The organism is Pseudomonas sp. ML2-2023-3 (genome assembly GCF_037055275.1).
Taxonomy (GTDB): Bacteria; Pseudomonadota; Gammaproteobacteria; order Pseudomonadales; family Pseudomonadaceae; genus Aquipseudomonas.
In genome coordinates this window covers 1,793,387-1,849,875 of the sequence record NZ_CP146343.1, presented here as the reverse complement: position 1 = coordinate 1,849,875, position 56,489 = coordinate 1,793,387, and the positions used below count along the sequence as shown (strand labels likewise).

At 57.4% G+C, this 56,489-nt stretch carries 57 protein-coding genes (1 of these 57 cut by a window edge); 34 read left to right on the top strand and 23 right to left on the bottom strand.

Features of this window, described 5'->3' with window-relative positions:
- Positions 1 to 97 precede the first annotated feature (97 nt).
- Positions 98 to 940: a pca regulon transcriptional regulator PcaR gene (gene pcaR / locus V6P94_RS08600; protein ID WP_019827874.1), complete on the bottom strand. Its 843-nt coding sequence runs from the start codon at positions 938 to 940 to the stop codon at positions 98 to 100.
- Between the two features lie 684 nt (positions 941 to 1,624).
- Here pcaR and V6P94_RS08595 point away from each other — a divergent pair.
- Together V6P94_RS08595 and V6P94_RS08590 are read left to right on the top strand one after the other, a co-directional pair.
- On the top strand, positions 1,625 to 1,825 hold the full coding sequence (locus tag V6P94_RS08595; protein ID WP_133075840.1) for a hypothetical protein: 201 nt from the start codon (positions 1,625 to 1,627) through the stop codon (positions 1,823 to 1,825).
- 353 nt (positions 1,826 to 2,178) lie between these two features.
- Positions 2,179 to 3,651, top strand: coding sequence for an inorganic phosphate transporter (locus tag V6P94_RS08590; protein ID WP_133075841.1), 1,473 nt, complete (start codon positions 2,179 to 2,181; stop codon positions 3,649 to 3,651).
- A gap of 162 nt (positions 3,652 to 3,813) precedes the next feature.
- On the opposite strand, the gene ccoM is transcribed toward V6P94_RS08590, so the two are convergent.
- The 3 genes from ccoM to V6P94_RS08575 form a co-directional block, all read right to left on the bottom strand.
- On the bottom strand, positions 3,814 to 3,924 hold the full coding sequence (gene ccoM / locus V6P94_RS08585; protein WP_016779744.1) for a cytochrome c oxidase subunit CcoM: 111 nt from the start codon (positions 3,922 to 3,924) through the stop codon (positions 3,814 to 3,816).
- A gap of 149 nt (positions 3,925 to 4,073) precedes the next feature.
- Entirely contained in the window at positions 4,074 to 4,235 is a 162-nt protein-coding gene (locus V6P94_RS08580; protein WP_219260784.1) for a hypothetical protein, read from the bottom strand.
- A gap of 78 nt (positions 4,236 to 4,313) precedes the next feature.
- Positions 4,314 to 4,631, bottom strand: coding sequence for an aspartate-semialdehyde dehydrogenase (locus V6P94_RS08575; protein WP_326398375.1), 318 nt, complete (start codon positions 4,629 to 4,631; stop codon positions 4,314 to 4,316).
- Between the two features lie 171 nt (positions 4,632 to 4,802).
- Between V6P94_RS08575 and rapA the strand changes: the two genes are divergently transcribed.
- Positions 4,803 to 7,649 carry an RNA polymerase-associated protein RapA gene (gene rapA, locus V6P94_RS08570; RefSeq protein ID WP_133075843.1) on the top strand — a complete coding sequence of 949 codons (2,847 nt, stop codon included), beginning with the start codon at positions 4,803 to 4,805 and terminating at the stop codon, positions 7,647 to 7,649.
- Between the two features lie 263 nt (positions 7,650 to 7,912).
- A complete protein-coding gene (locus V6P94_RS08565; protein WP_326398376.1) occupies positions 7,913 to 9,928 on the top strand; it encodes an EAL domain-containing protein in 2,016 nt (671 codons plus the stop codon).
- 156 nt (positions 9,929 to 10,084) lie between these two features.
- Here V6P94_RS08565 and V6P94_RS08560 read toward each other — a convergent pair whose 3' ends face one another.
- A complete protein-coding gene (locus V6P94_RS08560; RefSeq protein WP_326398377.1) occupies positions 10,085 to 10,390 on the bottom strand; it encodes a DUF2288 family protein in 306 nt (101 codons plus the stop codon).
- On the opposite strand from V6P94_RS08560, the gene V6P94_RS08555 reads away from it, so the two are divergent.
- The 10 genes from V6P94_RS08555 (at position 10,389) to V6P94_RS08510 (ending at position 18,482) form a co-directional block, all read left to right on the top strand.
- A complete protein-coding gene (locus V6P94_RS08555) occupies positions 10,389 to 10,523 on the top strand; it encodes a hypothetical protein (RefSeq protein WP_257622696.1) in 135 nt (44 codons plus the stop codon). The two genes, V6P94_RS08560 and V6P94_RS08555, sit on opposite strands and share 2 nt — an antisense overlap.
- A 228-nt stretch (positions 10,524 to 10,751) precedes the next feature.
- The gene (locus V6P94_RS08550) at positions 10,752 to 11,879 is read left to right on the top strand and encodes a branched-chain amino acid ABC transporter substrate-binding protein (RefSeq protein ID WP_133075846.1); all 1,128 of its coding nucleotides are present in this window, start codon (positions 10,752 to 10,754) and stop codon (positions 11,877 to 11,879) included.
- Between the two features lie 249 nt (positions 11,880 to 12,128).
- A complete protein-coding gene (gene livH / locus V6P94_RS08545) occupies positions 12,129 to 13,052 on the top strand; it encodes a high-affinity branched-chain amino acid ABC transporter permease LivH (RefSeq protein WP_016779736.1) in 924 nt (307 codons plus the stop codon).
- A complete protein-coding gene (locus V6P94_RS08540; protein ID WP_326398378.1) occupies positions 13,049 to 14,305 on the top strand; it encodes a high-affinity branched-chain amino acid ABC transporter permease LivM in 1,257 nt (418 codons plus the stop codon). The genes livH and V6P94_RS08540 overlap by 4 nt, the downstream gene beginning before the upstream one ends.
- The gene (gene livG / locus V6P94_RS08535; protein ID WP_133075848.1) at positions 14,302 to 15,069 is read left to right on the top strand and encodes a high-affinity branched-chain amino acid ABC transporter ATP-binding protein LivG; all 768 of its coding nucleotides are present in this window, start codon (positions 14,302 to 14,304) and stop codon (positions 15,067 to 15,069) included. The genes V6P94_RS08540 and livG overlap by 4 nt, the downstream gene beginning before the upstream one ends.
- 1 nt (position 15,070) lies before the next feature.
- Positions 15,071 to 15,772 (top strand): ABC transporter ATP-binding protein, encoded by a 702-nt coding sequence (locus V6P94_RS08530; RefSeq protein WP_133075849.1) that lies wholly within the window; start codon positions 15,071 to 15,073, stop codon positions 15,770 to 15,772.
- A gap of 201 nt (positions 15,773 to 15,973) precedes the next feature.
- A complete protein-coding gene (locus V6P94_RS08525; protein ID WP_133075850.1) occupies positions 15,974 to 16,276 on the top strand; it encodes a DUF2282 domain-containing protein in 303 nt (100 codons plus the stop codon).
- Between the two features lie 21 nt (positions 16,277 to 16,297).
- Positions 16,298 to 17,176, top strand: a complete 879-nt coding sequence (locus tag V6P94_RS08520; RefSeq protein ID WP_219260785.1) for a DUF692 domain-containing protein — start codon at positions 16,298 to 16,300, stop codon at positions 17,174 to 17,176.
- Positions 17,173 to 17,946 (top strand): DNA-binding domain-containing protein, encoded by a 774-nt coding sequence (locus V6P94_RS08515; RefSeq protein ID WP_326398379.1) that lies wholly within the window; start codon positions 17,173 to 17,175, stop codon positions 17,944 to 17,946. Before V6P94_RS08520 ends, V6P94_RS08515 begins: the two co-directional genes overlap by 4 nt.
- A complete protein-coding gene (locus tag V6P94_RS08510; RefSeq protein ID WP_219260788.1) occupies positions 17,943 to 18,482 on the top strand; it encodes a DoxX family protein in 540 nt (179 codons plus the stop codon). The genes V6P94_RS08515 and V6P94_RS08510 overlap by 4 nt, the downstream gene beginning before the upstream one ends.
- Here the strand turns inward: V6P94_RS08510 and V6P94_RS08505 are convergent.
- On the bottom strand, positions 18,431 to 19,339 hold the full coding sequence (locus tag V6P94_RS08505) for a LysR family transcriptional regulator (RefSeq protein ID WP_326398380.1): 909 nt from the start codon (positions 19,337 to 19,339) through the stop codon (positions 18,431 to 18,433). The genes V6P94_RS08510 and V6P94_RS08505 overlap by 52 nt on opposite strands.
- 104 nt (positions 19,340 to 19,443) lie before the next feature.
- On the opposite strand from V6P94_RS08505, the gene V6P94_RS08500 reads away from it, so the two are divergent.
- From V6P94_RS08500 to V6P94_RS08490, 3 genes are all read left to right on the top strand, one after another.
- Positions 19,444 to 20,043: a short chain dehydrogenase gene (locus V6P94_RS08500; protein ID WP_326398382.1), complete on the top strand. Its 600-nt coding sequence runs from the start codon at positions 19,444 to 19,446 to the stop codon at positions 20,041 to 20,043.
- 170 nt (positions 20,044 to 20,213) lie between these two features.
- Positions 20,214 to 20,885: a COG3650 family protein gene (locus tag V6P94_RS08495; protein ID WP_219260790.1), complete on the top strand. Its 672-nt coding sequence runs from the start codon at positions 20,214 to 20,216 to the stop codon at positions 20,883 to 20,885.
- A gap of 90 nt (positions 20,886 to 20,975) precedes the next feature.
- Positions 20,976 to 22,586 (top strand): NAD(P)/FAD-dependent oxidoreductase, encoded by a 1,611-nt coding sequence (locus V6P94_RS08490; RefSeq protein ID WP_133075857.1) that lies wholly within the window; start codon positions 20,976 to 20,978, stop codon positions 22,584 to 22,586.
- Between the two features lie 107 nt (positions 22,587 to 22,693).
- Here V6P94_RS08490 and V6P94_RS08485 read toward each other — a convergent pair whose 3' ends face one another.
- A complete protein-coding gene (locus tag V6P94_RS08485) occupies positions 22,694 to 23,788 on the bottom strand; it encodes a PLP-dependent cysteine synthase family protein (protein WP_326398383.1) in 1,095 nt (364 codons plus the stop codon).
- Positions 23,789 to 24,037: 249 nt separating this feature from the next.
- On the opposite strand from V6P94_RS08485, the gene nhaA reads away from it, so the two are divergent.
- Both nhaA and V6P94_RS08475 read left to right on the top strand, forming a co-directional pair.
- Entirely contained in the window at positions 24,038 to 25,219 is a 1,182-nt protein-coding gene (gene nhaA / locus V6P94_RS08480) for a Na+/H+ antiporter NhaA (RefSeq protein ID WP_133075859.1), read from the top strand.
- A 95-nt stretch (positions 25,220 to 25,314) separates the two neighbouring features.
- Positions 25,315 to 25,914 (top strand): hypothetical protein, encoded by a 600-nt coding sequence (locus tag V6P94_RS08475; RefSeq protein WP_133075860.1) that lies wholly within the window; start codon positions 25,315 to 25,317, stop codon positions 25,912 to 25,914.
- A gap of 75 nt (positions 25,915 to 25,989) precedes the next feature.
- On the opposite strand, the gene V6P94_RS08470 is transcribed toward V6P94_RS08475, so the two are convergent.
- From V6P94_RS08470 to dinG, 8 genes are all read right to left on the bottom strand, one after another.
- Positions 25,990 to 26,454 carry a glycine zipper 2TM domain-containing protein gene (locus V6P94_RS08470; protein WP_133075861.1) on the bottom strand — a complete coding sequence of 155 codons (465 nt, stop codon included), beginning with the start codon at positions 26,452 to 26,454 and terminating at the stop codon, positions 25,990 to 25,992.
- A gap of 4 nt (positions 26,455 to 26,458) precedes the next feature.
- The gene (locus V6P94_RS08465) at positions 26,459 to 26,620 is read right to left on the bottom strand and encodes a hypothetical protein (RefSeq protein WP_219260795.1); all 162 of its coding nucleotides are present in this window, start codon (positions 26,618 to 26,620) and stop codon (positions 26,459 to 26,461) included.
- Positions 26,621 to 26,647: 27 nt separating this feature from the next.
- Positions 26,648 to 27,295: a pyridoxamine 5'-phosphate oxidase gene (gene pdxH, locus V6P94_RS08460; protein ID WP_326398384.1), complete on the bottom strand. Its 648-nt coding sequence runs from the start codon at positions 27,293 to 27,295 to the stop codon at positions 26,648 to 26,650.
- A 23-nt stretch (positions 27,296 to 27,318) separates the two neighbouring features.
- Positions 27,319 to 28,488, bottom strand: coding sequence for an OmpA family protein (locus V6P94_RS08455; protein ID WP_326398385.1), 1,170 nt, complete (start codon positions 28,486 to 28,488; stop codon positions 27,319 to 27,321).
- Positions 28,489 to 28,596: 108 nt separating this feature from the next.
- The gene (locus V6P94_RS08450) at positions 28,597 to 29,742 is read right to left on the bottom strand and encodes a serine hydrolase (protein WP_133075978.1); all 1,146 of its coding nucleotides are present in this window, start codon (positions 29,740 to 29,742) and stop codon (positions 28,597 to 28,599) included.
- Between the two features lie 207 nt (positions 29,743 to 29,949).
- Complete coding sequence (locus V6P94_RS08445; protein WP_326398386.1) at positions 29,950 to 31,095, bottom strand: serine hydrolase domain-containing protein; 1,146 nt, start codon at positions 31,093 to 31,095, stop codon at positions 29,950 to 29,952.
- Between the two features lie 111 nt (positions 31,096 to 31,206).
- On the bottom strand, positions 31,207 to 33,570 hold the full coding sequence (locus V6P94_RS08440; protein ID WP_326398387.1) for a beta-galactosidase: 2,364 nt from the start codon (positions 33,568 to 33,570) through the stop codon (positions 31,207 to 31,209).
- Between the two features lie 95 nt (positions 33,571 to 33,665).
- Positions 33,666 to 35,810, bottom strand: a complete 2,145-nt coding sequence (gene dinG / locus V6P94_RS08435) for an ATP-dependent DNA helicase DinG (RefSeq protein ID WP_133075866.1) — start codon at positions 35,808 to 35,810, stop codon at positions 33,666 to 33,668.
- 98 nt (positions 35,811 to 35,908) lie between these two features.
- On the opposite strand from dinG, the gene V6P94_RS08430 reads away from it, so the two are divergent.
- Complete coding sequence (locus tag V6P94_RS08430; RefSeq protein ID WP_133075867.1) at positions 35,909 to 36,373, top strand: CopD family protein; 465 nt, start codon at positions 35,909 to 35,911, stop codon at positions 36,371 to 36,373.
- Positions 36,374 to 36,431: 58 nt separating this feature from the next.
- Here the strand turns inward: V6P94_RS08430 and V6P94_RS08425 are convergent, their stop codons facing one another.
- The 3 genes from V6P94_RS08425 to V6P94_RS08415 form a co-directional block, all read right to left on the bottom strand.
- Complete coding sequence (locus V6P94_RS08425; protein WP_326398389.1) at positions 36,432 to 37,190, bottom strand: collagen-like protein; 759 nt, start codon at positions 37,188 to 37,190, stop codon at positions 36,432 to 36,434.
- Positions 37,183 to 37,452, bottom strand: coding sequence for a DUF1145 domain-containing protein (locus tag V6P94_RS08420; RefSeq protein WP_133075869.1), 270 nt, complete (start codon positions 37,450 to 37,452; stop codon positions 37,183 to 37,185). Before V6P94_RS08420 ends, V6P94_RS08425 begins: the two co-directional genes overlap by 8 nt.
- A gap of 138 nt (positions 37,453 to 37,590) precedes the next feature.
- Complete coding sequence (locus V6P94_RS08415; protein WP_133075870.1) at positions 37,591 to 38,283, bottom strand: OmpA family protein; 693 nt, start codon at positions 38,281 to 38,283, stop codon at positions 37,591 to 37,593.
- 146 nt (positions 38,284 to 38,429) lie between these two features.
- Here V6P94_RS08415 and V6P94_RS08410 point away from each other — a divergent pair, with 146 nt between their 5' ends.
- The 7 genes from V6P94_RS08410 (at position 38,430) to V6P94_RS08380 (ending at position 44,921) form a co-directional block, all read left to right on the top strand.
- The gene (locus V6P94_RS08410; RefSeq protein WP_326398390.1) at positions 38,430 to 38,927 is read left to right on the top strand and encodes a DUF6231 family protein; all 498 of its coding nucleotides are present in this window, start codon (positions 38,430 to 38,432) and stop codon (positions 38,925 to 38,927) included.
- A gap of 4 nt (positions 38,928 to 38,931) precedes the next feature.
- Positions 38,932 to 39,408 (top strand): YchJ family protein, encoded by a 477-nt coding sequence (locus V6P94_RS08405; protein WP_326398391.1) that lies wholly within the window; start codon positions 38,932 to 38,934, stop codon positions 39,406 to 39,408.
- 34 nt (positions 39,409 to 39,442) lie between these two features.
- The gene (locus V6P94_RS08400; protein WP_219260802.1) at positions 39,443 to 39,928 is read left to right on the top strand and encodes an LEA type 2 family protein; all 486 of its coding nucleotides are present in this window, start codon (positions 39,443 to 39,445) and stop codon (positions 39,926 to 39,928) included.
- A gap of 7 nt (positions 39,929 to 39,935) precedes the next feature.
- Complete coding sequence (locus tag V6P94_RS08395) at positions 39,936 to 40,145, top strand: SEC-C metal-binding domain-containing protein (protein WP_019823514.1); 210 nt, start codon at positions 39,936 to 39,938, stop codon at positions 40,143 to 40,145.
- 201 nt (positions 40,146 to 40,346) lie between these two features.
- Complete coding sequence (locus V6P94_RS08390) at positions 40,347 to 40,988, top strand: glutathione S-transferase N-terminal domain-containing protein (protein ID WP_326398392.1); 642 nt, start codon at positions 40,347 to 40,349, stop codon at positions 40,986 to 40,988.
- 186 nt (positions 40,989 to 41,174) lie between these two features.
- On the top strand, positions 41,175 to 43,637 hold the full coding sequence (locus V6P94_RS08385) for a penicillin acylase family protein (protein ID WP_326398393.1): 2,463 nt from the start codon (positions 41,175 to 41,177) through the stop codon (positions 43,635 to 43,637).
- A gap of 162 nt (positions 43,638 to 43,799) precedes the next feature.
- Positions 43,800 to 44,921, top strand: coding sequence for a succinylglutamate desuccinylase/aspartoacylase family protein (locus V6P94_RS08380; RefSeq protein ID WP_326398394.1), 1,122 nt, complete (start codon positions 43,800 to 43,802; stop codon positions 44,919 to 44,921).
- A 27-nt stretch (positions 44,922 to 44,948) separates the two neighbouring features.
- Here the strand turns inward: V6P94_RS08380 and V6P94_RS08375 are convergent, their stop codons facing one another.
- On the bottom strand, positions 44,949 to 45,155 hold the full coding sequence (locus V6P94_RS08375; protein ID WP_133075877.1) for a hypothetical protein: 207 nt from the start codon (positions 45,153 to 45,155) through the stop codon (positions 44,949 to 44,951).
- 93 nt (positions 45,156 to 45,248) lie between these two features.
- Positions 45,249 to 45,815: a dCTP deaminase gene (gene dcd, locus V6P94_RS08370; protein ID WP_016779707.1), complete on the bottom strand. Its 567-nt coding sequence runs from the start codon at positions 45,813 to 45,815 to the stop codon at positions 45,249 to 45,251.
- 352 nt (positions 45,816 to 46,167) lie between these two features.
- Here dcd and V6P94_RS08365 point away from each other — a divergent pair, with 352 nt between their 5' ends.
- A complete protein-coding gene (locus tag V6P94_RS08365; protein WP_002554837.1) occupies positions 46,168 to 46,377 on the top strand; it encodes a cold-shock protein in 210 nt (69 codons plus the stop codon).
- 198 nt (positions 46,378 to 46,575) lie between these two features.
- On the opposite strand, the gene apbC is transcribed toward V6P94_RS08365, so the two are convergent.
- A complete protein-coding gene (gene apbC / locus V6P94_RS08360; RefSeq protein ID WP_133075878.1) occupies positions 46,576 to 47,670 on the bottom strand; it encodes an iron-sulfur cluster carrier protein ApbC in 1,095 nt (364 codons plus the stop codon).
- Between the two features lie 181 nt (positions 47,671 to 47,851).
- Between apbC and metG the strand changes: the two genes are divergently transcribed.
- From metG to V6P94_RS08340, 4 genes are all read left to right on the top strand, one after another.
- A complete protein-coding gene (gene metG, locus V6P94_RS08355) occupies positions 47,852 to 49,903 on the top strand; it encodes a methionine--tRNA ligase (protein WP_133075879.1) in 2,052 nt (683 codons plus the stop codon).
- A 192-nt stretch (positions 49,904 to 50,095) separates the two neighbouring features.
- Complete coding sequence (gene rsxB, locus V6P94_RS08350) at positions 50,096 to 51,088, top strand: electron transport complex subunit RsxB (RefSeq protein WP_133075880.1); 993 nt, start codon at positions 50,096 to 50,098, stop codon at positions 51,086 to 51,088.
- 67 nt (positions 51,089 to 51,155) lie between these two features.
- Complete coding sequence (nth, locus tag V6P94_RS08345) at positions 51,156 to 51,794, top strand: endonuclease III (RefSeq protein ID WP_326398395.1); 639 nt, start codon at positions 51,156 to 51,158, stop codon at positions 51,792 to 51,794.
- Between the two features lie 106 nt (positions 51,795 to 51,900).
- The gene (locus tag V6P94_RS08340) at positions 51,901 to 52,083 is read left to right on the top strand and encodes a PA3496 family putative envelope integrity protein (RefSeq protein ID WP_133075882.1); all 183 of its coding nucleotides are present in this window, start codon (positions 51,901 to 51,903) and stop codon (positions 52,081 to 52,083) included.
- 83 nt (positions 52,084 to 52,166) lie between these two features.
- On the opposite strand, the gene V6P94_RS08335 is transcribed toward V6P94_RS08340, so the two are convergent.
- Positions 52,167 to 52,793: a response regulator transcription factor gene (locus V6P94_RS08335; RefSeq protein WP_338649208.1), complete on the bottom strand. Its 627-nt coding sequence runs from the start codon at positions 52,791 to 52,793 to the stop codon at positions 52,167 to 52,169.
- 129 nt (positions 52,794 to 52,922) lie between these two features.
- Between V6P94_RS08335 and V6P94_RS08330 the strand changes: the two genes are divergently transcribed.
- Positions 52,923 to 54,014, top strand: coding sequence for an IS630 family transposase (locus tag V6P94_RS08330; RefSeq protein WP_044272157.1), 1,092 nt, complete (start codon positions 52,923 to 52,925; stop codon positions 54,012 to 54,014).
- Between the two features lie 881 nt (positions 54,015 to 54,895).
- Positions 54,896 to 55,582 carry a hypothetical protein gene (locus tag V6P94_RS08325; RefSeq protein WP_338649207.1) on the top strand — a complete coding sequence of 229 codons (687 nt, stop codon included), beginning with the start codon at positions 54,896 to 54,898 and terminating at the stop codon, positions 55,580 to 55,582.
- Between the two features lie 64 nt (positions 55,583 to 55,646).
- Here the strand turns inward: V6P94_RS08325 and V6P94_RS08320 are convergent, their stop codons facing one another.
- Positions 55,647 to 56,489, bottom strand: partial view of an argininosuccinate synthase gene (locus tag V6P94_RS08320; protein WP_133075884.1) — the 3' portion only. 375 nt of this gene lie beyond the right edge of the window; 843 of the gene's 1,218 nt are visible here — the last part of the coding sequence; its start codon lies beyond the right edge, outside the window — the gene reads right to left on this strand; the stop codon is at positions 55,647 to 55,649.

Genomic DNA, 56,489 nt, shown 5'->3' with positions numbered 1-56,489 from the left:
GAACAGGGCGCTGAGGCGACATTAAGCAGCGCACTGCCAGCACGCAATTCGATAAACGCTTAAGTGTGCGTTTATCGAACGCTTAGTAGCTGCTTCATCAACTGAACAGCTGGGTACTCAGCTCGCGGCTGGCGCTGAGCATGATCGGCAAAAAACGCTGTTCAAGCTCGGTGCGGGTAACGCGACCCGCGTGGGTGCTGACGTTCAAGGCTGCCAGAACCTGCCCTGAAGCGTCATACACCGGCACGGCAATCGAGCGCAGGCCTTGCTCCAGTTCTTGATCGACCACACACCAGCCTTGCTCCCGCACTTGCTGCAAACATTCAAGCAAGGCCTCGGGTGTGTGCAGGGTACGGCTGGTTTTAGCCTGGAACTCACCGTGGGCCAGGTATTCGTGCAGCGTCACATCATCCAGCGCGGCCAGCAGGATGCGTCCCATCGAGGTGCAATAGGCAGGCAGACGGCCACCTACCGACAGATCTACCGAGATCAGACGCTGGGTCGTTGCCGAGCGGGCGATGTAGAGGATGTCATCGCCTTCGAGGGTCGCCATGTTGCACGCCTCGTGCAATTGCTCACTCATGCGGTCCAGATACGGTTGGGCCGTTACCGCCAGCGGCGTCGACGACAGATAGGCATGACCCAGGGTCAGCACTTTGGGCAACAAGGAATAGGTTCGGCCATCGGTGGTCGCATAACCGAGCTTGATCAGGGTGTACAGGCAGCGGCGCACTGCGGCCCGCGGGATTTCAGTGCGATGGCTGATCTGCGCAATGGTCAGATGCCGCTTGCGTTCCTGAAACGCCTGCACGACCGCCAGGCCCCGGGCCAGTGACGACATGAAGTCAGGATCGCCAGTAAACGCCTGAATACGCTTGGCCGGTGACGCCACAATCGGTGGCGCGATACTGGCTACACCATTGCGCAGTTGATCATTCATTCCCAACCCCCAGCTTCAGCTATTTATAGTTATGATACGCCGGGCGATTATCGAACCGTTGGCCGATAATCGCAATCTCAACCCTCAAGACCGTTCCGACGACAGCCCATAGTTAGCCCGTAATCCTTGCACCCGCCTTTAATTGAAATCAAGCGCCCTGCTAAACAGTCGGATCAATGATAGAAAACGTCTGTTTTATATGTATTCAGGTTAAGTTCAGCCACCGGGTTAAATAACTTGATGGGCCAACTACTCGGGCACCGTATTAATAGAGTGTCTCGACGCAGGTATTCGATAATTCATAACACCTCACTCACTTGGAAGTTGACGGGCGTAAAGTTATTCAGCGATAGTAGTGGTACTCCTCAGCCCTTGAGGGCAGGAAGTGATTGAGTGCACAAGGTCAAGCCTGTGCGAAAGATTGGATCCAACCAACTCGTTGAGTTCAATAGGTACTCGCGGCTCAACCGTAAAGTGCATCGTGTGTTGTTTCTCTTTGGGGTGAACACTTACCAACGGCGGCGTTCATGTTTTAGTTGATGACGTGGCCGAGTGCATGGCGTGGTGTATTTAAGCGTGACGTTATTAATAGGCACTTGCCTTATGGTCTATCATTCGTCATATGAATCAGCCTCCCGGCACGGTGATTCACCAGGTTTAATCTCAACTCAATTAGGTAACACAGTGACGAAAGACGAACTGCGCGCAGAACTTGAGCGTCAGGAACAACGTTTCAAGGATGTTTATGGTGGTGAAGTGACGACCTACGCCGCTCAGTCAGAGCCCGGGCGTAAACCTTGGCGCAAACGTGCCAGTCTGCTCGACCAGGCTTTCTCCCAAGAAATCCAGAAAATTGAAAAAGAACTCAAAGCAGAAGAGCCATGACCTGCGCCTGAAAATCAGCACAGGCAACCCCAGACTGCCCCTTGCGCACCCGCCATTTGCATGAGCGGATGTGGCTGTTGGCTATGCCAGAGCCCAAACCGATCCTGCAACCACGTCTGATTTGATAAATTTCATGTAGCCGAATCAGACCTGCGCAAGCGCATGAGCGTGCCCCTCGAACCCCCCTATAGCCTTTGGTATCAGTGGTTTGAGGGAAGTTTCCTACGCTCATTTGCGGAAGACCTTTACGAGCTTTTTCATTTATAGATGTTACCAACGGGCAGCTAGTGCATTGATTAGCGGGGTTTTCTGGCATAATCCGCCCCCCTTTATGACCGTGTCAGAAAACCTTCATGATCGATCTATTAAGCGGATTGGACGCCTGGGTTCTTATCAGCCTCTTCTTCGCCCTAGCCTTTGTTCTCGCGTTTGAGTTCATCAACGGCTTTCATGACACCGCGAACGCGGTTGCGACAGTCATCTACACCAAAGCCATGCCGCCTCACCTGGCGGTGTTCTTTTCCGGTGTATTCAACTTCCTCGGCGTTCTGCTGGGCGGGGTCGGCGTGGCATATGCCATCGTCCACCTGCTGCCGGTAGAGCTGCTGGTCAATGTAAACACCGGACATGGCCTGGCCATGGTGTTCTCATTGCTTGCAGCGGCCATCACCTGGAACCTCGGGACCTGGTATTTCGGGATTCCGGCGTCAAGCTCTCACACCCTGATCGGTTCGATCCTGGGCGTAGGCCTGGCCAATGCCCTGATCAGCGGCATTCCGGTAAGTGAAGGGGTTAACTGGCAGAAGGCGATCGACATTGGCGCCTCGCTGGTGTTCTCGCCAATGGCCGGTTTCCTGGTTGCAGGCCTGGTGTTGATTGCCCTGAAGTGGTGGCGTCCTGCATCCAAGATGCACAAGACCCCGGAACAACGCCGCAAGCTGGACGACAAAAAGCACCCGCCCTTCTGGAACCGCCTGGTCCTGGTGATCTCGGCCATGGCCGTAAGCTTCGTTCACGGCTCCAACGATGGCCAGAAAGGCATCGGCCTGATCATGCTGGTTCTGATCGGCATCGTGCCAAGCGCTTTCGTTCTGGACTTGAACAGCACCACCTACCAGATCGAGCGTACTCGCGACGCCACCTTGCACCTGAGCCAGTTCTACGAGCGTAACAACGCTTCGCTGGCCGAGTTCCTGGCGCTGGGCAAAAGCGTCAAAGGCGACCTCCCGGATCAGTTCAGCTGCAACCCGCAGCAGACCGAACCGACCATCGCTGCTCTGTTGACCTCGCTTAAAGGCGTGGCGGACTACCACTCGATTCCAGCTGAAAAACGTATCGAGATCCGCCGCTACCTGCTTTGCCTGGATGACACCGCGAAAAAAGTCAGCAAATTGCCAGCGCTTGATTCCCGCGAAAAAGCGGACCTCGAAAAACTGCGTAAAGACCTGACCGCCACCACGGAATACGCCCCGTTCTGGGTAATTCTGGCTGTCGCACTGGCCTTGGGCCTGGGCACAATGGTTGGCTGGAAACGCGTGGTTAAAACCATCGGCGAGAAGATCGGCAAGCAAGGCATGACCTATGCCCAGGGCATGGCGGCTCAGATCACCACTGCCTTTGCCATCGGTATGGCCAACATCTTCGCCCTGCCTGTATCGACGACACACATTCTGTCGTCGGGTGTGGCGGGCACGATGGTCGCCAACAAAAGCGGCCTGCAAGGCGGCACGATCAAGACCATCCTGATGGCGTGGGTGTTGACCTTACCGGCCACCATCGCTCTGTCTGCGACGCTGTTCTGGCTGGCTTCCAAAGCACTCGCCTGATTCTGCGCCGAACAAAAAAGGTACGTCCCTTGCGGGCCGTACCTTTTTTTATGCCTGCTCCCACAGTCATCCTCCAGGAGAAGGTCTTTTTACAGGCAAAAAAATAGGCGACCGAAGTCGCCTAAAATGCCTTGCGTGCTCATGCTCTGTTAAGACTCGGCGCTATTTGCGCTTCTGGGAGTCTTTCCAGATAAAAATGCCCAGACCTGCGAAAAACAAAACCATGAGGCCGACGGTAAGAACTCCGGCGATAACCACATTATCGAGAAACATGACGGCCTCCTGCGCAAGTCTGATTGTTTGTCTGTTGAAGCTAGATTAACCACTCGCGCAGGCGCACAACTTGACCGGGATCAATAGTGATCCACGGCCAGCTGTCAATTGAGGGGCTTGGTTGACTCAGATCATCGAAAACGGGCAGTTCAGCGCTTTTTCGGTTTTTTCTTCGGCTTTTTCGCAGCTTTTGCCAACGGCATTGCCTGTTCGAACGCATTGCGCACTTCGTTCAAGCGCTTTTCATTGAGGTCGTGGACCCGCTTGGCGCGCTCGGCGCCCAGATCGACCAGTTTGGTGTCTTGGCTCATAAAAAATCAGACCACTGTCAGTGTGTTTCAGTACGCCAATAATGCGATGCAAGCTCAGCGCTGACCAGAAAAAACCTCCTACACCTTAATATCGACCCACAACCCCTGACGCTGCATGCCATCAATCACGGGCGCTACCGGCGCACTGTCATCAGCGTTTTCTTGCGCCGCGCCTTCCTGTTCCCGCGCTTCACGACGACGCTTGTCATGCTGACGTTGTTGCTCCTCGCGCAACAGCAGCGTGGTCTGATCGGCATCGCTGTTCTTCAGGTCAATTGCACATTCACTGGAACTGGCTTGCGCAGGTGCAACGGGGGGAATCTCGGGGCGAGGACGTACAGGGTCCTGTCCGGAGGTCACGGGTACAACGCCAAGGGGCAAGATGGACGGCAACATGGTGATTGTTCTCCTGTCTTCAGGCTGTCGGCGACAACCCGTCGAGGTGAGCCGTTCGTCGATAACTGCCGGGGCTTCTTTTGTGCCGGGCAGCTTTTTATGAGAGTCCTTTGGACTGGGGCCACTGATCCGTTAATATACTCGGCTTTTTCAAAGCGGGAGTCAGGCAGCATGGCGCAGCAGTATCAACCGGGGCAACGCTGGATTAGTGACAGCGAAGCAGAGCTAGGTTTAGGCACCGTTCTGGCACAGGACGGTCGCTTGTTGACCGTGCTCTATCCGGCCACTGGCGAAACCCGCCAATATTCGCTGCGCAACGCACCGCTGACGCGTGTTCGGTTCTCGCCAGGTGACACCATCATCCACTTCGAAGGCTGGAAGATGACCGTGCGCGAAGTCGAGGACGTTGACGGCCTGATGGTCTACCACGGCCTCAATGAGCAAAACGAAGCCGTCACCCTGCCAGAAACCCAACTGTCGAACTTTATCCAGTTCCGCCTGGCCAGCGACCGTTTGTTCGCCGGTCAGATCGACCCGCTGTCCTGGTTCTCGCTGCGCTACCACACCCTTGAGCACACCAGCCGTCAGCTGCAATCGCCGCTGTGGGGCCTGGGTGGCGTGCGTGCGCAACCCATTGCACACCAACTGCACATTGCCCGCGAAGTGGCTGACCGCATCGCTCCACGGGTTTTGCTGGCTGACGAAGTGGGCCTGGGCAAAACCATTGAAGCCGGTCTGGTGATTCACCGCCAACTGCTCAGCGGCCGCGCCAACCGCGTCTTGATCGTAGTCCCGGAAAACCTGCAGCACCAATGGCTGGTTGAAATGCGTCGCCGCTTCAACCTTGAAGTGGCGCTGTTCGATGAAGAACGCTTTATCGAAAGCGATGCCAGCAACCCGTTTGAAGACTGCCAACTGGCGCTGATTGCCCTGGAATGGCTGGTTGACGATCCGAAGGCCCAGGCTGCGCTGTTTGATGCCGACTGGGATCTGCTGGTGGTCGACGAAGCGCACCATTTGGTGTGGCATGAAGACAACGTCAGCCCCGAGTACGGCCTGGTTGAACAGCTCGCCGGCGTAATCCCGGGCGTACTGCTGCTTACCGCAACGCCAGAGCAACTGGGTCAGGACAGCCACTTTGCGCGCTTGCGCCTGCTGGACCCTAACCGTTTCCACGACCTGGCCGCTTTCCGCGCCGAGAGCGAAAACTATCGCCCGGTTGCTCAAGCCGTACAAGAGCTGCTGGATAAGGGCCGCCTGTCACCTGAAGCCCACCAGACCATCCACGGCTTCCTTGGTGCCGAAGGCGATACCCTGCTGGCCGCCGTCAATGATGGCGATGCAGAGGCCAGCGCCCGCCTGGTGCGCGAGCTGCTTGACCGCCACGGCACCGGCCGCGTCCTGTTCCGTAACACCCGCGCTGCGATCCAGGGTTTCCCGGAGCGCAAACTGCACGCTTACCCGCTGCCGTGCCCGGCCGAATACCTGGAGCTGCCGCTGGGCGAACACGCCGAGCTGTACCCGGAAGTCAGCTTCCAGTCCCAGCCTGACGCCAGCGATGAAGAGCGCTGGTGGCGCTTTGATCCTCGGGTTGAGTGGCTGACCGACACCCTGAAAATGCTCAAGCGCACCAAAGTGCTGGTCATTTGCGCCCACGCCGAAACCGCAATGGATCTGGAAGACGCCCTGCGCGTTCGTTCCGGCATTCCTGCAACGGTCTTCCACGAAGGCATGAACATTCTTGAGCGCGACCGCGCTGCAGCCTACTTCGCAGATGAAGAGTTCGGCGCTCAAGTACTGATCTGTTCCGAAATCGGCAGTGAAGGTCGCAACTTCCAGTTCGCCCACCATCTGGTGCTGTTCGACCTGCCGTCCCACCCGGACTTGCTGGAGCAGCGTATCGGCCGTCTGGACCGTATCGGTCAGAAGCACATTATCGAACTGCACGTGCCGTACCTTGAAACCAGCCCGCAACAGCGCCTGTTCCAGTGGTACCACGAAGCGCTGAATGCCTTCCTCAATACCTGCCCGACCGGCAACGCCCTGCAACACCAGTTCGGCCCACGCCTGCTGCCGTTGCTTGAAGCTGCGGACGATCACGAGTGGCAAGCGCTGATCGACGAAGCACGCCTTGAACGCGAGCGTCTCGAACAGGAGCTGCACACTGGCCGTGACCGCTTGCTGGAGCTTAACTCCGGCGGCTCGGGTGAAGGCGAAGCCCTGGTTGAAGCGATTCTTGAACAAGACGACCAGTTCACCCTGCCGATCTACATGGAAACCCTGTTCAACGCCTTTGGCATCGACAGCGAAGACCATTCCGAGAACGCGCTGATCCTCAAGCCAAGCGAAAAAATGCTCGACGCCAGCTTCCCGCTGGGCGACGACGAAGGTGTCACCATCACCTACGATCGCAACCAGGCACTGTCGCGCGAAGACATGCAATTCATCACCTGGGAACACCCGATGGTGCAAGGCGGCATGGACCTCGTACTGTCAGGCTCGATGGGCAACACCGCCGTCGCCCTGATCAAGAACAAGGCCCTCAAGCCTGGCACCGTGCTGCTGGAGCTGATTTACGTCAGCGAAGTGGTTGCCCCGCGCTCCCTGCAATTGGGTCGCTACCTGCCCCCTGCTGCCCTGCGCTGCCTGCTCGACGCCAACGGCAATGACCTGTCGTCACGCGTGGCGTTCGACACGCTCAACGAGCAACTGGAAAGCGTGCCCCGTGCCAGCGCCAACAAGTTCGTCCAGGCCCAGCGCGACCAGCTGACGCCGAAGATCAACGCCGGTGAAGCCAAGATCGCCCCCCGTCACGCAGAGCGCGTGGCCGAAGCGCAACGCCGCCTGGCAGCCGATACCGAAGAAGAACTGGCACGTTTGACTGCCCTGCAAGCGGTCAACCCTAGCGTTCGGGACAGCGAGCTGGTTGCCTTGCGCAAGCAACGCGAACAAAGCCTGGCCATGCTCGAAAAAGCAGCCCTGCGCCTTGAAGCCATTCGCGTGCTGGTAGCGGGTTAAAAACCCAAGACCTGTGGGAGCGGGCTTGCTCGCGATTGGATCAATGTGGTGAAACTGAATCACCGCGTTGATCCTATCGCGAGCAAGCCCGCTCCCACATCTTTGACAGTTCCGATCTGACGTAACTGACTATAAACCCCCGCCCTAATAACAAAATGATCGCTATCATTTTGCCATCACACCTGCCTCGCTCTATCCAGCCTCTATACTCGATCCCAAGCTAGCAACTTTCGACTAGCACATCAGGATTGCCGAGGCGTGCAATGGAAAGGCTAGGGTTGCAACTTGTGGTTGAGCCTTCAGAAAACGCGCAACTGCTGTTAATCGGCGGCTATAGCCCCTATCTGGTATTCGTCGCCTGGCTGGTCGCCTGTACTGCCTGCCTGGCCACGCTGGATCTGCTCGACCGCTGCGCCCATGCAGAAAAAACCGCTGCCAAGACCCTTTGGCGCTGGATCAGTGTCGGTTGCCTGGCGACCGGCATATGGGCCATGTACACCATCTGCCTGCTGGCATTGGAGTCGTCCCCTCTTGAATCTCGCTACAGCCTCGCAATAGCCATTGGCTCCTTAGTGATATCCCTGCTCGCGGCCCTGGTGATCGTGAACGTTTTCACTCGCATCACGATCTGGCGTTCACGTAGCGGCTTGCTGCATCAACTGACCAAATTTGCCTTGTGCATGACGGCAGCAGGCACCCTGCTCTGCGCTTACTTCATCAGCATGTCGGCCGTGGGCGACCCGGTTGTGAGCCATTCAGGTACGGACAGCAAGAACTGGCAACTGGCGCTGGTGGCTGCCCTGATTGCCCTGTTGTTGATTGGCAGTTGCATCAGTGCCGCGATCGTCGACAAAAAGCTGCAACTCAAGGAGCGCGACCTGAGGCGGGTCAACGCATTGCTCAGTCAACTCGACCAGGCGCGTGCGTCATTGCAGCAAGTGGCCCATTACGATCCGTTGACCAACCTGATCAATCGACGTGGTTTCAACCAGCTATTTGCTGAAAAGCTCATTGAGTGCACTGCCAATACCAGCAAGTTGGCCGTGATGTTCCTCGACATTGACCACTTCAAACGCATCAATGACAGCCTGGGCCACGATGCGGGCGACGAATTGCTGAAGGTCATCGCCGCGCGCATCAAACATGCCACCCGCAGCCACAATGACGTCGTTGCACGCTTTGGCGGTGACGAGTTCTGTATTTTGATCAACCTGAGCCATCGCGAAGAAGCGCAAAGCATGGGCCAGCGCATCATGCTCAAACTCAAAGAGCCCATCGAGCTGTCAGGAAGACAGATGGTGATGACCACCAGCATTGGCATCAGTGTGTTTCCGGATGACGGAACAAACTGTGCCGAACTGCTCAAGCATGCCGACCTGGCGCTTTATCAGTCCAAGGGGTGCGGGCGTAACAACCTGAACTTTTTTAGCCCTAATCTTAAAACCCGTGCCTCGCTGGAACTGCAGATCGAGGAAGAACTGCGTAACGCGCTCAATGAAGACAAAGGGCTGCTTCTACATTACCAGCCCATCTTTGACCTCAAGCATGGCCGCGTCGCCAAACTCGAGGCCCTGGTGCGCTGGCAGCATCCCGAACATGGCTTGCTCGGTCCGGACCGTTTTATCAACATCGCCGAGGCCAACGGGCTGATCGCCGAACTGGACCACTGGGTACTGCGCAAAGCCTGTCATGACCTTGCCGCCCTTTCCCGCCAGGGGTGGGCACATTTGGGGATTGCCGTGAATTGTTCGGCGCGCAATCTGGTGCGGGTTGAGCTGGCAGACGAAATCGAAAGCGCTCTTCGCACATCAGGCATTGCTGCCCATCGACTGGAACTGGAAGTCACGGAAAACGCCCTGATGTGCAACCTGAGCAGCACCTCCCAGCTGTTGCGACAGATCCGGGCGCTTGGCGTGTCACTGTCCATTGATGATTTCGGCACCGGTTATTCATCCCTGGCCTACCTGAAGCGCCTGCCACTCAACACCTTGAAAATTGACCGTTCGTTTATCCAGGACATACCGAGCTCCAGCCAGGACATGGAAATCGTCCAGGCCATTATCCTCATGGCCCACACCCTGCACCTGCAAGTCGTCACCGAAGGTGTGGAGACCACCCAGCAGTTCGAGTTTCTTGAACAGTTCGGCTGCGACTTTATCCAGGGCTATCTGCTCAGTCGCCCCGTCCCCTTCGAGGCACTGCAAGAGACTCTCGAACAGCTCGACAAACGCCCGGTGCGCGCACCGGACCACACCACATTTGTATTCACCGGCCAGTAGCAGCACAGCTGCCCTGCAGCCAAAAAAAAAACGCCACAGTACCAACTGTGGCGTTTCTCTACGGCAAATTGCCACTACCTGTAGCCGGGTTACTCAGCTACACACTCCGGGCTCTTCAAATCAGTGCAAATAATTGCCCCAGCTTGGTGCGCACAGCTATTTTTTCGCCCTTTCCTGGACCATCACCCAAGGTGAAACCACGACTACCCAGAGCTGCGGGTCACGTTCAAGAACGTCTAGCGCCTGCGCCTCAGTCATCTTGCCAAGAACACCAGACGCCATCCAGGCCGCGACTTTCTCTGCATCATCCTGAGTCACGGCCTGCGCCGCTTCAATCAAGTCCAGCTCAGGTTCAACCCACAGCAAATCACCTTTGGCGAAGAAGGGCTGCAAGGCTTTCCATTCAATAGTTGAGGTCTCGCCAAGCAGCTTGGCATAGAGGGTGCTAGGTTCTTCGTTCATGGGTTTCACCGGGAAAAAAAATCGGCGCAATGATAACGCCGCACACCCGGTAGAAAAACCCGGTTTTTCAGGCAAAGGAACGAAGAAAGAGCAGAAGGCACAGGACCGCCGCGTTGATCTGGCAACATTCTGATAACTATCAACAGCCTAATCCGCCGCTATTCTGTCTCTTTCTTACGTTTAAGCGACATTTCCTGTTTATTCCCCCGGCAGCCCGCTATTCAAGCGCTAAACCGGCGCTCTACACTGTACCGGTACAGTTGCAGGGGGGATTGACCGGGCATTTCGCTAAGAAGAAGACCCGGTCCGGCTGCCTTGGCTTCCAGGACTATAAAAATTACAACAGAAGAGTGGAGCACCAATAAAGATGGCTACGAAGCAGATTACTAAACTGTTTGCCGCTATGGTTTTGGCCGGGTTTGCCAGCCATTCATTTGCCGCAGACACCATCAAGATCGGTATCGCCGGCCCTAAAACCGGGCCTCTGACGCAGTACGGCGACATGCAGTTTGCTGGCGCAAAAATGGCCATCGAACAAATCAACGCCAAAGGCGGTGTTGATGGCAAAAAACTTGAAGCCGTTGACTACGATGACGCCTGCGACCCGAAACAAGCGGTTGCCGTGGCCAACAAAGTCGTCAATGACGGCATCAAATTTGTAGTCGGCCACCTGTGCTCCAGCTCCACTCAGCCTGCTTCGGATATTTACGAAGACGAAGGCATCATCATGATTACCCCGGCCGCCACCGGCCCGGAAATCACCGCCCGCGGTTACAAAATGATCTTCCGTACCATCGGTCTGGACAGCGCCCAGGGCCCTGCAGCCGGTAACTACATCGCTGATCACGTGAAACCGAAAATCGTCGCGGTATTGCACGACAAACAGCAATACGGTGAAGGCATCGCCTCCGCCGTTAAAAAGACCCTGGAAGACAAAGGCGTCAAGGTCGCTGTCTTTGAAGGCGTCAACGCTGGCGAAAAAGACTACTCCTCTGTCATTGCCAAGCTCAAGCAAGCCAACGTCGACTTCGTCTACTACGGTGGCTACCACCCTGAGCTGGGTCTGATCCTGCGCCAGGCCAAAGAGAAAGGCCTGAACGCCAAGTTCATGGGCCCAGAAGGCGTGGGCAACGAGTCCATCTCGCAAATCGCCCAGGGCGCTTCCGAAGGCCTGCTGGTTACCCTGCCAAAAGCATTCGACGCCGACCCGGCCAACAAGGCTCTGGTTGATGCCTTTGCTGCCAAGAAACAAGATCCTACCGGCCCATTCGTGTTCCCGGCTTACGCAGCGGTTGAAGTGATTGCCGGCGGTATCGAGCAAGCCAAAAGCGAAGACCCAACCAAAGTCGCTGAAGCTATCCACAAAGGCACTTACAAAACCCCAACCGGCAACCTGAAATTTGACGCCAAAGGCGACGTGGAAGATTTCAAGTTCGTGGTTTACGAATGGCACTTCGGCAAGCCTAAAACTGAAGTAAGCCCTCAGTAAGGGTCGGTTCCCGACCTGACAACAAAGCCCACTGCACAAGCGGTGGGTTTTGTTTTACGGGTCCTTGGTTCGTGGAAATGGGGCTGCGCTTTCGTGATCCGAAAGTCTGTCCACCTGAAAATCTTTAAAACCGTCACCAGCGGTTCGCTGGCAGAAGACCCGTGCTCCAAGTGGGTGAATACCCATACAGCCCGGGCCGGAAAATGACTCCACCAGTGAAATGCGTCTCAGGTTTTTAGGAGCTTTGTAATGCCTGACATCTATCACTTCTTCCAAATGCTGGTTAACGGCCTCAACGTTGGCAGCACTTATGCCCTGATCGCCATCGGCTACACGATGGTTTACGGCATTATTGGAATGATCAACTTCGCCCACGGCGAGGTGTACATGATTGGTTCCTATATTGCGTTCATCGCCATCGCAGGCTTGACCATGATGGGTCTGGACAGCGTGCCACTCCTGCTGACTGCCGCGTTTATCGCCAGCATCGTGGTCACCAGCGCCTACGGCTACAGCATCGAGCGGGTTGCCTACCGTCCCTTGCGCGGCAGTAACCGCCTTATCCCGTTGATTTCCGCCATCGGCATGTCGATCTTCCTGCAAAACACCGTACTACTGGCACAGGACTCAAAAGACAAATCGATCCCTAACCTGATCCCCGGCGGCTTCACCTTTGGTCCTGGAGGCGCTAGTGAAGTTATCGTCTCCTACATGCAAATCGTGGTTTTCGTCGTCACCTTCCTCGCAATGCTTGGCCTGACCCTGTTCATCTCTCGCTCACGCATGGGCCGCGCCTGCCGCGCCTGTGCCGAAGACATGAAAATGGCCAACCTGCTGGGTATCAATACCAACAACGTCATTGCGCTGACCTTCGTGATCGGTGCTGCCCTGGCAGCCGTTGCAGCGGTGTTGATCAGTGTCCAGTACGGCGTAATCAACCCTAACGCAGGATTCCTGGTGGGCCTTAAAGCCTTCACCGCTGCGGTATTGGGCGGTATTGGCAGCATTCCTGGCGCGATGCTCGGTGGCCTGGTACTCGGTGTAGCTGAAGCCTTTGGTGCCGATATCTTCGGCGACCAGTACAAAGACGTAGTGGCTTTTGGCTTGCTGGTGCTGGTGCTGCTGTTCCGTCCGACCGGCATTCTGGGGCGTCCGGAGATTGAAAAAGTATGACTAGGAATCTTAAGTCGGCGCTCTTCAGCGCCTTGTTGGTCTGGGCCGTCGCCTACCCGGTACTCGGCCTGAAACTGACTATCGTCGGGATCAACATCGAAGTTCACAACACCAGCCCCTTGATCCTGAGCGTGATTACGATCTGCTCCTTGCTGATGTTTGTGCGCGTGTTGTTCAACCAGCAACTGACCTCGGCCTGGAAGAACTCTCCCAGCCTGCCAAAAGTGCCTGTCAAGGCCACCAACTTCCTGACCCTGCCCAGCACCCAGCGCTGGATCATTCTCGGTCTGGTCGTGATTGCCCTGATCTGGCCTTTCTATGGTTCGCGCGGTGCCGTGGACATTGCCACGCTGATCCTGATCTACGTGATGCTCGGCCTGGGCCTGAACATTGTGGTCGGGCTGGCCGGTCTGCTTGACCTGGGTTATGTCGGGTTCTATGCCGTGGGTGCCTACACCTACGCGCTGCTCGCCCATTACTTCGGCCTGAGCTTCTGGATCTGCCTGCCGCTGGCCGGGTTGATGGCCGCTACCTTTGGCTTCCTGCTCGGTTTCCCGGTGTTGCGCTTACGCGGTGACTATCTGGCCATCGTGACCCTGGGCTTCGGTGAAATCATCCGTCTGTTCCTGCGTAACCTGACCGATCTCACTGGCGGACCCAACGGTATCAGCAACATCCCGAAACCAACGTTGTTCGGCCTCAGCTTCGACAGAACCGCTGCCGAAGGCATGCAAACCTTTCACGAGTACTTTGGCATCGCTTACAACTCGATCAACAAGGTCATTTTCTTGTACCTGATCGCGTTGGTGCTGGTACTGCTGGTGCTGTTCGTGATCAACCGCCTGCTGCGCATGCCAATCGGTCGCGCATGGGAAGCACTGCGTGAAGACGAAATCGCCTGCCGCGCTCTGGGCCTGAACCCGACCGTGATCAAGCTTTCCGCCTTCACCCTGGGCGCTACCTTCGCAGGTTTCGCCGGCAGCTTCTTTGCTGCACGCCAGGGCCTGGTGACGCCTGAGTCGTTCACCTTCCTTGAGTCGGCGATCATTCTGGCCATCGTGGTACTGGGTGGCATGGGCTCGCAACTGGGCGTGATCCTGGCAGCCGTGGTGATGATCCTGCTGCCAGAGATGATGCGTGAATTCAGCGAATACCGAATGCTGCTGTTCGGAGCACTGATGGTGCTGATGATGATCTGGCGCCCGCAAGGTCTTCTGCCCATGCAACGTCCTCACCTGGAGCTGCGAAAATGAGCCGCGAGTTACTGAAAGTCAGCGGCCTGAGCATGCGCTTTGGCGGCTTGTTGGCGGTGAATGGCGTGGCCCTGACCGTCAAGGAAAAACAGGTTGTGTCGATGATCGGCCCTAACGGTGCCGGCAAGACCACGGTCTTCAACTGCCTGACCGGTTTCTACAAGCCGTCTGCCGGTAGCATCGTGCTCGATGGTGAGTCGATTGAAGGCCTGCCGGGTCATGAAATCGCGCGCAAAGGCGTGGTTCGTACCTTCCAGAACGTGCGCCTGTTCAAAGACATGACAGCCGTTGAGAACCTGCTGATTGCCCAGCATCGCCACCTCAACACCAACTTTCTGTCGGGCCTGTTCAAAACCCCTTCATTCCGTAAAAGCGAACGTGAGGCCCTGGATTACGCCGCGTACTGGCTGGACAAGGTCAACCTGACCGAGTTCGCCAACCGCCCGGCGGGCACCTTGGCATACGGCCAGCAACGACGCCTGGAAATCGCCCGCTGCATGATGACGCGTCCGCGCATCCTCATGCTCGACGAACCGGCGGCAGGGCTGAACCCCAAGGAAACCGAAGACCTCAAAGCGCTGATCAGCGTTTTGCGCAATGAGCACAACGCTACCGTGCTGTTGATTGAGCACGACATGAAACTGGTCATGAGCATTTCCGACCATATCGTGGTGATCAACCAGGGCACGCCTTTGGCTGACGGGACGCCGGAACAGATCCGCGACAACCCTGAAGTGATCAAAGCCTATTTGGGGGAAGCGTAAAATGCTGCAATTTGAAAACGTTTCGACCTTTTACGGCAAGATCCAGGCCCTGCACGGCGTCAACGTCGAAGTGCGCCAGGGCGAGATCGTCACCCTGATCGGCGCCAACGGTGCTGGCAAATCGACCCTGATGATGACCTTGTGCGGTTCCCCGCAAGCCCAGAGCGGTAGCATTCGTTATCTGGGCGAGGAACTGGTGGGGTTGAGCTCGGCGCAGATCATGCGCAAAAGCATCGCTGTTGTACCTGAAGGGCGCCGGGTGTTTGCTCGTTTGACTGTGGAAGAGAACCTCGCCATGGGCGGATTCTTTACCGAGAAGCAGGAATACGAAGAGCAAATGGATAAGGTTCTGCACTTGTTCCCGCGCCTGAAAGAACGTTTCACACAACGGGGTGGCACCATGTCCGGTGGTGAGCAGCAAATGCTCGCCATTGGCCGTGCGCTGATGAGCAAGCCCAAGCTGCTGTTGCTGGATGAACCATCGCTAGGATTGGCCCCGATCATCATTCAACAGATTTTCGACATCATCGAACAGCTGCGTGATGAGGGTGTAACGGTGTTTCTGGTGGAGCAAAACGCCAACCAGGCGCTCAAAATCGCTGACCGCGCCTACGTGCTGGAAAACGGCCGGGTGGTCATGCAAGGCACCGGCGAGCAACTGCTCAACGATCCAAAAGTGCGTGACGCCTATCTGGGTGGCTAATGCTGCCTGCGACACAAAAAACGGCCCTTCGGGGCCGTTTTTTATTGCCCCCTACCGGGCTTTCTGTAGCAGCTGCCGTAGGAACGGGGGAGGTTGCAGTTAAAACCAAAAAATAATTCAGGTGCGTTGTAATAACTGCCCCCCTCGTTTCTCTAGTTGAGTAAGCCGGCAGCAATCGCTACCGGGATCTGGAGAATCACCATGAACAGCAAAACTACCCGCACCCTGTCCGCCGCTGCACTGACACTTGCTCTGGGTTCCGCCCTGAGCATCGCCGCCCTGCCCGCTCAGGCTGCTGGCGATATGGAGAAGTGCTTCGGGGTTGCCATGAAAGGCCATAACGATTGCGCCGCAGGGGCAGGCACTACCTGTGCAGGAACCGCCAAGGTAGACAATCAGGCCAATGCCTGGAAGCTCGTACCAAAAGGCACCTGCGAAACAACCTCCAGCAGCACCTCGCCTACCGGCTTTGGCCAAATGGCTGCCTACAAAGCCAAATCCTGATTCGCACACTGAGTGCTGATGATGCACAGCCCGCTTGCTTCGCTCATCGCGCCTCGTGCGCCCCTGCTCCCGCCGCGTGCGGGGCTGGGGCTCAAGGCCGAACATTTCCAGGATGTACTCGCCACCCGGCCTGACGTCGGCTTCTTTGAAGTACACGCCGAAAACTACATGGTTGCCGGAGGCCCGTTCCACCACTACCTGAGCCTGATTTGCGATCAGTATCCCCTGTCGATTCACGGCGTCGGTCTGTCGATCGGGGGCCAAAGCCCGCTCAATCCCGAACATTTGCAACGCTTGAGCACATTGCTCGACCGCTACCGGCCCCAGATGTTTTCCGAACATCTGGCATGGTCTTCCCACGGGCCGTATTTTTTGAACGACCTGCTGCCTTTGCGTTATGACACCGCCACGCTGACGCGGGTATGCGCGCACATTGATCAGGTCCAGAACCTGTTGCAGCGCCAGATCCTGCTGGAAAACCCCGCAACCTATATTGAGTTCGACGAGGCCCATTTCGACGAGGCCGACTTCATCCACGAAGTCATCACCCGCAGTGGTTGTGGCCTATTACTGGACGTTAACAACCTGTACGTGTCCTGCATCAACCACGCCCGTAATCCCCTGGCCTACCTCGATGCTTTGCCGCTGCGGGCTGTTGGAGAGATTCATCTGGCAGGTTTTGCCGAAGAGTCCGACAGCCTTGGCGAGCGACTGCTTATCGACAACCACGGATCACCCGTCGATCAAGCCGTGTGGACGCTGTACCGACAAGCACTGAAGCGAACGGGCCCAATGGCCACCCTGATCGAGCGCGACAACCATCTGCCTGCACTCACCGAACTCGTCAAGGAAGCACGACTTGCCGAGCACTACCTGAGCAGCACACAGGTGCAACCATGAATATGCAAGAGGCTTTCAGCGCAGCGCTGCTCGATCCTGATACGCCTTACCCGCAAGGTATTTCCTGCCATAACGGCGACATTGAGCGTCGTTTTGCGGTTTATCGCAACAATGTCCACAGTGGCCTGATCAACGCACTGGCCACGAGCTACCCGGTCGTTTCGCAGCTGGTTGGCGACGTTTTCTTTCAGGCAATGGCGCGGGCTTTTATTCAAGATTTCCCGCCCAAAAGCCCTGTAATGAGCACCTATGGCGTCCAGTTCGCAGATTTTGTCAAGGGTTTCGCACCTGCCAGCAGCGTGCCTTACCTGGCGGATGTCGCACGATTGGAACGTTTGTGCGTCCAGGCCTTTCACGCCGCAGACGCCTGCGCAGTGGACCCGCACTTATTGATCCGCGCGCTCAACAACCCCGGCAGGCTTGGCCAGTTGTGCCTGCAACTGCATCCCGGCGTCGCAAGCCTGAATTCACCCTACGCCATAGCCGCTCTATGGACCGCACATCAACACCAGGGCCAAATTCAGGGCCTAGACCCGCATCAGCCACAAAGCGCCGTGGTGCTGCGCAACGGATTACGGGTGGAAGTGTTCGCGGTCGGCTGCGGGTGTGCAGCGTTCGTGGACGGGCTCAAGGAAGGCCGGCCCCTGGAACTGGCCGCTTGCCAGGCTCTGGAAGCCGCCCCTGATTTTGATCTGGGCCAGGCCCTGGCGCTGCTGATCACCCATGACGCCATCACCGGCCTACACCCCACCGCAGAGGTTTCGCCATGAACACCCATGCAACGCCCACATGCCAGATACGCCGTTTAATCGGACTGATGCAACGTATCCCCCACACGCTGATAGCCTTTGTCGCACGGTTTTCTATCGCTGCGGTGTTCTGGAAGTCCGGCCAGACCAAAGTCGAGGGCCTGGCGATCGACCTGGTGAACGGCACCTTTGAACTCAATGCCCCACACTTGGCCGACTCTGCGGTGTACTTGTTCAGTACGGAATACAAACTCCCGCTGCTGCCCCCGGACATTGCCGCGTACGCAGCAGCTTTCAGTGAACACGTCTTCCCGCTGCTGATCCTGCTGGGGCTTGCCACCCGTTTTTCGGCACTGGCACTGCTGGGGATGACGCTGACCATTCAGTTATTCGTGTACCCGGACGCCTACCCCACTCATGGGACATGGATCGCGATTCTGTTGTACCTGATGGCCAGAGGCCCCGGTGCGTTGTCGATTGATCACCTGATCGCCAGACGTTTTCGTTACCGCGCGTCAATGGCCTCACCGCTGCGCCGGAACCAGCCTGCAAGGTAATCCGCCAAAACCTGCGTGCGTTTCGGCAAACCGCCCTGATAGGGGTGAACCAGGTACATGGGGTTACTGCGTGTCTGATAGTCACGCAGCAACGCGCGCAATCGTCCATCGGCCAGTTCGGCATTGAGCATGTATGAAGGCAGGCGGGCGATACCGGCACCGATCACCGCGGCTTTTTTCAGCAAGCTGTAGTGATTGCTGGCAAACGGCCCCGAGACCCGCACACGGTGCAGTTCGTGCTGGAGGTGGTACTGCCACTCTTCGCGGCCGCTGTAGTGACTGTTGAGCAGGCAACGGTGCTCGACCAGTTGCTGCGGGGTGACTGGCTCGCCGTATTGCTCAAGGTAGGCCGGGCTCGCACAGGTGATCTCCTGCCAGTTGAGCACCAGTTTTGCCACCAGTCGCTCGTTATTGGCGACCTGAGAACGGATCGCCAGATCGAAGCCCTCCCGTGCCATGTCGCGGTAGCTGTTGTTGAGTTCCAGCTCGATCTGCACCTGGGGGTATTCGCGGGAAAATTCCATCAGCAGCGAATCAAAAAATGTTTCGCCCAAGGATACGGGCACGGTCATACGCACCGGGCCTACCATATCGTCCTTGAGTCGGGCTAATGCCTGACGCGCCCGCTCCACTTGCACGACCAATGCCCGGGCCTGGGGCAGTAACGCTGCGCCAGCAGCCGTCAGGCTCAAACGCCGTGTGGTGCGGTGCAGCAACACCACCGCAAACTGAGCCTCCAAGAGGCTGATGCGTTTGGACAATTGCCCTTTGCTGCAACCCAGCTGCTGGGCGGCCAAGGTAAAACTCCCCGCGTCGATCAACACCGCGAACGCCGCCAAGTCATCCATTTCGCTCATGGATTGTTTCCATATGAAAACCAAAGGTTGCCTATTAGTGCGCTTATCCCGGTAAAAAACCACCACTAGACTAAGCACTCACCTCTTCCTGCAAGGAACACCCCATGAAAATCCTGTTGATCGGCGCTAACGGCACCATTGGTTCAGCCATTGATCGCGAGCTGTCGTCGCGCCACGAGATCGTGCGTATTGGCCGCAATAGCGGCGATTTTCAGGTCGATATCAGCGACTGTTCATCGATTCGCAACCTGTTCGAACAGACCGGACGCTTCGACGCGCTGGTCTGTGCCGCTGGCAACGTCAAGTTCGCCGCACTGGAAGACATGAGCGAAAGTGACTTCGCCCTGGGCCTGCAGGACAAGTTGATGGGGCAAGTCAATCTGCTGCTGATTGGTCGCGAGTTTGCCAACGATGGCGCCTCGTTCACCTTCACCAGCGGTGTCATCAATCGCGAACCGATTCGCACGGGCAGTTCGGCGGCACTGGTCAACGCAGCACTCGACGGCTTTGTAAAAGCGGCTGCCATCGAGCTGCCACGGGGGCTGCGGGTTAACTCGGTGAGCCCTACGGTACTGGAAGAGGCGATGGGCAAGTACGCGCCGTACTTCCGCGGTTTCAAGCCGGTGGCAGGCGCCGACGTGGCTCTGGCCTACGCCAAAAGTGTCGAAGGCCTGCAAACCGGGCAAACCTACATCGTGGGTTGAGCCGAGCTCTGTAGTCGCTGCCGCAGGCTGCGAAGGGTTGCGAAGCAAGCCGTTTTCTTGAAGAACCCACAGTTCCAATCGCAGCCTGCGGCAGCGACTACAGAAGGTGAACCTCTTGTGATGCACCGCCAGCCTGAGTAACGTGGCGGCTCTAGTCAGGAGTCCCAACGATGCGTGCTGTTCGTCCCTTGGTTTTGTTTGCCCTGCTGCCCCTGTTTGCGGGCTGCCAACTGCTCAACAGCAAGCCAGCTGACACCACCGCCGGCCTGACCCGCCTGCAAGGTGAGTTGGTTTCATCCGGTGATCAGTTGGTGTTCCAACCGTGCGTCGGCCAGCAGCGCTATGAAGTGCGCGACGGCGACAACACCACCCTGGTGCAGGACGCTTCTTACATGCCCAATAAACCGGGCAAGTTGTTCGCCGATATTCGCGGCAGTTTTGTCGCCAGCAAAACCCCCGGTGCGGACGGTGAAGTCCAGGTGCAACAGCTCTATCGCCTGGAACGCAACAGCAACGCCTGCCAGGACCTTAACTTCAAGCAACTGACCGTACACGCCAACGGCAATGGCCCGGCATGGGAAGTACAGGCCGGCGGCAAGGGCATGGTGCTTAAACGCGAAGGTCAGCCGGACCTGGCACTGCCTTATGTTGAAGAACAGATCGGTGACGGTCGTTTTTCGCTGTCCACTGAAGCCAACAATCAACGCATAGAACTGTGGGTTGCCCCACAACGTTGCACTGACAGTGTCGACGGCAGCGTGCAGCATCTGGGTGCAGAGCTGCGGATCAACGGTCAGGTCCAGCGCGGCTGTGGCTATTTTGGTGGCGCACGCAACGACTAACCGACAACTGTTGCCGCATAGTGCCCCGAAGCAGCTTACAATTGGCGGTTCTGCCAGGGTTTACCTGGCCCCCCGATACTGGACACTGTCATGTTACGAATTACCGAACTCAAGCTGCCGATCGACCATCCCGAAGAAGACCTGCGCCCTGCCATCCTGCAGCGCCTGGGCATCGAAAGTGATGACCTGCTCGATTTCACCTTGTTCAAGCGCAGCTACGATGCGCGTAAAAAATCGTCCGAATTGTGCTTTATCTACACCATCGACCTGAGTGTGCGCGATGAAGCGCCGCTGTTGGCCAAGTTCGCGGACGACCGTAACGTCAATCCAGCGCCAGACGTCAGCTACAAAGTCGTCGGCCAGGCCCCACAAGACTTGAGCCAGCGCCCGATTGTGGTGGGTTTTGGTCCGTGCGGTATTTTCGCCGGCTTGCTGCTGGCACAAATGGGCTTCAAGCCGATCATTCTTGAGCGCGGCACCGAAGTTCGCCAGCGCACCAAGGACACCTGGGGCCTGTGGCGTAAAAACGTACTCAACCCCGAGTCCAACGTACAGTTTGGTGAAGGCGGCGCAGGCACGTTCTCGGACGGCAAGCTTTACAGCCAGATCAAGGATCCCAAGCACCACGGCCGTAAAGTGCTGCACGAGTTTGTCAAAGCCGGTGCCCCGGACGAGATCCTCTACGTCAGCAAGCCGCATATCGGTACGTTCCGTCTGACCGGTGTCGTCGAAAACATGCGCCAGCAGATCATCGCGCTGGGCGGTGAAGTCCGTTTTCAACAGCGTGTGACTGACGTCCTGATCGACGACGGCCAGTTGACCGGCGTGGTACTGGCCGACGGCGAACAGCTGAACTCGCGCCACGTGATCCTGGCCCTGGGCCACAGCGCCCGTGACACGTTCCGCATGCTCCACGGTCGTGGCGTGTACATGGAAGCCAAACCGTTCTCGGTAGGTTTCCGGATCGAACACCCGCAGTCGTTGATCGACAGCGCACGCCTGGGCAAGTACGCGGGCCACCCGAAACTGGGCGCCGCCGACTACAAACTGGTTCACCACGCCAAAAACGGCCGTTCGGTTTACAGCTTCTGCATGTGCCCAGGCGGCACCGTGGTTGCGGCTACCAGCGAGCCGGGTCGTGTTGTGACCAACGGTATGAGCCAGTACTCACGTAACGAACGCAACGCCAACTCGGGCATCGTGGTCGGCATCACACCTGAGGACTATCCAGGTGGGCCATTGGCCGGTATCGAACTGCAAGAACGCCTGGAAGCCCACGCCTACGTGTTGGGTGGCAGCAATTACGAGGCACCGGCGCAACTGGTGGGTGACTTTATAGCGGGTAAACCTTCATCGGCCCTGGGCAGCGTCGAGCCGTCCTACAAACCGGGTGTGTCCCTGGGTGATCTGGCCCTGGCCTTGCCGGACTACGCCATTGAAGCCATCCGTGAAGCCTTGCCGGCGTTCGAGAAACAGATCAAGGGTTTCTCGATGCATGATGCGATCCTGACCGGGATCGAAACCCGTACCTCGTCGCCTCTGCGCATGACCCGTGATGCGTCGATGCAAAGCCTCAACGTCAAGGGCCTGTTCCCGGCAGGCGAAGGCGCAGGCTATGCAGGTGGCATTCTGTCGGCCGGTGTCGACGGCATCCGGATTGCCGAGGCTGTCGCTCGCGACATTCTGGGTATCGAAGCGTAGGTTTTTGACGCAGCAGGAGCGAGCTTGCTCGCGATTGCATCACTGCGGTTTGCCTGACAAACCGCAGCGCCTGCATCGCGAGCAAGCCCCCTCCCACAAACCCCGCATCAGAGGCCTGCCCGCAACACCCCTTCAGGCAACGCAGCGCCCTGCTCCACGCAGGCTTTGACTGCACCGATCAACGCGTCCAGTTCATAACCCTGAGCCTTGAGCCACTGCGCATCGTAGTAGGTCGTGGCATACCGCTCACCGCCATCACACAAAATCGCAACGATCGAGCCGCTTTCACCGTTGGCAACCATCTGCTGCGCCGCGATCAATGCGCCAATCAGATTCGTCCCGCTCGATCCTCCGACCCGTCGCCCCATGCGCTGCGCCAAGTAGTGCATGGCCGCCAATGACAAGGCATCCGGAACCTTGACCATCGCGTCGATCACCTTCGGCAAAAATGAGGCCTCGACCCTGGGCCTGCCGATACCCTCAATGCGCGAGCCGCAGTCCAGTCGCAAACTGGCATCACCGCTCAGGTAAAAGTCGAAGAACACCGAACGTTCGGCGTCGGCACACAGCACGCGGGTGTTGTGCTGGCGATATCGGACATAGCGCCCCAGAGTTGCGGTCGTACCGCCCGTGCCCGGGCTGGAGATCAGCCAACTCGGCTCCGGGTGGCGCTCATAACGCAGTTGCTGGAAGATCGACTCGGCGATGTTGTTGTTCGCTCGCCAGTCCGTAGCCCGCTCTGCATAGGTGAACTGGTCCATGAAATGGCCACCGGTTTCCCGGGCCAGCCGCTCGGACTCGGCATGTATCCGGGTAGGGTCTTCCACCAAATGGCTTTGGCCACCATAAAAGGCTATTTGCTCGATCTTGGCAGGCGAGGTGCTGGCAGGCATCACGGCAATAAAGGGCAAACCCAGCAATCGGGCGAAATAGGCTTCAGACACTGCCGTCGAACCGCTGGACGCTTCGATCACCGGTGAGCCGGCCTTTAGCCAGCCATTACACAACGCATATAAAAACAATGACCTCGCCAAACGGTGCTTGAGGCTGCCCGTCGGGTGGCTTGACTCGTCCTTGAAGTACAACTCGATACCCGCAAAACCCGGCAGCGACACAGGAATCAGATGGGTGTCAGCACAGCGCTGAAAGTCTGCTTCAATCGTACGAATGGCTTCGCGTGCCCACTGGAGGTCTTGGTTCATGGAGGGTGGCTCGTGATAGCAAAAGGGAAAGCACAGCATGTGCGTGCGGTGTGCAACGACCAATCCTAAGACATTTCCTACAGTCGCCACAGGCACAGAACTGTCTCAATTTGACACACAACTGCTAGGCTCTTTGGCGATGCGAGAGCAAACCCCTGCTTATAACAAAAAAGAATATAGTTTTTGTTTTAACCCCTAACCCCACAGGTTAGGGTGTCGCACCTTTTACTTAATCGATGGAGAGCGACCTTGCCTCTGCGTAGTACTTTCACTCGTTTCTTTCAGTTGGAAGCTGCCAGCGGTCTGCTGTTGATTGCCGCGGCCGCTCTGGCTTTGATCATCAATAACTCACCGCTTTCCCATTACTACACGGCCTTTCTGGACGTGCCGGTAGCGGTACAAATCGGCGCCCTGCAAATTGCCAAGCCTTCGCTGCTGTGGATCAACGATGGCCTGATGGCCTTGTTCTTTCTGCTGATCGGCCTCGAGGTCAAGCGCGAACTGCTCGAAGGCCAGCTGTCCAAGCCCTCGCAAGTGGTGCTGCCGGGGGCCGCGGCCATCGGCGGGATGGTCGTGCCTGCGCTGATTTACTGGTACATCAACAAAGACTACCCCGACGCGCTGGGCGGCTGGGCAATCCCCATGGCCACTGACATCGCCTTCGCCCTCGGCGTGCTGGCCTTGCTCGGCAAACGCGTACCGGTGTCTCTCAAGCTGTTCCTGATGACCCTGGCGATCATCGACGATCTGGGGGCGATCATCGTGATCGCGGTGTTCTACTCCAGCGAACTGTCCGGCCTGTCGCTGCTGCTGGCAGCGGCATGCCTGATTGCCCTGATTGCGATGAACCGCATGGGCGTGATCAAAGTTGCGCCTTATATGATCATCGGCCTGATCCTCTGGGTGTGCGTGCTCAAAAGTGGTGTGCATGCCACGCTGGCGGGTGTAACGCTGGCGTTCTGTATCCCGCTGCGGACCAAGAACTCAGAACCGTCACCATTGATGACCATTGAGCATGCACTGCATCCGTGGGTGGCTTACGCGATCCTGCCGTTGTTTGCCTTCGCCAATGCCGGTGTATCGCTGGCGGGTGTCAGCCTGCACAGTTTCGTCAGTCACGTGCCGATGGGCATTGCGGCGGGCTTGCTGATCGGTAAGACCGTGGGCGTGTTCGGCTTGACCTGGATCGCCATCAAGACCGGCATGGCATCCCTGCCCGCTGGGGCAAACTGGGGCCAGGTGCTGGGCGTCGCCATCCTGTGCGGCATCGGCTTCACCATGAGCCTGTTCGTGGGGTCACTGGCGTTCGTAGCAGGCAGTAGCGAGTATGTGGGCATGGACCGCATGGGCATCCTGACCGGCTCCATCCTGGCGGCGCTGATCGGCTATGGCGTCACACTGTTCTTCAGCCGCAAACAATCATTAGCGTGACCCTGCTTTAATGCGGGAGCGGGCTGGCCCGGACAAAGGCAACGCAGATCATCTGCGTTGCCTTTGTCGCGACTGAACCGCCAAAAGAGGGAAACGTGGTCGATAAATTTCAGATTGTGCAATACGCGGGCATCACCGTGATGTTCCCGGCAGCGTTGGTCATTGCTGCCTGGTTATGGGTTGGTGCGTCGAAAAAAATCGCGTGTCTATGGTTGGGCGTGCTGGTGTGTGCCTACTTCATCGTGGGCGCGAGCAAGATCCTGTTCAAGGGGTGGGGCATTGGCCTGCATGACCTGGGCATTGCCGTCTTCAGCGGACACGCGATGAACGCTTGCCTGGTCTTCACCGTGATGCTGAATCTGCTGTGCCAACAGCTCGATCAACGTTTGCGCTGGCCAGTACTGGGAGCCGGTTTAGTGGCGACCTGGTGGTTTGCCATCCATTACGTTGCCCATACCATTCACCCATTGCCGGAGGCTATCGCAGGCGCACTGATAGGTTCGGTTGCCGCGTGTGTGTTTTTGTTTAGCGTCAAGCAATACAACCTCAGCAAGGTTCCACGGCCAGCGCTGGTGATGGGCCTGGCAGTGGTGCTGGCGTTCGACGCCATGCCCAAGTACACGGCAGAACGCTTGCTGGATCACATCGCCATAACGCTGTCGGGGGCCGACCAGGCCTTCAGGCACTCGTCCTGAGTTGAATCAGCGGACATGAAAAAACCCCGGCCAGTTCGCACTGGCCGGGGTTTTGTTTTAGCGCTGCCGCCCGGTTTACTGGGTAACGCGGCTGGTGCCATCAACGGTCATGATGCGCACTCGCTCACCGGTACGGAACACCTGGTTCGGCTCAACCTGCTGCACATAGGCACGGGTGCTGCCGTCGTCTTCACGTACGGTGATTTCTACGCCCTGGGTCTTGGTCAGGCCCGATTCGGCCGCAGAACCCAGCAGGCCACCGGCTACTGCGCCGATAACAGCTGTCACGATGCTGCCACGGCCACCGCCGATGGCGCTGCCGCCCACACCGCCCACGATAGCGCCGGTTGCAGCGCCGATCGGAGTCTTGGTGCCTTCAATCTGCACCGGACGCAAGGCAACGATGGTGCCCATACGAACGGTCTGTACACGTCGAGCTTCGTCACGGGAGTAGGTATCGCCGGTCAGGTTGGAGGTGCAGCCGCCCAACAAGACAGTCATGGTAGAAAAAGCGGCAACCAACAGAACAGACTTACGCATAGGATCAACTCCAAAAGATCAGGGATTCATTAAACTCCGCAGCCGGGGACCTGTCACGGTACAGCGCGGGTAAAAAGGCTTTATTCAGCGTCTGTACAGTAAAAACAGAACCGTTTCGCCGTTTCAAAACTTCAGCAAAGAGTAGCGCGAAATAATCATCTTGCATTGCGCGCCACCCTCGCAAGTAACGTCGTTAAGGCGCCAGGCGCTCTCGAGTCCACTCAGTCCCTTCACGCCGATAGTTAAGGCGATCATGCAGACGGCTTGGCCGCCCCTGCCAGAATTCAATGCGCTGGGGCAACAACCGGTAGCCGCCCCAGTGCTCGGGGCAATGGGGCTGGGTGTCGCTGAACCGCGCCTCGGTGGCCTTGAGCAAACCGACCAGCTCGTCACGATCCGCAATCACCTGGCTTTGCGGCGAAGCCCAGGCTCCGATCCGGCTGCCTATAGGTCGAACCTGATAATAGGCATCGGACTCTTGGGGCGTGACCTTGACCACTTGCCCCTCGATGCGCACCTGACGCTCCAGGGTTGGCCAGAAAAAAGTCATGGCCGCGAACGGACGCTCAGCGAGTTGCTGGCCTTTGGCGCTGGTGTAATTGGTGAAAAAGGTAAACCCCTGGTCATCCAGACCTTTGAGCAAAAGCACACGGCAATGCGGACGCCCCTCGGCATCGACGGTGGCCAGGGTCATGGCATTCGCCTCGACCGGTGGCTGTTCGGTTTTGACCGCGTCGTTGAACCACTGATGAAACAGCGCGAAGGGCTCGGCCGGGGCTTGAGCCTCGGCCAGCCCGTCACGGGTGTAATCACGTCGCATATCTGCCAATGCTTGAGTCATGCCGCAATCCTTCCCTGAATCAATCAGTTCTTGGTCTGATCGTTGGCGGCAACTTTCTTGTCCGCAGCCGCTTTGGCTTTAGCCACGACCGGCTTCTTGGCTGGCGCTGGCTTCACTGCTTTTTTGGCCGGTGCCGCCTTCTTGGCTACAACGCCTTTCTTGGCCGGTGCCGCTGCGTTCTTCTTGGCTACAGAAGGTGGAACTGCAGGCTGCACAGCAACCAGTTCAGCGGGCGACAAGGCTGGCTGGCTGTATTTGCTGACCAGCGCGACCATCGTGGCTTGCGGCGTCATCAGGATTTCAACCCGACGGTTCAACGCACGACCTTCATTACTGTCGTTGGCTGCGCGCGGCATCACAGAACCCATGCCACGCAAAGTCAGGCGGTTACCTTGCAAACCGCTCATGCGGAAGATGGCGGCCACTGACTTGGCGCGATCCAGGCTCAAACGGGTATTGGCGGCCATAGCGCCTGCAGAGTCCGCATGTCCCAACACCAACACGGCAGTTTTTGGATCGCCTTCAACGACTTTGGCCACGCGAGTGAACGGGCCCAGCATCGACGGCATCAGCAAGTCAGGACGGGTCGCCTTGAACGAGCTGTCAGCCGAAGCCACGATGATCAGCAGGTTTTCGCGGCGTTCCAGTTGCAGGTTGGTGTCCTTGATCGCGACACGCAGGCGCGGCTCGTATTCATCCAGCCAGGCTTGAGTGATTTTCGGGTCTGGCATCGGGATCACGCCAACCGGGGCAGTTTTGGACGCTTTGTCATCGCCACCGAACGGCCACCACCAATTTTTGGTAGAGGTTGACGCGCCAGCAGGTGCGACAACGGCTGCCACTTTTTCCTTTTCAACCGGGGCGTCTTTCTTGGCGGAGTCAGAACCGAATGGCCACCAGCTGGAGCCACTGTCTTGGGCAACGGCAGCGGCAGCTGGAGCGGGTGTTTTGGCAGCCGGTGCTGGCGTCGGAGCCTTGGCAGCGGGAGCTGCAGCTTTGGCCACGGGCGGCGTTACTTTGGCGTCTGCCGGTTTGGCCGCAGCACTGGTGCCTTTATCGGCAGGCGTCGACGCCTGGTCGGATGAGCCCAACTGCCACCACTTATGGCCACCTTCGGCGTCATTCTGTGGAGTTTGTGCGCAACCGGTAATGGCCAGGCAGAGAGCCAGAGCTAGGGTCTTATTAGATGACATTGAATATCCACACAATGAATTAGGAATAAAGAGGCAATAAGCCTACATAAAAAAACGTTGCACTCATAAAAGCTACAGGGTTCCGACCTACGGCCTACAAATACCCGACTAGATACACGTCGCCAGGGCTTTGACCAGCTTTTGAGCCCTTGGGTCCATCAAAACATAAGGCCCCATGGTGTTGGTCACAAAACCAAAGGCCACTTCACAATCCGGGTCGGCAAAGCCAACCGACCCGCCAGCACCTGGATGGCCAAAGGCTTTGGGCCCTAAACCGAAGGTCGCGTTAGGCACGCTCGGCTGATCCAGCATGCAACCCAATCCAAGACGGGTCTGGGTGCGCAAGGTTTTATCCTCGCCCAGGCTGTGCTCGCGGGTCAGTTGCTCGAACATTTCGGCTTCAAGCAGACTGCCATCGAGCAAGCCACTGTAGAACCCGGCCAGGCTACGGGCGTTACCGTGCCCATTGGCCGCAGGCTGTTCCATCCGGCGCCATTCGGGCTTATTGGTACTGGTCATGATCGACGGCGGATTGGTGAATGCCCGTGTGCTCATGGAGGTGGGCTCGTTCATCATCGCCTTCAGCAGACGCTGCGCCGCCGCATCCCCCATCGTCCCCTTGCTGCGGGCGATATGGGCCACCCGGTAAAACTCTTCATCCGCCAGCCCGACATGAAAGTCCAGCCCAAGCGGCCTGGCCGTTCGTGCCATGATCGACTGGCCCGCACTGCGGCCGTCGGCACGGCGAATCAACTCGCCCACCAACCAGCCATAGGTGATCGCGGCATAGCCGTGGCCTTCGCCTGGTGTCCACCAGGGCGCTTCAGCGGCCAGCGCATCGACCATGGTCTGCCATTCATACAATGCCGTTGGCGGCATCAATTCACGCAACGCCGGCAAACCGGCCCGATGGCTCAGTAGCTGGCGCAACGTGATGGATTCTTTACCCGCTGCCGCAAACTCAGGCCAGTAACGGGCAACGGGCACATCAAGTTCCAGCTTGCCCTCTTCCACCAGTTGCAGCGCGGTGACAGCCGTAAAGGTTTTGGTGCACGAAAACAGATTGGCAATGGTGTCTGTGTGCCACGGTTGCTCTGCGTCCTTGTCAGCCGTACCGGCCCACACGTCAAGTACCGTTTCGCCACCGATCTGGATGCACAGTGCCGCACCGCGCTCTTGCGGATCATTGAAAAGATCAGCAAACGCCTCGCGTACTGCTTCGAACTTAAGGTCGTGAAAACCCTGAATCTGCACCCGCACCTCCTGGATCTGCATGGCTCTACAAGGCGTGCATTGTTCCAGCACCGGTAGGATTTTGAAACAGAGCAACGCGCTCTGGACGCACAATTTTTGGGCGTTATTGAATCGGCGCTGAAAGTATCAGCGCCAAAGTGGATTTTTTGTGAAATAGAACGCTTGTAGCCACTGCAGAAGGCAGAGGCTACACATCGTCAACCCGGCCTAAAGTGCCGCGTAGACCAAAGGCGCCAGTTTTTGCACGCGCGGGTCCATCAGCACATGACTGCCCATGGTGGTGGTCACGAAACCAAAGCTTACATCCCGCTCAGGGTCGGCAAAGGATATCGGCCCACCCAGCCCCACATGGCCGAAAGCCTTTGGCCCCATGCGATGTGACGCTCCCGGATCGGCCGGTTGTTCCATCATGCAGCCCAGGCCATAGCGCATGGGCCGCAGCAGGGTTCGGTCTATATCGTTACTGTGCTCGCGGGTGAACTCTTCAAGCAGTTCAGGCCCCACCAGCCGCCCGCCCATCAACGCACTGTAAAACCCGGCCAGGCCATGAGCGGTGCCGTGGCCATTCACACCGGGATGGCGATAAGCCCACCAGCGGGGGTCCGACGTTTGCCTCGACGCATTGGAGGGGTTAGTAAAGGCAAGGGTCGCGACATGCTCGGGCTCGCTGACCATCACGGTGCGAAGGTCTTGCGCGTAGTTATCGCCCGTTCTCCCTTCAGCGCGTTCAAAAGCAGCAATGCGATGAAAGTGCTCCGAATCAACGCCCATATGCACTTCCAAAGCATTGGGCTCAGAAATCCGTTCACGAATAAACCTGCAGGGGTCTCGCCCATCGGCCCGGCGTATCAATTCGCCAACGATCCAGCCATACGTGGTAGCGCCGTAGCCTACATCGGTCCCGGGCTCCCACCACAGCGGCTCCGCTGCCACGACCTCGGCCATGGCATCCCAGTCGTACATGATGGGCGTGCGGTTAGGCAAACGCAGCGCGGGGATGCCGGAGGTATGACACAACACCTGGCGCAATGTGATGCGCCCTTTACCGCCCTGGGAAAATTCCGGCCAATAGTGGGCAACCGTCTGATCCAGCTCCAGCTTGCCCTCCTCGACCAGCATCAGCGCCGCGATGGCGGTGAAAGGCTTGATGCAGCAATAGGTGTTGACCAGCGTGTCGTGACGCCAGGGCTTGTGACCCTCCAAGTCCGCCACACCCGCCCACAGATCGACAACCGTCTCGCCACCGACCTGCACACAGAGTCCTGCCCCACGTTCCTGCGGATCGTCAAAGATCGCCTCGAAGGCTTGCTGAACGGCCTCAAATCCACTTGCACACTTCCCTTTAGCTTCCATGACCAAGACTCCATTCAGTTGAGTGAAGGACCTTAGTTTTAAAGTGGGAATTGAACAGGTAGAAACCCTTCAGGGCGATGAAATACTTCGCCGCCCATCGGGTTTGACCTCTCAGTGACCTTTGCCGGAATGACCGCCCGCATGCCCTGTGCCAGAGCGTCCGCCGCTGCCGTCGTCGGTTGCATGCACGGGGGCCTTGGCGGCTTTTTCTTCCTCGGCCCGGGCTTTGGCCGCTTCCTGGCCCAACTGGTCGAGGGCTTGCAGGTTGGACTTGCGTACGCTGTCGACAAATCCGGTAAACGGCAAATCGGTGATACCGATCATGCCGAAGTGACCGTTTTCGCCATCCAGCAGGCGACCGGTTACCGGCTGGTCCAGGTACTGGAACCAGTGCACACCGACAATCGATGGCTCGGCCACGGCCTGTTTGAGGAACTTGCTGTAGGCCGGACCACGAGCCTCTTCGTTGGCCACTTCGGTGACGCCGCCCCAGAACGGGCCGCGGTCACGGGAGCCAAAGTTGAACTCGGTGATCATCACCGGTTTATCCAGTTCGCGCAGCTTGGCAAAATCATAACCGTCCTGCGGTTGCAGGGTGTAGAGGTTGAAACTCAGCACATCGCAGTACTTGGCGCAGGATGCCACGGCCTCTGGCGTGCTGACGGCGAAACGCCCGCCCAGCAGCAAGTGATTGGGGGCATGCCATTTCAGCGAGTCAGCAATGGTCTTGAAGTAGGTGTCGGCGAAGACTTTCTGGAAATACTGGTAATCGGCTTCGATTTCCGGGTGTTCGGCGTTAGGCAAAGGCGCCTCGAAGCCCGGGTCTTCCATGAGCTCCCACGCCGGAATATCCACACCCCAGGCCTTGGACAGGCCCTGCTGGTTGCGGTACTTGTCCCGCAATTGCTTGAGGAATGCGCGCTTGGCCGGTGCGTCGGTGGTCATGCGCAGCGTGCCGAGGGCTAACGCATAACGGGATTTCGGATCATCACCCGGGCCTGCCCACGCCAGTTCGTTGTCGGCGAAATAGCCGATCAACCACGGGTCGTCACGATGGTCACGGGCAGCAATGGCCACGGCGCGCTCGGTGGCCATTGCAAAGCGCGGGTCGAACGGGTCGGGCATGCCGCCCCACCAGTCGGCGCCGGTACTGATGCTGGTGTAGTCACCCACAATCGACAGCGGCAAGGTATACGGCACGCGATCATTGAGGCCCAACTGCGGGTCGCTCCAGTTGCCGATGGTGTTGAACCCCCAGGCTTGCAGTCGATCCAGGGTATGGGTTTGCCAGCGCTTGGCATCGAAGGCCTCAGGCGCACAAGGAATGGCGGGTGTGCTGCCCGGCTCGGTTTTTAGCTCGGCTTTTACCGGTGGGCAAGGTTCGCCGTAGATCCGTTGCAGGTTGGCACCGTAGAAGTTGTACCAGCGACCTGCGTTGAAGCCCCTGCCCTGAGTGGACGCATTGCCGCTGTTGTTGTCCGCGGTACCGTAATAGCTGGCCAGCGCAGCGCCGTCCTTGGGCAAGTCGGTGAACATCCACTCACGGCCTGCGACGTAGGTCTGGCTGTCGTTGGCCGTCACGGCGTTCAGGCCCAGGGAGTAAAAGGGATGACCTTCGGGGGTGATCAGGTTCCAGCGTCCGTTACGTTTTTCGGTGCGGAAAAAACCGGTCGCCTCAAACCCTGGTCCCTTGAGCCAGCCGCCATATTTATCCTGGTCGGCACGTCCGGCCAGCCAGCCCTTGAGTTGTTGCTGTTCCTTGGCTGCCGCCGCCTTGAGCTGCTCGTCGTTAGCCACACGCTCCGGCCATTTGGCACGGGTCGACTGGCCGTAGCCATCGACGATCGAGCCATAAACAGCTTTGATCACGCCCTCACCGTCCTGCACCCCGAAGCGCTCCAGCAGAATGCTTTGCGCAGCAGCCGGTTGCGGGATCGACAGGCTCACCGAGACCACTTGGCTCAGATCGATGTCACCCGTGCTGGCGGCCAGCAAGATGCGCTGGCCATCGACTGTCATCGGCATTGGCGGGCCGGCTCGCATGCCCTGGCTGCGAGGCGAATTGGCCTTCAATGGCAACAGCAGAGTCTGCGCCGGGCCTGCTGGCAGTGCGACACGGCTGGTCAGGGTTTGGCCGTTACTGCTCTGCACGGTCACGTCCAGGGTCAGCGCCCAGTTCATCGCATTCTGGATGCGCAGGGTCATCATCCCCGACTGGGACCAGTCCCATACTCCGGTTTGCGGGGTCAACCGCAGGCTCGGCGCGGCGGCCGGGTTGAAGATCACGCGGCGCAGCACTTCGCCTTCCGCCGTTTGCTCCGCATTGTATTGCGGCAAGCTCGCATCCGTAGTCGCCACTTGCACCACATCTGCCGGGCGAACGAAATTGAACAGGGTTTGTTGACCGGCAGGCGCCGCCAACAGCGGGGTCGTAACCAGCAACGCAAAAACAGCAGACAGCGAACGGCGAATCATATGGATCTGGCTCTCCCAAACGGCCGAAAACGGGCCTGTGAGGTGGTGAAGGTCAAAGCATAGACAGCAAAGTCGGCAATAACGCCGACTCGCACTTAAGAAATTTCGCGCCTGAAAGGCGGCAATGCATTAAGGATGGCTTTGCCGTAGCGCTGGGTGACCAGTCGCCGGTCCAGCAAAGTGATCGTGCCGCGATCTTGTTCGGTTCGCAGCAGCCGCCCGCAAGCCTGCACCAGCTTCAGCGAAGCGTCGGGCACCGAGATCTCCATGAAGGGATTACCGCCACGGGCTTCGATCCACTCCGCCAGCGCCGCCTCGACGGGATCATCGGGCACGGAGAACGGGATTTTGGCGATGACCACGTGCTCGCAATAGGCGCCGGGCAAGTCCACACCCTCGGCAAAGCTGGCCAGGCCAAACAGTACGCTGGAATCTCCACCGTCGACCCGGGCCTTGTGTTTATTGAGGGTTTCCTGCTTGGACAGGTTGCCCTGGATAAACACTTGCTTGCGCCAGTCCCGCTCCAGGCCGTCGAACACGTCCTGCATTTGCTTGCGCGATGAAAACAGCACCAGGGTGCCCCGCGAACCTTCGACCAGTGCCGGCAGCTCACGAATGATCGCCGCCGTATGGGCCGTCGCGTCACGCGGATCGGCTTTAAGGTCCGGCACCCGCAAAACGCCCGCATCCGCGTGATGGAAGGGGCTTGGCACCACGGCGGTAACGGCGGCTTTCGGCAGGCCTGCGCGCATGCGGAAACGGTCGAACGTGCCCAGTGCCGTCAGGGTGGCCGATGTCACCAGGACGCCGTAAGCCACGTTCCACAGGTTGCGACGCAGCATTTCAGCGGCAAGGATGGGGCTGGCATTGACCTCGATATCAAACAGCGAACCGCTTTCAGCCAGGGTCAGCCAGCGCGCCATTGGCGGGTTGTCTTCAGGGTCTTCGACGGTAAAGGCAGTCCACAATTCCCAGTTGCCTTGGGCACGGGACAGCAAGCTGCCAAACAGCGGATACCACTCTTCAGCCTGGTTGCTGGTGATGCCGATATTGACCTCACCGTCCATGCCGTCCTTGAGGATTTCGGTCAGGCGGGTGAACAGATCCGTCAGGCGCGAGAAGCCTTTTTTCAGTTCGATACCCATTTCACGCATGTGATCGGGAATCAACCCGCCGATAAAGCGGTGGCGGGGACGCTCGCGGCCCTCTGGCTCTTCACCCACTTTAAAGTCCGCAATTTGCTCACACGCCGCGAACATGAACTGTTGCTGGGCCTTGATCTCTTTGGCCAGCTCCGGCACTTGCTCCAGCAAACGGCCCAGGTCGCCCGGCAATGGGTGCTGGGCAAGCAGTTTGGTGAGGTTTTTGGCGGTTTGCTCCAGCCAGTCGGCTGTTGAACGCAAACGGGTGTAATGGGCGAAATGGCCAATAGCCTTGTCTGGCAGGTGATGACCTTCGTCGAACACGTAGACCGTGTCTCGGGGGTCAGGCAATACAGCGCCACCACCCAGGGCGAGGTCAGCCAGGACCATGTCGTGGTTGGTGACAATGACGTCCACCTTGCTCATGCCTTCGCGGGCCTTGTAAAAGGCGCACTGTCCGAAGTTGGGGCAATGACGGTTGGTGCATTGACTGTGATCGGTGGTCAGGCGTGCCCAGTCCTGGTCTTCCAGCGCCTGGGGCCAGCTGTCGCGGTCGCCGTCCCATTTATTGCCGGCCAGTTTTTCAATCATACTGGTGAACAGCTTCTGGCTGGCCTCATCGACTTCGATCTTGAAGCCTTCTTCTTCGAACAGCTGCGCCGTCGCGGTTTGCGCGTGGCCCTCTTGCAGCAGCATGTCGAGTTTGGACAGACACATGTAGCGGCCACGCCCCTTGGCCAGCGCGAAGGTAAAATTCAGCCCGCTGTTGCGCATCAGGTCCGGCAGGTCCTTGTAGACGATCTGCTCTTGCAGCGCGACGGTGGCGGTGGCGACTACCAGTCGCTTGCCTGCCGCCTTGGCCACTGGAATGGCCGCCAGGCAATAGGCCACGGTTTTACCGGTGCCGGTGCCCGCTTCTACAGCGACCACAGCCGGATCGCCACTGCGGTGGTTCTCTTCGTCGGTGTCGATATCACCCAGCACCTTGGCCACTTCAGCGATCATCAAACGCTGGCCGTAACGGGGCTTAAGGCTTTTGGATTCGAGAAAACGCGAATAAGCGCCCTGGATCTGGGTTTTGAGTTCGGTACTAATCATGATTCTTCGGGCGCAAGAAACGCTGGATAAATTTTCAGTGGTTCGAATGGCCGCTATCATACCCCGCTAATTCATCCCGCGCCGAACGGAGTACCCCAATGACCGCCTTTGCCCTCGCCTACAGCCTGCATGTATTGGCCGCCCTGATCTGGGTGGGCGGCATGTTTTTCGCCTGGATGATCCTGCGCCCGGCGGCAATCGCAGCCCTGGAAGGCCCTGCGCGGTTAAAACTGTGGGTTGAAGTGTTTCAACGTTTTTTTGTCTGGGTATGGGTCGCGGTGGTGATTTTGCCGATCAGCGGTGTCGGCCTGCTGCAGATGCGCTTCAACGGTTTTGAAACGGCTCCGCGCTACGTACAGATCATGATGGGGCTGTACATCGTGATGGTGGCGCTGTTTATCCGGATCCAGTCGCTGCAATTGCCTGAATTGCGCAAGGCCGTAGAGACCCAGGCGTGGGCAGAAGGCGCAGCGGTGATGGGCCGGATCCGGCGACTGGTGGGGTGCAACCTGCTTGTGGGCCTGGCACTGGTGGCCATTGCGGCGGCACGGCCGGGTTTCTGAGTCTGACGGTTAACTTCGAAGTGTGTGGGAGCAGGCTTGCTCCCACAATCTGCCTGGATTACAGCCGCTGAAGAGTCACCGCGCCCGCTGTACCCGCTTCACCCGGCTGCCCGGCCAGACCGGGACGGCCCGATTTGCCGCCGTCCGTGCGGTACACGATGCAACCCTTGGATTTACCGCCTGAGCCCGGGCGTCCGGCTTCCCCGGGCTTGCCACCCGCACCACCGTCTACCCGCACGCTGATCTGCTCGCCTGGGTAGTCACGAGGCAGTTCGACCCGCACCTGCCCCCCTGCTGCACCCGGCTGGCCATTGCCACCGTTGTCGCCATTGGCACCTGAGCCCGCCGAACCCCAGGTACAACCCGGATTTTCACCGTTGCCGCCATCCAGCCCGACAAAACCCGGCGCCCCCGTACCACCACGGGCGTCGATGGACAGTTGCGGCGCTTGCAGTGACTCGATGCGCAGGCTCAGGTCCCGTGCTGGCCGTGCCGGCTTTTCGAAGGTGCCTGCGGCACCGCGGGCATTGATCTGGCTGCCTTCGCCCAGTTCGGCACGGACCACCCGCAGCTCTATGCCGCGTTCGGCTGGCACGAGGGTGATGCGCGCCTCGCGGCCCAAATGCAGTTGGTCGATGTTGACCTGAGTGACACCGGCCGGAATCAATAACGTGCCGTAATCTGCAACGTCGAGTTTTTCCAGGTGCAACACGCTGGCGTTGGCGGGCAGGCGCATCAGCGAGTTGGCTTCAACCAGTACCACGTCAGCATGGGCAAAAGGGCTGCACAGGACAGCCAGCAAACATAACTTACGCATGACGGGGCTCTCGCTCAGCAAGGGTGTAGGCGTGGAAAATTCCAAGCACAATAATCAGCAGGCGATCACGCCAGGGATGGGGCCGGTCTTGCAGACGGGCTTTGAACAGCAGCATTTCAAGCGCGTGGGTCAGCAGCAACAGACTGCCAGCAGCGTTAATCAACACATCGAACGGGTAGATCAAGGGATCGTACAGGTTGATCAGTACCACGCCCCAAAACACCAGCGTCAATGCCTTACCCAGCCCCCAAAGCATCTTCATACATCCGCCTTCAGATTTTCTTTGGACGCACAGTAACGGCTTGCAGGAGCACGGCGCCAGATACCTTTACAAAAAGTTTCGCCGCAGAATTGACCCTGGTGATCAAACCTGCGGCGAACCTCAGTACCCGGTGCCTGCTCAGCGAACGATCAGGATCTCGGTACGTCTGTTTTGGGCCCGACCTTCAGGGGTCTGGTTACTGGCAATCGGGTTCGCCTCGCCGGCACCTGCCACAGAGACAAACTGACTGCGCGGCACGCCGCTTTCGATCAAGTACTCGACCACTGACTGCGCACGCTGTTTGGACAGCTTGAGGTTGTATGCCTCATTACCCACGCTGTCGGTGTAGCCGGTGACCTTGAGCTGCGCATTGGCTGCGTCTTTTTTCAGGCGGGCAGCAATCACATTGAGCTTGTCCTTGTCGGACGCGGTCAGTTTGGCGGAGTTGAATTCGAAATTCACATCACGCACCACAATCGCTTCTTCCTTGACCACGACCACTTCCTGCACCACAACCACGGCCACAATCGGACAGCCCACGTCATCGACTTTCACGCCCTTGGGTGTGTCAGGGCACTTGTCGCGACTATCCAGTACACCATCGCCATCCGCATCGCCATCGCCGTGAACCCAGCAATAAGCGGCAGCCATGCCCGCGCCGAACAGGGCACCGCCCCCGGCCCAGGCTGAACTGTTTATCGCGCCCAACGCCGCCCCGCCCACACCCCCGACGGCGGCACAGGTGGGCCAATCGGTTTTCTGCAACCCGGCACAGCCCGTTAAAACACTGGTGAGAACAACCAAAGGTAACGCTGTTCTGATGAGGCTCATAAGGGGATCACTCCTGAGGGTCGGCGTCTGGCCGATGCACCGCAAAGTAAAGACCTCGGTTGGGGTATGCGCCAGCATCGTGACAGCACCCCTAGGCCGCAAGGCTCGCGCAGGCTAGTCTTGGACGCTCTAAGTGAGGACTTTCGATGACGCTCGGTATTTCTACACGCACGCCCCAGCAAGCGCTGGCAGCACTGCTTGATCGTTATGCGCCGCAACGCTTGCTCGTGGTCGGCGCCAGCAGCTTCCCGGCACTGGCCGCTTTTCAGGCTGCGCACCCTCAGGCACTGGTCGCTCACGCAGCGCCCGGCCCACTGCCCCAGGACCTTGGCGCACAGCGCTTTGACCTCGCCCTGGTGATCGATTGCCTGGAACACCTGCCCAAACGCACAGGTCTGGAGCTGTTGGGAGGGATTCGCAACCTCAATGCCAGCCGCATCGCCGTGCTGGTGGACCTGACGGCCTGCGACTGGAAAGAAACCGATTTTTTCGCACTCGCCCTGCAAAGTAATGAGCGCTTTCAGCGTGACGAGCAGGTACTGACTCTTTTCACTTACGATCTGCGCGAGTACAAACAAGTACCCGACTGGCTCAACGCCAGGTTTTGGGCCAATCCGGAAAATTTTGGCAAGTATTGGTGGTAACCCGATGAGTACATCCATTTGCCCCTGTGGCAGCGGCAACCTTCTGGACGCCTGCTGCGGGCACTATCACGACGGTCATCCGGCCCCAAGCGCCGAAACACTGATGCGCTCGCGTTACAGCGCCTATGTGCTGGGACTGATCGACTATCTGGTCGCGACCACCTTGCCCGTGCAGCAGGCCGGGCTCGATCGGCTGTCCATTGCCGACTGGAGCGCGCAAAGTACCTGGCTGGGCCTGACGGTCGAAGGCAGCGAAGTGTTCGGCGGTCAGCCTGAACATGCATTTGTGACCTTTACTGCACGCTGGCATGACGCCAACGGTGAGCACAGCCACCGCGAGCGCTCGTCATTTGTACAAAGCTGTGGCCGCTGGTATTTCATCGACCCCACGGTACCGCTGAAGGTTGGGCGCAACGATGCATGCCCATGCACCAGCGGCCTTAAATTCAAAAAATGCTGTGCCGGCTTTTTCAGTCAATAGGCTGACCGGATTCTGGCACTTTGAGGGGTAAGGAATGGATGCTCGGGCTCGAATAATAAAAGCAACTGCCCTGGCGATGGTCCTGATGCTGTCGGGATGCGTCTCCTGGTTTGACTCCGCAGACAAGGACCCGGACGTACGCCTGGTCAGGGTTGAACTGGTTCAGGCCAAATTACTGGAACAACGCTTCAAGCTGCATTTCATGATCGATAACCCCAATGACTCCACACTCACCGTGCGGGGCCTGAGCTATACCGTGTACCTGGGCACGATAAAACTCACTGAAGGTGAACGAGAACACTGGTTCAGCGTGGAACCCAACAGCCAGGCGGAATTCACGATCCCGGTTCGCACCAACCTCTGGCCACAGGTGCGTCCCCTGGTCAAATTGCTCGAAACACCCGACCGGCCCATCCCCTACCGGTTTGAGGGCACACTTGAAACCGGCCTGTTCTACGGTTACGACGTGCACGTGACGCGTAAAGGCGAGATAATCCCCGGTGATTTTATTCCAGAGTGATTGAGCAATGACCCAACAACCCCACGTTCATGGCCCCGACTGCAACCACGATCATGATCATGGCCACACCCATGACCACGACAATGGTCATGTACATGGCCCGCATTGCGGCCATGCACCTCAAGAGCCTGTGCGCAACGAACTGAAAGACGTTGGCCGCAACGACCCTTGCCCGTGCGGCAGCAGCAAAAAATTCAAGAAGTGCCACGGCGCCTGATCCCACGGGGCGCTCTGCAAACGCCGCACCTGCCTTGGGCATGTGCGGCGTTTGTGTTTTTGCGCAATGAAAATTCAGATCAAGAATCCATCACCGGCTTTCATCCGACGCTCTTTTGGGAGTAAAACTGACAACCCACAGCCAACGGCCACCTCTGACGGCCATTGCTTGCTGCGTGATTATTTCCTTTTGGAGCCCTTCATGATCGATCTTTATTACTGGACCACGCCCAACGGCCACAAAGTCTCGTTGTTTCTTGAAGAAGCTGGCCTGCCCTACAAGGTTCACCCGATCAACATCGGTAAAAATGAACAGTTCGCTCCGGACTTCCTGAAGATCGCCCCAAACAATCGCATCCCTGCCATTGTCGACCAGGCTCCGGCCGACGGCGGCGAACCGCTGTCGCTGTTCGAGTCCGGCGCTATCTTGTTGTACCTCGCGGAAAAAACCGGGGAATTTTTGCCCAAGGATCTGCGCGGTCGGCAGATGGCCCTGCAATGGCTTTTCTGGCAAATGGGCGGCCTGGGCCCCATGGCCGGACAAAATCATCACTTCAATCGTTTCGCACCGGAAAAAATCCCGTACGCGATGAAGCGCTACACCGATGAAACGGCCCGCCTGTACGGTGTCTTGAACAAACAGCTGGAGGGTCGGGACTTTGTGGCCGGGGCCGAGTACAGCATTGCCGACATGGCGATTTACCCGTGGATCGTGCCCCATGAGTGGCAAGGCCAGAACCTGGACGATTTCCCGGCCCTGAAGGTGTGGTTCCAGCGCATCAAGGCACGCCCGGCCACTGAACGGGCCTACGCGCTGGTGGATAAAATCAACCCGCCCAAGTAACCCGATCAGGCTTTGCATAGCCGCTGGCGCAGGCTGCAACGGACCGCGCAGCGGCTCTATGAATTTGAAGGCCCTGCGGGCCTTATCGCAGCCTGCGGAAACGGCTACAGATAGCGCTTGCACGGTGTCATCGGCCTCACTAACGTAGCGGCTTTCGATGACACATCCCCCCGCAGGAGCTTTGCCATGGCCTCGCCAGCCCTTACTCATTTTCTACCCCGGTTCGGCGTTGCCGCGGCAGTGGTCAGCCTGCTGGGCTTGACCGGTTGCCAGATTAACAATCAGACCACTCAAAGCCTGGTACCTACCTCTGGCATGCAGCCGCTCAAAGGGCTGGCGCAGAATGTGTCGGTTCGTCGCAACAGCCAGGGCATGCCGCTGATCGAAAGCAGCAGCTTTCATGACGCCCTGTTCACCCTGGGTTATGTGCACGCCGGTGACCGTATCAGCCAGATGGTGCGCCTGCGCTTGCTGGCACAGGGTCGACTGGCCGAGCTGAACGGTGCCGACGCCCTGGAAACCGACCGGCTGATGCGCACCATCAATCTGAAAAAGAACGCTGACGAACTCTATAAGAGTGCATCCCCGCGCCTTAAGCAGTTTTTCGAGGTGTATGCCCGCGGGGTCAACGCCTATCTGTTCCGCTATCGCGACAAGCTCCCGGCCGATCTGGCGCACGCCAGCTATAAAGTCGAGTACTGGAAACCCGAAGACTCGGCGCTGATTTTCAGCCTGCTGAACTTCGGGATGTCGACCAATCTGCAAGAAGAACTCAACTCCCTGGCGCTTGCACAAAAAGTCGGCACGGACAAACTCCCGTGGCTGATGCCGACCTACCCCAACGAAGCCCTGCCCACCAGCGAAGCAGACAAGCTCAAAGGCCTTGCCCTGGGTAGCCAACTGCAAGGTTTGAGCCCCTTGACCCAGACTCTGGAGCAGATCACCCAACTGAGCCTGCCCGGCGTCACGGCGTCGAGTGGCTGGGCGATTGGCCCGCAACGCAGCCGCAGCGGCAAAAGCCTGCTGGCCAACGATATTCACCAGCCCATCGGCGTCCCTTCGGCGTGGAGCTACGTACAGATTCGCGCTCCGAAATATCAGGCTGCGGGCGCAACCATCGCGGGTTTGCCTACGCTGTTTGCCGGTTTCAATGGCAAAGTGGCATGGGGCATGAGCATGGCGATGGGGGATAACCAGGACGTGTTCCTGGAGAAGCTCAAACGCCAAGGCAGCAGCCTGTACTACCTTGCTGACGGCAAATGGCTGCCGGCGACGGTGCGCAACGAAACGTTTTTCGTCAAAGGCCAGCGCCCGGTACGCGAGGTCATTTACGAAACCCGCCACGGGCCGCTGCTCAACAGCGCGGTAGGCACACCCAATGCGCTGAACAGCAGCCTTGGCCTTGCCCTGCAAACCCCGGACTTGAAGGGTGACAAAACCCTGGATGCGTTCTTTGACCTGTCCCGCGCCCAGAACAGCGAAAAAGCCTCGGATGCCAGCCGCGAAATACGCGCTGTGGCCCTGAATTTGTTGTACGCCGACGCCAGTCACATTGGCTGGCAGGTGACCGGTCTCTATCCGAACCGACGCGAGGGCCTTGGCCTGTTCCCGTCACCGGGCTGGGACAGCCGCTACGACTGGGAGGGTTACGCCGACCCGATGCTGCACCCCTACGACCAGGACCCGGCCCAGGGCTGGCTGGGTACGGCCAACCAGCGAACTGCCGCCTATGGCTACGGCATGCAACTGTCCAACTCGTGGCTGTCACCTGAACGCAGTGAGCGCCTTGCGCAACTGGCAGGCAGCGGCAAACAGGACGCTCGCAGCATGATCGCGATGCAATACGACCAAACCACGCTGTTCGCGACCAAGCTGAAGACCATGCTGACCGCCCCCGGGATGGCGCTGCCACTCAAGCAGGCGATCGCAGGGTTGCCCGCGACCGATCAGGCCAAGGCCCGCGAAGCCCTCGGCCGACTGATGGCCTTTGACGGCAAACTCAGCCCGACCTCGGCCGATGCGGCGCTGTATGAACTGTTTTTGCAGGAAAGTACCCGCCAGCTCTTCCTTGATGAATTGGGGCCAGAGAGCAGCGCCAGCTGGAAGGCATTCATTGCCAACAGCAACCTGTCCTACTCGGCGGTGGCAGACCACTTGCTGGGCCGTGAAGACAGCCCCTTCTGGGACGATATTCGGACCCCGCTAAAAGAAGACAAGCCGGCCATTCTGGCCCGCACCCTGGTGGGCGCCATCAACGCCGGTGACAGCCTGATGGGCAGCGATCGCAGGGCATGGCAGTGGGGCAAGCTGCATCAATATCAGTGGCGCAATGCCAGTGGCCAGACGGTTCGCGGGCCGGTCATGGCAGGGGGCGATCACACCACGCTCAACACCGCGGCTTACAGCGTCGCCGGATCAAATTTCGACGTTACGCTGATCCCTGCCATGCGCATGATCGTCGACTTCGGGCAAATCGAACCGATGATGGGGCAAAACAGTACGGGCCAATCCAGTAACCCGGCCAGTGCGCACTACACGGACGGCATAGACCCGTGGCTAAAGGGCCAGTACCTCGGCTTCCCCATGCAACCGCAGAACTTCGAAAAAACCTACGGTAAAACCCGCCTTACCCTGGTTCCGGGTAAGTAATTGCTGCGAAGCGGCCCTCTCCTGCACACAGCTGGAGAGGGCTTATGCTTGATGGCACAGGCGCAAAAATAATCTGTAGGCCAGCTGGAATGTGCTTGGATTGAACTGACGGGACACAACGCTACTGCCTGGCCTTCTCACCCGGTCTACAAGGACGTCACCATGCAGCGACATCAAATTCACCCATTGCTGGCACCTGTTCCGGGCACTGAACGGCATATCCACAGTTTTCATTACGGCCCCGCCCACCCTCGGGGCAAGATCTATATCCAGGCCTCGCTGCATGCTGATGAACTGCCCGGCATGCTGGTTGCGTGGCACCTCAAGCAGCGCCTGGCTGAACTGGAAGCAGCAGGACGATTGCGCAGTGAAATCTTGCTGGTACCGATGGCCAATCCGGCCGGTCTGGACCAAGTGCTGATGGATATCCCGCTGGGCCGTTACGAGCTGCAAAGCGGGCAGAACTTCAACCGCAACTTCCTCGATCTCAGTGAGCAAATCGGTGACGAGCTTGAAGGTCAGTTAACCAATGACCCTGCACATAACCTGCAGCTGATTCGTTGTCACTTGCGCAAGTCGCTGGCGGCCCAGGTGCCAATAACGCAATTGCACTCGCAACGCCTGATTCTGCAGACCCTGGCCTGCGATGCCGATGTGGTGCTGGATCTGCACTGCGACTATGAGGCGGTGCCCCACCTTTACACCACGCCAGAGGCCTGGTTGCAGTTCGAACCGCTGGCCCGTTATCTCGGCGCTCAAGCCAGCTTGCTGGCGACAGACTCCGGCGGACTCTCGTTCGACGAGTGCTTCACCCTGCTGTGGTGGCAACTACAGAAGCGCTTCGAGCACTGCTTCGCGATTCCGCAGGGCAGCATCTCCGTGACCCTGGAGTTGCGCGGCCTGGGTGACGTCAGCCACGCGCATGCAGAGCACGACTGTCAGGCACTGATTGACTACATGATCGATTTTGGCGCGATTGACGGCGAACCCGGGCCTTTGCCGCCCCTGCTCTACCCCGCAACCCCCTTGGGCGGTGTGGAGCCCGTGGCGACACCTGTGGGCGGCTTGCTGGTATTCAGTGCCAAGCCAGGCGACTACCTGAGCGCTGGACAGTTGATTGCCGAAATCATTGACCCGATCAACGACCGGCTCACACCGGTCTACTGCACCCACCCGGGGTTGCTCTACGCCCGTTCACTTCGGCGAATGGCCACTGCAGGTATGGTGATAGCCCACGTGGCGGGCCGCGACACTTACCGCAGCGGCTATCTGCTTTCGCCTTGAGCCGACCGGTTCAGGGCAAGTCAATATTCACGCAATCGGGGCAGGCGGTGGCTCGTCAGGCAGCGTTGGCACGCCCGGTTCGGGTTCGATCGGTTGCGGGGAATCGGGATCAGGCTGGCCGGGGATGCCACCTGCATGCAACTGTGGGAAGGCAAGCAAAGACCACGCCAGCACCCCTACCTGATTAGGCTCAAGGTTTGCCAGTTGGGCGCGGATACTCGGATCAATCTTCATGAGGCACTCCTGAGCGATGATCCGGCTCGCTGGATGCGTAACCGGAAATACACTCAATAGAGTGCTTTATCGCTCAAGAATTCCCTCTGTTCGTCAGGTGCGTGGCAAGGTCACGCCGCGCTGGCCCTGATATTTGCCGCCACGGTCCTTGTACGACACTTCGCACTCTTCATCGGACTCGAAGAACAGCATTTGTGCCACGCCTTCGTTGGCGTAGATCTTGGCAGGCAATGTCGTGGTGTTCGAAAACTCCAGCGTTACGTGGCCTTCCCACTCAGGCTCAAGCGGCGTCACGTTAACGATGATGCCGCAACGAGCGTAGGTGCTTTTACCCAGGCAGATGGTCAGCACGTTGCGCGGGATACGGAAGTACTCAACCGTGCGTGCCAGAGCGAAGGAGTTGGGCGGAATGATGCAGACGTCGCTGGTGACATCAACAAAGCTGCCCGCGTCGAAGTTCTTCGGATCAACGGTCGCCGAGTTGATATTGGTGAACACTTTGAATTCGTTTGCACAACGAACGTCGTAGCCGTAGCTCGATACGCCGTAGGAAATCAGACGGTTCTCGCCTTCTTCACGCACCTGACGCTCGACGAAAGGTTCGATCATGCCGTGCTCTTGCGCCATGCGGCGAATCCACTTGTCTGGTTTGATGCTCATGGCGGGTGTCCTGAATAGCGAGGTAGAAAATTCTGTCGGGCATCTTACCGCCCCCTAGGGCCCGGTTCAAAAGTCTGGGGCAAAAATATCGAAAATAGCTGTAGATGCCGTGAATACAGGCTGTGAGGGCAACCGTCAGTCACGTTTTTAGAGAAACCTTCGCAAAGACCCTTTGCACGTTCGGAAAAAAGCGTTAAGGTGGCGCCACTGTGCTGCTTGTGTCACTGAGAATCTCTACACGATATGTTGAATTTCGATCCAACCATCTCCAAGAATTTTTCCTGCTCTTTGCACTCAGTCTCGGCCAGGGCTTTTCCTGCGTCGCAGTTATCTTTGTTCAAGGAGTTACACCATGTCTAATCGCCAAACTGGTACCGTTAAGTGGTTCAACGATGAAAAAGGCTTCGGCTTCATCACTCCACAATCCGGTGACGACCTGTTTGTTCACTTCAAAGCAATCCAATCCGACGGCTTCAAAAGCCTGAAAGAAGGCCAACAGGTTTCTTTCATCGCTACCCGCGGTCAGAAAGGCATGCAAGCTGAGGAAGTTCAAGTTATCTAACTTGTACTGATCCAGTAAAAAACCCCGCCCTTAAAAGCGGGGTTTTTTTATGCCTGCAATAAACCCGGGCACGATTTTGTAGTCGCTGACGAGGCACGAGGCGGCGATGGGCTGCGTATCGGCCCCCATTTTTGAAGGCCCTGCGGGCCTTATCGCAGCCTCGTACCTCGTCAGCGACTACAGGTATTGCGTCACAACTCAGTCGTCAGTGGTAGTAATGGTCGGCATGGCCTGCGAAGCCGCTTCATGCAGAACAATCCGCGCCCCTACCTGGCGAGCCAATTCCTGATAGATCAACGCAATCGGGCTATTGGGATCTGCAACCGCTGTTGGCTTGCCGTTATCGGCCTGCTCGCGAATTTCCATCGACAGCGGCAACGAGGCCAATACCTCAACGCCGTATTGCGTCGCCAGCTTCTCGCCACCGCCCTCGCCAAACAGATGCTCTGCATGACCACAGTTCGAGCAAATGTGGACCGCCATGTTCTCCACCACGCCCAGCACCGGAATGTTCACCTTGCGGAACATCTCGACACCCTTGCGTGCATCCAGCAAAGCCAGGTCCTGCGGGGTAGTCACGATCACCGAACCGGTCACTGGGACTTTTTGCGCCAGCGTCAGCTGGATATCGCCGGTACCCGGCGGCATATCAATGACCAGGTAATCGAGGTCATTCCAGGCCGTTTGCGTCACAAGCTGCAACAGCGCACCCGACACCATCGGGCCGCGCCAGACCATCGGCGTGTTGTCGTCAGTCAAAAAAGCCATCGACATCACTTCAACACCGTGAGCCTCAATGGGCACAAACCACTTCTGATCACGGATCTTTGGCCGAGTACCTTCGGCAATGCCGAACATGACTCCCTGGCTCGGACCATAGATATCCGCATCCAGGATCCCCACCCGCGCACCTTCTCGCGCTAACGCCAGAGCCAGATTGGCAGCGGTCGTGGATTTGCCCACACCGCCTTTACCGGAGGCCACTGCCACAATGTTCTTCACATTGGCCAGACCCGGGATTTGCGCCTGCGCCTTATGCGCCGAAATCACACAGCTGATATCGACCTTGGCCGAGGTAACGCCATCCATATTCTCGATAGCCGTTTGCAACACTTGCGCCCAACCGCTCTTGAACAAGCCAGCGGCATAGCCCAGCTCAAGCTGAACACTGACGCGCTCGCCCTGAATCTCGATGGTACGAATGCATCCGGCACTGACCGGGTCCTGATTCAAATAAGGGTCGGTGTATTGGCGAAGGACGGCCTCCACCGCTGCGCGATTGACTGCGCTCATGGGCAACTCCCGTAAAGACTGAGTAAAACAGGTCGCTATCGTACCTGTAATAGACCAACGGAAGCAGGCTTTCGAAACAGTCAAAATCAGCGTAAACGATCAGATACACCGCCACGGGGTGAAATATATCGCTCGGCGCTTTATAGTGGCCGACCACCGTCTCATCAAGTAGCCGAGCCCCATGTCCGAGCCACGCAAGATCCTCGTCACCAGCGCCCTGCCCTATGCCAATGGTTCAATTCACCTTGGCCATATGCTTGAGTACATCCAGACCGATATGTGGGTGCGCTTCCAGAAACTTCGCGGCAATCAATGCACTTATGTCTGCGCGGACGACGCCCACGGCTCGGCCATCATGTTGCGCGCCGAGAAAGAAGGCATCACCCCCGAGCAACTGATCGCCAACGTCCAGGCTGAACACAGCGCCGACTTTGCCGAATTCCTCGTTGACTTCGACAATTTCCATTCGACCCACGCCGAAGAAAACCGTGAGCTGTCGAGTGCGATCTACATCAAGCTGCGCGAAGCCGGGCATATCGCTACCCGTTCGATCACCCAGTACTTCGACCCGGAAAAGAAAATGTTCCTGGCCGATCGCTTCATCAAGGGCACATGCCCTAAATGCGGCACGGATGATCAGTACGGCGACAACTGCGAAAAGTGCGGCGCAACCTATGCACCCACGGATCTGAAAAACCCGAAATCGGCAATCTCTGGCGCCACTCCGGTGCTCAAGGACTCCGAACACTTTTTCTTCAAGCTGCCCGACTTCGATGCCATGCTCAAAAGCTGGACCCGTAGCGGCGCCCTGCAAGATGCAGTAGCCAACAAGATCGCCGAATGGCTGGATGCCGGCCTGCAACAGTGGGATATCTCCCGTGATGCGCCGTACTTCGGTTTCGAGATTCCGGACGCCCCAGGCAAATACTTCTACGTATGGCTGGATGCGCCAATCGGCTACATGGCCAGCTTCAAGAACCTCTGCGCACGCCGTCCTGAACTGGATTTCGATGCGTACTGGGCCAAGGATTCCACCGCCGAGCTGTACCACTTCATCGGCAAGGACATCGTCAATTTCCACGCCCTGTTCTGGCCGGCAATGCTCGAAGGCGCAGGCTATCGCAAGCCAACCGCCATCAACGTTCACGGTTACCTGACCGTCAACGGCCAGAAAATGTCCAAATCCCGCGGCACCTTTATCAAGGCCCGCACCTATCTGGACCACCTGGCACCGGAATACCTGCGTTACTACTACGCCTCCAAACTGGGCCGCGGCGTCGATGACCTGGACCTGAACCTGGAAGACTTCGTTCAGAAGGTCAACTCCGACCTGGTCGGCAAAGTGGTCAACATTGCCAGCCGTTGCGCAGGTTTCATTCACAAGGGCAACGCCGGGGTAATGGTCGAGGGCAATGCTGCACCCGAACTGACCGAAGCGTTCCTGGCCGCCGCACCCAGCATTGCCGAAGCGTATGAAGCCCGCGACTTTGCGCGCGCCATGCGTGAAATCATGGCGCTTGCTGACCGCGCCAACGCCTGGATTGCCGACAAGGCTCCTTGGGCAATGGCCAAGGTCGAAGGCAAGCAAGATGAAGTTCAGGCTGTCTGTGCCCTGGGCATCAACCTGTTCCGCCAACTGATCATCTTCCTCAAGCCGGTATTGCCCGTGCTCGCAGCCGATGCCGAGGCGTTCCTGAACGTTGAGCCTTTGATCTGGAACGATCACAACGTGTTGCTGGCCAATCATCAGCTAAACGCCTTCAAGCCGCTGATGACCCGCATCGATCCGGTCAAGGTTCAAGCCATGACAGATGCCTCGAAAGAAGATTTGATTGCAAGCCAGACCGACACCGGTAGCGCTGCCCCGCAGGGCAACGGCGAACTGGTCAAGGAACCGCTGGCCGCAGAGATCGAGTTTGATACCTTCGCCGCAGTGGACTTGCGCGTGGCGCTGATCCTCAAGGCAGAGGCCGTTGAAGGCGCCGACAAACTGCTGCGCCTGACGCTGGATATTGGTGACGAGCAACGCAACGTGTTCTCGGGGATCAAAAGTGCATACCCGAATCCGGCCGAGCTCGAAGGTCGTCTGACCATGATGATTGCCAACCTCAAGCCACGCAAAATGCGCTTCGGCATGTCCGAAGGCATGGTGATGGCTGCCGGCCCTGGCGGGGAAGAAATCTACCTGCTGAGCCCGGATAGCGGCGCAAAACCAGGTCAACGCATCAAGTAACACCGCCCCCCTCGCAGCGTCTGGTGGCCAGCAGGCCACCAGACGCTGATCATCAGTAGCCGCCCTCCCCGTCATGTCGGATAATCAGCCGCATTCGCTTGAGCCGACCGACCTTGACCGCACGCCCTTATTTTTTCTGCGCATGTTGAGTGTCGCCCAGATGCGACCCGCTGTAGCTGGACTGATCACACCATGAGCCTGATTCAACGTATTGATGCTTTATTACCGCAAACTCAATGCGGCAAGTGCGGCCATCCCGGCTGCAAACCTTATGCGCAAGGCATTGCCCAAGGCGAGGCAATCAACAAGTGCCCCCCTGGTGGAACCGAAACCATTGCCGCACTGGCCCACTTGCTCAGCATTCCTGTGCTGCAACTGGATACCGATCGCGGTGAAGCCCCACCGCAAGTGGCCTACATTCGCGAAGCAGAATGTATCGGTTGCACCAAGTGCATTCAGGCCTGCCCGATTGACGCCATACTGGGCGCGGCCAAACTCATGCACACCGTCATTGTCGACGAATGCACCGGCTGCGACCTCTGTGTAGCCCCTTGCCCGGTTGACTGCATAGAAATGCGCCCCCTGCCTGCAAATGTAATCCCGATTGTCGGTGGCCTCGCTCACGACTCAGTGCAATACAACGCCCGCAACCAAAAGCGTGACCATGCACGCGGACGCTATGAAGTACGTGACGAGCGTCTGCGCCGCGAAGAGCAACACAGACAGGCTGAACGCCTCGCGCGGGCCCAGCGCCCACCAGCAGTAACTGCCAGTGGCACACGCCCGGATAGCCCGGGGGCAGAACTGTCCAACCTCAATGACGCAGCGCTTAAAAAAGCCAAGGTCACACTCGCCATGGCACGCGCCCAACTGAACAAGTCGCTCAAGGCGTTCGGCCACCCTCCAACGGCACAACAGCAATCCCAGCTTGTAACCCTGCAGCAACAGTTTGAATCTGCCGAACACGCACTGGCACAACTGGAGCCTGCTGCCGAGGTGTCAGTGACTGTGCCCGCTGCAAATACCGCAGAACTCAAACGCGCAAAAATCCAGCTGGCCATGCGCCGCGCCGAACTTAAAAAGGCCATAACCCAGGAGCAGTCCACCGCGCAGTTGAACCTTTTATCCGATGCTGTCACTCAGGCAGAATTAACACTCAACGCGCTGGAGCCGGCCAAGGCCTGATAGATTTTCCCACCACAAGCAAGCGCCTCTTCGTTTAACGGACAGCTATCCAGGAAGTGTTTTACCCATGAACGCCGCAAAGCGCCTTGAAATATTCCGCCGATTTCACGAAGACAATCCTGAGCCAAAGACCGAGTTGGCCTATTCATCTCCTTTCGAACTCCTGATTGCGGTGATTCTGTCCGCCCAGGCCACAGATGTGAGCGTGAACAAAGCGATGGCCAAACTGTTTCCAGTCGCCAACACACCAGAAGCCATCTACGCTCTCGGAGTAGAAGGACTGTCGCAGTACATAAAGACCATTGGCCTGTATAACAGCAAGGCCAAAAACGTGATTGAGACCTGCCGTTTATTGATTGAACGCCATGACAGCCAGGTTCCGCAGACGCGAGAAGAGCTTGAAGCGCTGCCTGGGGTGGGTAGAAAAACGGCAAATGTAGTGCTCAACACCGCCTTCAGGCAGCTGACCATGGCCGTAGACACCCATATTTTCAGGGTCAGCAACAGAACCGGGATTGCGCCGGGCAAAAACGTGGTCGAGGTCGAAAAGAACTTGATGAAGCACGTGCCCAAACCGTATTTGCTGGACGCCCACCACTGGCTGATCTTGCATGGGCGCTATGTGTGTCAGGCACGCAAGCCCCGGTGTGGAAGCTGCCGCATAGAGGATCTGTGCGAATTCAAGCAAAAAACCTCTGATGATTGAGTAATAGATATTTTATGGGCTGATCGATTGAGAAAATCTTTTTTACCCGAGCGGCGATTATCGCTATAAGGGGCGCCATTGACTGTCTTGGCCTGGAGTGAACTAAATGAGCACTGGCAAAGAAGAACTGGAAGTAGAAGAAGATTTTGCAGTCGTCGATCCAGACGATGCAGTGGAGCCTGTCGTCGAGGTGGCAAAAACCAATTTGGCCAAACGCCGTACCATTGACGCGCTTCTGGAAGAAAAACGGCTCAGGAAAGAGCTCGAAGATTATGGATACGATCTTTAACTTCCATCACGCAATATCAAAAGCCTCCTTAGCGGAGGCTTTTCTTGGGGGGCTTTGGGTGTCACTTCCCTATTCCCTCCCCCTCACACCAAGCCATTACGCTGGGCCAGTTCGATCAAATCTACCAGCGAGCGGGCATTGAGTTTCAAGAGAAGTCGGGTTTTGTAGGTACTCACCGTTTTGTTGCTAAGGAACATGCCATCGGCTATTTCCTTGTTGCTTTTCCCCCATGCCAGCTGCTGCAGCACCATCATCTCCCGACCCGAAAGGCGATTGACCATATCAGCCTCACTCGCATTGCCCAGGCTTGAACGCACTGAGTGCAGCGCCTGATTAGGGAAATAGCTATAACCCGACAGCACAGCCTTGATTGCACTCAACAGCTCGGTCAAGTCCTGCTGCTTGCAAACATAACCCGCTGCACCTGCCTGCATGCAGCGCATGGAAAAATGACCGGGAGCTTGCGAGGTCAGCACCAGCACCTTGATAAGCACTGCTGGTGTGGACAGCCGCGCAATAACTTCAAGCCCGTCAAGTTTAGGTATTCCTATATCCAGAATCACAATGTCTGGCGCGTGTTCACGCGCAAGTTGCAAAGCATCCACACCATTGTCCGTCTCTGCGATGACTTCATAGCCATGTCGTTCCATGAGCATACGCACAGCAAGACGAATTACAGGATGATCATCCACGATCAGCACTTTATTCATGGGCAATTCCAATTTATCGCTGTTCGAATTTTTAGAACCAGCACCATAGCCTAGTGTCGTGAGCGGTTAGTTTATTTTCTAACGTACCACGATATACTGTGCACCCCTCGCCCCGAGATGGTTCCAGGCATGCCTCGTCCAATTGCTCCCTTTGCACTGCAGCCCGCCGACGTTCTTACGCTTCAAGGTTGGCTGCGCATGAGTACGCTGGAGCAGAGCCTTGCTCAGCGGGCGCGGATACTGCTTTTGCTCAATGAAGGGGTGACGCCCATTGCCATCTGTGGGCAATTACTGATCACGACACCGACCGTGTTCAAGTGGCGAAAGCGTTATCTGGCGTCGGGCATCGACGGCCTGAACGACCTGCCGCGTAGCGGTCAGCCTTTGAAGCTGGGTGCTGAGAAAGTCAAAGAAATCCTGACCCTGACAACGCACCGGGTTCCCAAGGAAGCAACGCACTGGAGCGTCCGGTTGATGGCCAAGTACGCTCGCGTTACCACCTGGCAAGTCCGGCAGATATGGGCTGCGTCGGATCTCAAGCCGCACCGACTGAAGACATTCAAGATCAGCAATGATCCGCACTTCGCTGAGAAGGTCATCGATGTGGTCGGGCTGTACCTGAGCCCTCCGGACAACGCCATGGTGCTGTCGGTTGACGAGAAAACTCAGATCCAGGCGCTGGATCGTACTCAGCCAATGCTGCAACTTCGGCCTGGGCAGATCGAGCGGCGAACCCATGATTACAAGCGCCATGGCACGGCGAGCTTGTACGCCGCGTTCGACATCATGACCGGTGAAGTAATGGGCCGGATTACCCAGCGGCACCGGGCCAAGGAGTTCCTGGATTTCCTCCGGCAGATTGATAAGAACACGCCTGCCGAGTTGGATCTCCATGTGATCCTGGATAACAGTTCGACCCACAAAACCCCAGCGATCAAGGCCTGGCTGGAAAAACATCCGCGCTTCAAGCTGCACTTCACGCCGACCAGTGCGTCCTGGCTAAACGCGGTGGAAGGCTGGTTTTCACAGCTGGAGAGACGCGCACTGTATCGAGGTGTCTTCACCAGTGTTACTGATCTGAAAGTCGCGATCCGCCAGTTCATTACTGCTCATAACGAGCATTCAGCCAAGCCGTTCAAGTGGACAAAGACCGCAGCGGCCATCATCAGCTCGGTACATATGGCAAAGCTGAGTGTGATGAAGAATAAGCTAATGAACTAACCGCTCGAGACACTAGTCATAACAAACTGGGCATAGCGCCCCCTCACGCATCCGCATCCAAAGACACTTCCTACAAATATTGAAGATTTAACCTACAGAAATAGCCTTCAAACATTAAACATTCAATCAATACATTCCAAGCAAACCCAGATGCACACACATCACCAGCAACACCCACCGGCACATTAAAAGCACATACACATTAAATATTAGCAGCACCTTTGCACAGCCAACATTCTTCAGTTAAGTCCAAAATTTAAACCCAGCATTGGTAAAGCCCGCCCAACACTCAACCATTATCCAAACCAATCAAAACAACACATCCTCCCTCACGCAAAAACCATAAAACACAATAATCCAACCTACTAAATACTCACCCGATGGAATCTACTATTGTTTTCAGGAGAAAATATCAGAAATCTGTACTTACAGAATAGGACTACAGATCATTCAGAAACCACCCAAATATGAATCCATATCAAAAGAATACCAAACCCTGCTTACCTTCCAAAAAGACACACAACGAAAAAACCGTTTAAAAAAGCCCAACAAAAATCATTTGGCGCTATATCTTACAGCTTATTCAAACTCAAGATAAAAAACCTACATGTAATTACGCCAGATAAACAACAACACCTATGGGATTCACTATAGATAACTGCAGCATTCCTACAAACAATTGAAGCAAACTAAAAAACCGAAAGATCCACCTTATAGAGGTCACACTCAAAACCTGGACTGGGTTTGCAGCTTCAATATCCAGTGTCTAAATTTATAGAAACAGGCCCCTAAAGCAAAGCATCAGTTCCCTCCGTTACAGGAGCCCCCCCAGCGCTGTGCGCCAGCCTCTTACTTCAACTACCCTCCAGAAAGGTTATCCCATGATAAAGAACACTTTAAAAATCAATAACCCTCTGACCATAATTGCTGTTTTTTCGATGCTGACCGAAGCATCGGCAGCGGTATCATTGCCGTACATCGACAGTGCACATCAGAAAGAGTATGTTTGGTTTTTAATTATCTTCCCCTTACTACTGATTACGTTATTTTTCCTGACCCTGAACTTCAACAACAAAACACTCTACACCCCGGCTGATTTATCCAAGGCAGCGTTGCCTTTAACTATGACTTCCTATACGCCTCGTACCTACCCTCATAACCGCACAGGCACATCACTTGCCACGCCCCCATACCAACCCGGTATAACACTCAGTTCGTTCCCTCCTCAAAACTTCACATTCCTGCCTCAAGGCCACCGAATTTATGACTCTGACACGAAAGAAACGCCTGAACTGAACAACCCGCCAAACCCACGCTTATACAAAAGCGCTGCGCACGAAATACTGAATAGCCGCTCGACGTCCGTGCGAAAGTCCAAGATTAACAACCGCAAGAGCGACATGCTTTTATTGCTGACCAGTACTCCGCCAGATATCACGCCAGAGACGTCAAAACAGGATATCGAACGTTATAAAAATACGTCTCCCTACGGTGCTAAAATTTTTATCACTTACCACCCCGGCACTGGCAGTACTGGAACCATTCAACTGACTTTAAGAGCGCTGTAATACATTGAATTCAAGACATAAAAAAGCCCCGACCACATGGCCGGGGCTTTTTATGCGGCACGCATCAGAACAACTTGCGGCCTTTATTCGCAGCAATCCGCATACGCAATGCATTCAACTTGATGAAGCCGGCAGCATCTGCCTGATTGTAAGCACCGCCATCTTCTTCAAACGTTGCAATATTGGCATCAAACAAAGACTCGTCTGACTTGCGACCCGTAACGATCACATTGCCTTTGTACAATTTGAGGCGAACAACACCGTTAACGTGAGCCTGCGATGCATCGATCATCTGCTGCAGCATGATGCGCTCAGGGCTCCACCAGTAGCCGGTGTAGATCAGGCTCGCGTACTTGGGCATCAACTCGTCTTTGAGGTGAGCAACTTCACGGTCCAGAGTGATCGACTCAATGGCACGGTGAGCACGCAACATGATGGTGCCGCCCGGAGTCTCGTAGCAACCACGGGACTTCATTCCGACATAACGGTTTTCAACGATATCGAGACGACCGATACCGTTCTCGCCGCCAATACGGTTGAGTGTTGCCAGCACAGTGGCCGGGGTCATTTCGACGCCGTCCAGAGCGACGATATCGCCGTTGCGGTAAGTCAATTCCAGATAAGTCGGCGTGTTCGGCGCGTCTTCTGGAGACTTGGTCCAACGCCACATGTCTTCTTCGTGCTCAGTCCACGTGTCTTCCAGCACACCGCCCTCGTAAGAGATGTGCAGCAAGTTGGCATCCATCGAGTACGGAGACTTCTTCTTGCCGTGACGCTCGATCGGGATATTGTGCTTTTCAGCGTAATCCATCAGCTTTTCACGGGAGAGCAAGTCCCACTCACGCCAAGGAGCAATCACTTTCACCCCTGGCTTCAAGGCATAGGCACCCAGTTCGAAACGAACCTG

Bases quoted from the DNA above. Each gene is read 5' to 3' on its own strand.
- V6P94_RS08590 (WP_133075841.1), top strand. From the start codon at position 2,179: ATGATCGATCTATTAAGCGGATTGGACGCCTGGGTTCTTATCAGCCTC.
- V6P94_RS08365 (WP_002554837.1), top strand. From the start codon at position 46,168: ATGTCTAATCGCCAAACTGGTACCGTTAAGTGGTTCAACGATGAAAAA.
- rsxB (WP_133075880.1), top strand. From the start codon at position 50,096: ATGAGCCTGATTCAACGTATTGATGCTTTATTACCGCAAACTCAATGC.
- V6P94_RS08375 (WP_133075877.1), bottom strand. From the start codon at position 45,155: ATGAAGATTGATCCGAGTATCCGCGCCCAACTGGCAAACCTTGAGCCT.
- V6P94_RS08490 (WP_133075857.1), top strand. From the start codon at position 20,976: ATGTTACGAATTACCGAACTCAAGCTGCCGATCGACCATCCCGAAGAA.
- V6P94_RS08425 (WP_326398389.1), bottom strand. From the start codon at position 37,190: ATGCGTAAGTTATGTTTGCTGGCTGTCCTGTGCAGCCCTTTTGCCCAT.
- V6P94_RS08325 (WP_338649207.1), top strand. From the start codon at position 54,896: ATGATAAAGAACACTTTAAAAATCAATAACCCTCTGACCATAATTGCT.
- V6P94_RS08555 (WP_257622696.1), top strand. From the start codon at position 10,389: ATGGGTTTCACCGGGAAAAAAAATCGGCGCAATGATAACGCCGCACAC.
- V6P94_RS08430 (WP_133075867.1), top strand. From the start codon at position 35,909: ATGACCGCCTTTGCCCTCGCCTACAGCCTGCATGTATTGGCCGCCCTG.
- livH (WP_016779736.1), top strand. From the start codon at position 12,129: ATGCCTGACATCTATCACTTCTTCCAAATGCTGGTTAACGGCCTCAAC.
- V6P94_RS08410 (WP_326398390.1), top strand. From the start codon at position 38,430: ATGACGCTCGGTATTTCTACACGCACGCCCCAGCAAGCGCTGGCAGCA.
- V6P94_RS08560 (WP_326398377.1), bottom strand. From the start codon at position 10,390: ATGAACGAAGAACCTAGCACCCTCTATGCCAAGCTGCTTGGCGAGACC.
- V6P94_RS08340 (WP_133075882.1), top strand. From the start codon at position 51,901: ATGAGCACTGGCAAAGAAGAACTGGAAGTAGAAGAAGATTTTGCAGTC.
- V6P94_RS08580 (WP_219260784.1), bottom strand. From the start codon at position 4,235: ATGAGCCAAGACACCAAACTGGTCGATCTGGGCGCCGAGCGCGCCAAG.
- pcaR (WP_019827874.1), bottom strand. From the start codon at position 940: ATGAATGATCAACTGCGCAATGGTGTAGCCAGTATCGCGCCACCGATT.
- V6P94_RS08505 (WP_326398380.1), bottom strand. From the start codon at position 19,339: ATGAGCGAAATGGATGACTTGGCGGCGTTCGCGGTGTTGATCGACGCG.
- metG (WP_133075879.1), top strand. From the start codon at position 47,852: ATGTCCGAGCCACGCAAGATCCTCGTCACCAGCGCCCTGCCCTATGCC.
- V6P94_RS08565 (WP_326398376.1), top strand. From the start codon at position 7,913: ATGGAAAGGCTAGGGTTGCAACTTGTGGTTGAGCCTTCAGAAAACGCG.
- V6P94_RS08530 (WP_133075849.1), top strand. From the start codon at position 15,071: ATGCTGCAATTTGAAAACGTTTCGACCTTTTACGGCAAGATCCAGGCC.
- V6P94_RS08400 (WP_219260802.1), top strand. From the start codon at position 39,443: ATGGATGCTCGGGCTCGAATAATAAAAGCAACTGCCCTGGCGATGGTC.
- dinG (WP_133075866.1), bottom strand. From the start codon at position 35,810: ATGATTAGTACCGAACTCAAAACCCAGATCCAGGGCGCTTATTCGCGT.
- pdxH (WP_326398384.1), bottom strand. From the start codon at position 27,295: ATGACTCAAGCATTGGCAGATATGCGACGTGATTACACCCGTGACGGG.
- V6P94_RS08390 (WP_326398392.1), top strand. From the start codon at position 40,347: ATGATCGATCTTTATTACTGGACCACGCCCAACGGCCACAAAGTCTCG.
- nth (WP_326398395.1), top strand. From the start codon at position 51,156: ATGAACGCCGCAAAGCGCCTTGAAATATTCCGCCGATTTCACGAAGAC.
- apbC (WP_133075878.1), bottom strand. From the start codon at position 47,670: ATGAGCGCAGTCAATCGCGCAGCGGTGGAGGCCGTCCTTCGCCAATAC.
- V6P94_RS08485 (WP_326398383.1), bottom strand. From the start codon at position 23,788: ATGAACCAAGACCTCCAGTGGGCACGCGAAGCCATTCGTACGATTGAA.
- V6P94_RS08575 (WP_326398375.1), bottom strand. From the start codon at position 4,631: ATGTTGCCGTCCATCTTGCCCCTTGGCGTTGTACCCGTGACCTCCGGA.
- V6P94_RS08405 (WP_326398391.1), top strand. From the start codon at position 38,932: ATGAGTACATCCATTTGCCCCTGTGGCAGCGGCAACCTTCTGGACGCC.
- V6P94_RS08540 (WP_326398378.1), top strand. From the start codon at position 13,049: ATGACTAGGAATCTTAAGTCGGCGCTCTTCAGCGCCTTGTTGGTCTGG.
- V6P94_RS08445 (WP_326398386.1), bottom strand. From the start codon at position 31,095: ATGGAAGCTAAAGGGAAGTGTGCAAGTGGATTTGAGGCCGTTCAGCAA.
- V6P94_RS08385 (WP_326398393.1), top strand. From the start codon at position 41,175: ATGGCCTCGCCAGCCCTTACTCATTTTCTACCCCGGTTCGGCGTTGCC.
- V6P94_RS08500 (WP_326398382.1), top strand. From the start codon at position 19,444: ATGAAAATCCTGTTGATCGGCGCTAACGGCACCATTGGTTCAGCCATT.
- rapA (WP_133075843.1), top strand. From the start codon at position 4,803: ATGGCGCAGCAGTATCAACCGGGGCAACGCTGGATTAGTGACAGCGAA.
- livG (WP_133075848.1), top strand. From the start codon at position 14,302: ATGAGCCGCGAGTTACTGAAAGTCAGCGGCCTGAGCATGCGCTTTGGC.
- V6P94_RS08465 (WP_219260795.1), bottom strand. From the start codon at position 26,620: ATGCAAGATGATTATTTCGCGCTACTCTTTGCTGAAGTTTTGAAACGG.
- V6P94_RS08520 (WP_219260785.1), top strand. From the start codon at position 16,298: ATGCACAGCCCGCTTGCTTCGCTCATCGCGCCTCGTGCGCCCCTGCTC.
- V6P94_RS08515 (WP_326398379.1), top strand. From the start codon at position 17,173: ATGAATATGCAAGAGGCTTTCAGCGCAGCGCTGCTCGATCCTGATACG.
- V6P94_RS08510 (WP_219260788.1), top strand. From the start codon at position 17,943: ATGAACACCCATGCAACGCCCACATGCCAGATACGCCGTTTAATCGGA.
- V6P94_RS08395 (WP_019823514.1), top strand. From the start codon at position 39,936: ATGACCCAACAACCCCACGTTCATGGCCCCGACTGCAACCACGATCAT.
- V6P94_RS08420 (WP_133075869.1), bottom strand. From the start codon at position 37,452: ATGAAGATGCTTTGGGGGCTGGGTAAGGCATTGACGCTGGTGTTTTGG.
- V6P94_RS08470 (WP_133075861.1), bottom strand. From the start codon at position 26,454: ATGCGTAAGTCTGTTCTGTTGGTTGCCGCTTTTTCTACCATGACTGTC.
- V6P94_RS08455 (WP_326398385.1), bottom strand. From the start codon at position 28,488: ATGTCATCTAATAAGACCCTAGCTCTGGCTCTCTGCCTGGCCATTACC.
- V6P94_RS08330 (WP_044272157.1), top strand. From the start codon at position 52,923: ATGCCTCGTCCAATTGCTCCCTTTGCACTGCAGCCCGCCGACGTTCTT.
- dcd (WP_016779707.1), bottom strand. From the start codon at position 45,815: ATGAGCATCAAACCAGACAAGTGGATTCGCCGCATGGCGCAAGAGCAC.
- V6P94_RS08495 (WP_219260790.1), top strand. From the start codon at position 20,214: ATGCGTGCTGTTCGTCCCTTGGTTTTGTTTGCCCTGCTGCCCCTGTTT.
- V6P94_RS08415 (WP_133075870.1), bottom strand. From the start codon at position 38,283: ATGAGCCTCATCAGAACAGCGTTACCTTTGGTTGTTCTCACCAGTGTT.
- V6P94_RS08440 (WP_326398387.1), bottom strand. From the start codon at position 33,570: ATGATTCGCCGTTCGCTGTCTGCTGTTTTTGCGTTGCTGGTTACGACC.
- V6P94_RS08525 (WP_133075850.1), top strand. From the start codon at position 15,974: ATGAACAGCAAAACTACCCGCACCCTGTCCGCCGCTGCACTGACACTT.
- V6P94_RS08335 (WP_338649208.1), bottom strand. From the start codon at position 52,793: ATGAATAAAGTGCTGATCGTGGATGATCATCCTGTAATTCGTCTTGCT.
- V6P94_RS08380 (WP_326398394.1), top strand. From the start codon at position 43,800: ATGCAGCGACATCAAATTCACCCATTGCTGGCACCTGTTCCGGGCACT.
- ccoM (WP_016779744.1), bottom strand. From the start codon at position 3,924: ATGTTTCTCGATAATGTGGTTATCGCCGGAGTTCTTACCGTCGGCCTC.